The organism is Marinobacter sp. B-21 (genome assembly GCF_056857895.1).
The window spans coordinates 57,672-114,400 of the sequence record NZ_JBSXNZ010000064.1 but is presented as its reverse complement, the minus strand read 5'-3'; the positions used below and the strand labels follow the sequence as shown (position 1 = coordinate 114,400).

At 58.5% G+C, this 56,729-nt stretch carries 53 protein-coding genes (2 of these 53 cut by a window edge); 28 read left to right on the top strand and 25 right to left on the bottom strand.

All coding sequences use genetic code 11. The features are described from left to right. Window positions 1-645, bottom strand: the 5' portion of a protein-coding gene (gene epmB, locus AC13C0_RS07545) for an EF-P beta-lysylation protein EpmB (RefSeq protein WP_482954218.1). Its footprint begins 396 nt before the window's first position; only the first 645 of its 1,041 coding nucleotides appear in the window; its start codon is at window positions 643-645; its stop codon lies beyond the left edge, outside the window. 45 nt (window positions 646-690) lie between these two features. On the opposite strand from epmB, the gene efp reads away from it, so the two are divergent. Beyond that, window positions 691-1,266, top strand: coding sequence for an elongation factor P (efp, locus tag AC13C0_RS07540; RefSeq protein WP_117617834.1), 576 nt, complete (start codon window positions 691-693; stop codon window positions 1,264-1,266). Window positions 1,267-1,273: 7 nt separating this feature from the next. Further along, entirely contained in the window at window positions 1,274-2,242 is a 969-nt protein-coding gene (gene epmA / locus AC13C0_RS07535; protein ID WP_482954217.1) for an EF-P lysine aminoacylase EpmA, read from the top strand. A 17-nt stretch (window positions 2,243-2,259) separates the two neighbouring features. Here epmA and asd read toward each other — a convergent pair whose 3' ends face one another. After that, a complete protein-coding gene (asd, locus tag AC13C0_RS07530) occupies window positions 2,260-3,132 on the bottom strand; it encodes an archaetidylserine decarboxylase (protein WP_482954216.1) in 873 nt (290 codons plus the stop codon). Window positions 3,133-3,306: 174 nt separating this feature from the next. On the opposite strand from asd, the gene motA reads away from it, so the two are divergent. Then, window positions 3,307-4,158 (top strand): flagellar motor stator protein MotA, encoded by an 852-nt coding sequence (gene motA, locus AC13C0_RS07525; RefSeq protein ID WP_117617831.1) that lies wholly within the window; start codon window positions 3,307-3,309, stop codon window positions 4,156-4,158. 32 nt (window positions 4,159-4,190) lie between these two features. Next, entirely contained in the window at window positions 4,191-5,150 is a 960-nt protein-coding gene (gene motB, locus AC13C0_RS07520) for a flagellar motor protein MotB (protein WP_117617830.1), read from the top strand. Window positions 5,151-5,161: 11 nt separating this feature from the next. On the opposite strand, the gene rsgA is transcribed toward motB, so the two are convergent. Beyond that, window positions 5,162-6,217: a small ribosomal subunit biogenesis GTPase RsgA gene (rsgA, locus tag AC13C0_RS07515; RefSeq protein WP_482954215.1), complete on the bottom strand. Its 1,056-nt coding sequence runs from the start codon at window positions 6,215-6,217 to the stop codon at window positions 5,162-5,164. Window positions 6,218-6,470: 253 nt separating this feature from the next. On the opposite strand from rsgA, the gene orn reads away from it, so the two are divergent. Continuing rightward, window positions 6,471-7,013 (top strand): oligoribonuclease, encoded by a 543-nt coding sequence (gene orn, locus AC13C0_RS07510; RefSeq protein ID WP_341582412.1) that lies wholly within the window; start codon window positions 6,471-6,473, stop codon window positions 7,011-7,013. On the opposite strand, the gene queG is transcribed toward orn, so the two are convergent. Then, a complete protein-coding gene (queG, locus tag AC13C0_RS07505) occupies window positions 7,008-8,087 on the bottom strand; it encodes a tRNA epoxyqueuosine(34) reductase QueG (protein ID WP_482954214.1) in 1,080 nt (359 codons plus the stop codon). The genes orn and queG overlap by 6 nt on opposite strands. 147 nt (window positions 8,088-8,234) lie before the next feature. Between queG and AC13C0_RS07500 the strand changes: the two genes are divergently transcribed. From AC13C0_RS07500 to AC13C0_RS07450, 11 genes are all read left to right on the top strand, one after another. Beyond that, on the top strand, window positions 8,235-9,788 hold the full coding sequence (locus AC13C0_RS07500) for an NAD(P)H-hydrate dehydratase (RefSeq protein ID WP_482954213.1): 1,554 nt from the start codon (window positions 8,235-8,237) through the stop codon (window positions 9,786-9,788). Then, window positions 9,785-10,285, top strand: a complete 501-nt coding sequence (tsaE, locus tag AC13C0_RS07495; RefSeq protein WP_117617825.1) for a tRNA (adenosine(37)-N6)-threonylcarbamoyltransferase complex ATPase subunit type 1 TsaE — start codon at window positions 9,785-9,787, stop codon at window positions 10,283-10,285. The genes AC13C0_RS07500 and tsaE overlap by 4 nt, the downstream gene beginning before the upstream one ends. 35 nt (window positions 10,286-10,320) lie before the next feature. Further along, a complete protein-coding gene (locus tag AC13C0_RS07490) occupies window positions 10,321-11,679 on the top strand; it encodes an N-acetylmuramoyl-L-alanine amidase (protein WP_117617824.1) in 1,359 nt (452 codons plus the stop codon). Between the two features lie 20 nt (window positions 11,680-11,699). Beyond that, window positions 11,700-13,604, top strand: a complete 1,905-nt coding sequence (gene mutL, locus AC13C0_RS07485; protein WP_482954212.1) for a DNA mismatch repair endonuclease MutL — start codon at window positions 11,700-11,702, stop codon at window positions 13,602-13,604. A 28-nt stretch (window positions 13,605-13,632) separates the two neighbouring features. Then, entirely contained in the window at window positions 13,633-14,640 is a 1,008-nt protein-coding gene (miaA, locus tag AC13C0_RS07480; RefSeq protein WP_303285230.1) for a tRNA (adenosine(37)-N6)-dimethylallyltransferase MiaA, read from the top strand. Window positions 14,641-14,690: 50 nt separating this feature from the next. After that, entirely contained in the window at window positions 14,691-14,942 is a 252-nt protein-coding gene (hfq, locus tag AC13C0_RS07475; RefSeq protein WP_008170056.1) for an RNA chaperone Hfq, read from the top strand. Between the two features lie 118 nt (window positions 14,943-15,060). Beyond that, entirely contained in the window at window positions 15,061-16,359 is a 1,299-nt protein-coding gene (gene hflX / locus AC13C0_RS07470; RefSeq protein ID WP_482954211.1) for a ribosome rescue GTPase HflX, read from the top strand. 83 nt (window positions 16,360-16,442) lie between these two features. Beyond that, a complete protein-coding gene (gene hflK / locus AC13C0_RS07465; RefSeq protein ID WP_303285056.1) occupies window positions 16,443-17,648 on the top strand; it encodes an FtsH protease activity modulator HflK in 1,206 nt (401 codons plus the stop codon). A 2-nt stretch (window positions 17,649-17,650) separates the two neighbouring features. Further along, window positions 17,651-18,526, top strand: a complete 876-nt coding sequence (hflC, locus tag AC13C0_RS07460) for a protease modulator HflC (RefSeq protein ID WP_303285054.1) — start codon at window positions 17,651-17,653, stop codon at window positions 18,524-18,526. Between the two features lie 178 nt (window positions 18,527-18,704). Then, window positions 18,705-19,886, top strand: coding sequence for an ATP phosphoribosyltransferase regulatory subunit (locus AC13C0_RS07455; RefSeq protein WP_482954210.1), 1,182 nt, complete (start codon window positions 18,705-18,707; stop codon window positions 19,884-19,886). Between the two features lie 82 nt (window positions 19,887-19,968). Next, on the top strand, window positions 19,969-21,264 hold the full coding sequence (locus tag AC13C0_RS07450; protein ID WP_303285051.1) for an adenylosuccinate synthase: 1,296 nt from the start codon (window positions 19,969-19,971) through the stop codon (window positions 21,262-21,264). A gap of 52 nt (window positions 21,265-21,316) precedes the next feature. On the opposite strand, the gene cmoB is transcribed toward AC13C0_RS07450, so the two are convergent. The 5 genes from cmoB to AC13C0_RS07425 are packed head-to-tail and all read right to left on the bottom strand — an operon-like array spanning window position 21,317 to window position 24,941. Continuing rightward, on the bottom strand, window positions 21,317-22,309 hold the full coding sequence (cmoB, locus tag AC13C0_RS07445) for a tRNA 5-methoxyuridine(34)/uridine 5-oxyacetic acid(34) synthase CmoB (protein ID WP_303285050.1): 993 nt from the start codon (window positions 22,307-22,309) through the stop codon (window positions 21,317-21,319). A 2-nt stretch (window positions 22,310-22,311) separates the two neighbouring features. After that, window positions 22,312-23,091 (bottom strand): carboxy-S-adenosyl-L-methionine synthase CmoA, encoded by a 780-nt coding sequence (cmoA, locus tag AC13C0_RS07440; protein WP_303285049.1) that lies wholly within the window; start codon window positions 23,089-23,091, stop codon window positions 22,312-22,314. Next, window positions 23,084-23,452 (bottom strand): PA3694 family proteiin, encoded by a 369-nt coding sequence (locus AC13C0_RS07435; RefSeq protein WP_303285048.1) that lies wholly within the window; start codon window positions 23,450-23,452, stop codon window positions 23,084-23,086. Before AC13C0_RS07435 ends, cmoA begins: the two co-directional genes overlap by 8 nt. Before the next feature lie 40 nt (window positions 23,453-23,492). Beyond that, window positions 23,493-24,509 carry a serine/threonine protein kinase gene (locus tag AC13C0_RS07430; RefSeq protein WP_303285047.1) on the bottom strand — a complete coding sequence of 339 codons (1,017 nt, stop codon included), beginning with the start codon at window positions 24,507-24,509 and terminating at the stop codon, window positions 23,493-23,495. A gap of 9 nt (window positions 24,510-24,518) precedes the next feature. Continuing rightward, entirely contained in the window at window positions 24,519-24,941 is a 423-nt protein-coding gene (locus AC13C0_RS07425) for a hypothetical protein (protein ID WP_303285046.1), read from the bottom strand. A gap of 151 nt (window positions 24,942-25,092) precedes the next feature. Here AC13C0_RS07425 and AC13C0_RS07420 point away from each other — a divergent pair, with 151 nt between their 5' ends. Beyond that, a complete protein-coding gene (locus AC13C0_RS07420; protein WP_482954209.1) occupies window positions 25,093-26,202 on the top strand; it encodes an NAD(P)/FAD-dependent oxidoreductase in 1,110 nt (369 codons plus the stop codon). A 167-nt stretch (window positions 26,203-26,369) separates the two neighbouring features. Here AC13C0_RS07420 and AC13C0_RS07415 read toward each other — a convergent pair whose 3' ends face one another. Then, the gene (locus tag AC13C0_RS07415) at window positions 26,370-27,113 is read right to left on the bottom strand and encodes a ComF family protein (RefSeq protein WP_482954208.1); all 744 of its coding nucleotides are present in this window, start codon (window positions 27,111-27,113) and stop codon (window positions 26,370-26,372) included. 41 nt (window positions 27,114-27,154) lie between these two features. Here AC13C0_RS07415 and bioB point away from each other — a divergent pair, with 41 nt between their 5' ends. From bioB to AC13C0_RS07375, 8 genes are all read left to right on the top strand, one after another. Further along, window positions 27,155-28,213, top strand: a complete 1,059-nt coding sequence (bioB, locus tag AC13C0_RS07410) for a biotin synthase BioB (RefSeq protein WP_482954207.1) — start codon at window positions 27,155-27,157, stop codon at window positions 28,211-28,213. Between the two features lie 164 nt (window positions 28,214-28,377). Then, window positions 28,378-29,553 (top strand): 8-amino-7-oxononanoate synthase, encoded by a 1,176-nt coding sequence (gene bioF, locus AC13C0_RS07405; RefSeq protein WP_482954206.1) that lies wholly within the window; start codon window positions 28,378-28,380, stop codon window positions 29,551-29,553. Beyond that, window positions 29,550-30,308, top strand: coding sequence for an alpha/beta fold hydrolase (locus AC13C0_RS07400; protein WP_117617809.1), 759 nt, complete (start codon window positions 29,550-29,552; stop codon window positions 30,306-30,308). The genes bioF and AC13C0_RS07400 overlap by 4 nt, the downstream gene beginning before the upstream one ends. Then, window positions 30,296-31,132, top strand: a complete 837-nt coding sequence (bioC, locus tag AC13C0_RS07395; protein ID WP_482954205.1) for a malonyl-ACP O-methyltransferase BioC — start codon at window positions 30,296-30,298, stop codon at window positions 31,130-31,132. The genes AC13C0_RS07400 and bioC overlap by 13 nt, the downstream gene beginning before the upstream one ends. Window positions 31,133-31,193: 61 nt before the next feature. After that, a complete protein-coding gene (bioD, locus tag AC13C0_RS07390; RefSeq protein WP_482954204.1) occupies window positions 31,194-31,886 on the top strand; it encodes a dethiobiotin synthase in 693 nt (230 codons plus the stop codon). Window positions 31,887-31,937: 51 nt separating this feature from the next. After that, window positions 31,938-32,183: a flagellar basal body rod C-terminal domain-containing protein gene (locus AC13C0_RS07385; protein ID WP_117617806.1), complete on the top strand. Its 246-nt coding sequence runs from the start codon at window positions 31,938-31,940 to the stop codon at window positions 32,181-32,183. A 498-nt stretch (window positions 32,184-32,681) separates the two neighbouring features. Beyond that, window positions 32,682-34,481, top strand: coding sequence for an acyl-CoA dehydrogenase C-terminal domain-containing protein (locus tag AC13C0_RS07380; protein WP_117620304.1), 1,800 nt, complete (start codon window positions 32,682-32,684; stop codon window positions 34,479-34,481). A gap of 211 nt (window positions 34,482-34,692) precedes the next feature. Continuing rightward, window positions 34,693-36,483 carry an acyl-CoA dehydrogenase C-terminal domain-containing protein gene (locus AC13C0_RS07375; RefSeq protein ID WP_117617805.1) on the top strand — a complete coding sequence of 597 codons (1,791 nt, stop codon included), beginning with the start codon at window positions 34,693-34,695 and terminating at the stop codon, window positions 36,481-36,483. A gap of 111 nt (window positions 36,484-36,594) precedes the next feature. Here the strand turns inward: AC13C0_RS07375 and AC13C0_RS07370 are convergent, their stop codons facing one another. The 5 genes from AC13C0_RS07370 to leuS form a co-directional block, all read right to left on the bottom strand. After that, a complete protein-coding gene (locus tag AC13C0_RS07370; protein WP_117617804.1) occupies window positions 36,595-37,230 on the bottom strand; it encodes an endonuclease in 636 nt (211 codons plus the stop codon). Window positions 37,231-37,417: 187 nt separating this feature from the next. Further along, window positions 37,418-37,681 (bottom strand): hypothetical protein, encoded by a 264-nt coding sequence (locus AC13C0_RS07365; RefSeq protein WP_117617803.1) that lies wholly within the window; start codon window positions 37,679-37,681, stop codon window positions 37,418-37,420. Window positions 37,682-37,791: 110 nt separating this feature from the next. Further along, window positions 37,792-38,799 (bottom strand): DNA polymerase III subunit delta, encoded by a 1,008-nt coding sequence (gene holA / locus AC13C0_RS07360; protein WP_117617802.1) that lies wholly within the window; start codon window positions 38,797-38,799, stop codon window positions 37,792-37,794. Further along, window positions 38,796-39,401, bottom strand: a complete 606-nt coding sequence (locus AC13C0_RS07355; protein WP_227539461.1) for an LPS-assembly lipoprotein LptE — start codon at window positions 39,399-39,401, stop codon at window positions 38,796-38,798. Before AC13C0_RS07355 ends, holA begins: the two co-directional genes overlap by 4 nt. Further along, complete coding sequence (gene leuS, locus AC13C0_RS07350) at window positions 39,385-41,970, bottom strand: leucine--tRNA ligase (protein ID WP_117620303.1); 2,586 nt, start codon at window positions 41,968-41,970, stop codon at window positions 39,385-39,387. Before leuS ends, AC13C0_RS07355 begins: the two co-directional genes overlap by 17 nt. Before the next feature lie 499 nt (window positions 41,971-42,469). On the opposite strand from leuS, the gene AC13C0_RS07345 reads away from it, so the two are divergent. After that, window positions 42,470-43,018: a zinc ribbon-containing protein gene (locus tag AC13C0_RS07345; RefSeq protein ID WP_117617800.1), complete on the top strand. Its 549-nt coding sequence runs from the start codon at window positions 42,470-42,472 to the stop codon at window positions 43,016-43,018. On the opposite strand, the gene lnt is transcribed toward AC13C0_RS07345, so the two are convergent. The 6 genes from lnt to AC13C0_RS07315 form a co-directional block, all read right to left on the bottom strand. Next, on the bottom strand, window positions 42,987-44,549 hold the full coding sequence (lnt, locus tag AC13C0_RS07340; protein WP_117617799.1) for an apolipoprotein N-acyltransferase: 1,563 nt from the start codon (window positions 44,547-44,549) through the stop codon (window positions 42,987-42,989). The genes AC13C0_RS07345 and lnt overlap by 32 nt on opposite strands. Then, the gene (locus AC13C0_RS07335) at window positions 44,539-45,384 is read right to left on the bottom strand and encodes an HlyC/CorC family transporter (RefSeq protein WP_117617798.1); all 846 of its coding nucleotides are present in this window, start codon (window positions 45,382-45,384) and stop codon (window positions 44,539-44,541) included. Before AC13C0_RS07335 ends, lnt begins: the two co-directional genes overlap by 11 nt. Continuing rightward, window positions 45,381-45,854, bottom strand: a complete 474-nt coding sequence (gene ybeY / locus AC13C0_RS07330; RefSeq protein WP_117617797.1) for an rRNA maturation RNase YbeY — start codon at window positions 45,852-45,854, stop codon at window positions 45,381-45,383. Before ybeY ends, AC13C0_RS07335 begins: the two co-directional genes overlap by 4 nt. Beyond that, window positions 45,851-46,834: a PhoH family protein gene (locus AC13C0_RS07325; protein WP_117617796.1), complete on the bottom strand. Its 984-nt coding sequence runs from the start codon at window positions 46,832-46,834 to the stop codon at window positions 45,851-45,853. Before AC13C0_RS07325 ends, ybeY begins: the two co-directional genes overlap by 4 nt. Before the next feature lie 214 nt (window positions 46,835-47,048). Next, entirely contained in the window at window positions 47,049-48,395 is a 1,347-nt protein-coding gene (gene miaB, locus AC13C0_RS07320; RefSeq protein ID WP_117617795.1) for a tRNA (N6-isopentenyl adenosine(37)-C2)-methylthiotransferase MiaB, read from the bottom strand. Between the two features lie 238 nt (window positions 48,396-48,633). After that, window positions 48,634-49,650 (bottom strand): nucleoid-associated protein, encoded by a 1,017-nt coding sequence (locus AC13C0_RS07315; RefSeq protein WP_117617794.1) that lies wholly within the window; start codon window positions 49,648-49,650, stop codon window positions 48,634-48,636. A gap of 611 nt (window positions 49,651-50,261) precedes the next feature. On the opposite strand from AC13C0_RS07315, the gene AC13C0_RS07310 reads away from it, so the two are divergent. Next, the gene (locus AC13C0_RS07310) at window positions 50,262-51,470 is read left to right on the top strand and encodes an alginate export family protein (RefSeq protein ID WP_117617793.1); all 1,209 of its coding nucleotides are present in this window, start codon (window positions 50,262-50,264) and stop codon (window positions 51,468-51,470) included. Window positions 51,471-51,538: 68 nt separating this feature from the next. On the opposite strand, the gene cysN is transcribed toward AC13C0_RS07310, so the two are convergent. From cysN to AC13C0_RS07295, 3 genes are all read right to left on the bottom strand, one after another. Further along, window positions 51,539-53,197: a sulfate adenylyltransferase subunit CysN gene (gene cysN / locus AC13C0_RS07305; RefSeq protein ID WP_117617792.1), complete on the bottom strand. Its 1,659-nt coding sequence runs from the start codon at window positions 53,195-53,197 to the stop codon at window positions 51,539-51,541. A 1-nt stretch (window position 53,198) separates the two neighbouring features. Beyond that, entirely contained in the window at window positions 53,199-54,107 is a 909-nt protein-coding gene (gene cysD, locus AC13C0_RS07300) for a sulfate adenylyltransferase subunit CysD (RefSeq protein ID WP_117617791.1), read from the bottom strand. 161 nt (window positions 54,108-54,268) lie between these two features. Continuing rightward, window positions 54,269-54,679, bottom strand: coding sequence for a PilZ domain-containing protein (locus AC13C0_RS07295; protein ID WP_482954202.1), 411 nt, complete (start codon window positions 54,677-54,679; stop codon window positions 54,269-54,271). A 327-nt stretch (window positions 54,680-55,006) separates the two neighbouring features. Here AC13C0_RS07295 and rimO point away from each other — a divergent pair, with 327 nt between their 5' ends. After that, a complete protein-coding gene (rimO, locus tag AC13C0_RS07290; RefSeq protein ID WP_341582392.1) occupies window positions 55,007-56,359 on the top strand; it encodes a 30S ribosomal protein S12 methylthiotransferase RimO in 1,353 nt (450 codons plus the stop codon). A 277-nt stretch (window positions 56,360-56,636) separates the two neighbouring features. Here the strand turns inward: rimO and gatB are convergent, their stop codons facing one another. Continuing rightward, window positions 56,637-56,729 carry the end of an Asp-tRNA(Asn)/Glu-tRNA(Gln) amidotransferase subunit GatB gene (gatB, locus tag AC13C0_RS07285; RefSeq protein ID WP_341582391.1) on the bottom strand. Its footprint extends 1,359 nt past the window's final position, so the window shows 93 of its 1,452 coding nt (coding positions 1,360-1,452); its start codon lies beyond the right edge, outside the window; it ends in the stop codon at window positions 56,637-56,639.

Sequence of the window (56,729 nt, the reverse complement as noted above, 5' to 3'; positions counted from 1 at the left end):
CTCATCGCAAACCCTCTGGGGAATCACCACGGGCAGGCGGGTATGCAGACGCAGGCGGCGAATGTGAGGTATGCCACTGATCGCTGATGCCCACTGGGCGAGGAGCCGGTCATTGACCGCCAGCGGATCGCCACCACTGAAAATGACCTCGTTCACCTCAGGGCTGGCCGCCAGGGTGTCGATAACACGTTGTCGGTCTTCCGGGTTCAGACGCTGTTCGTTATAGGGGAAGTGCCGCCGAAAGCAGTACCGGCAGTTGATCGCGCACTGGCCGGTGACCATGAGCAACGCCCGGCTGCGGTATTTGCGGATCAGCCCGGTGGTCGGAATGGCGCCCGCCTCCTGCAGAGGATCGCTGACAAAGCCCGGCACATGGCCGGTTTCCTCCTCAAGTGGCAGCACCTGCCTGAGCAGCGGGTCGGCCGGGTTGCCTTTTTCCATTCGGGCCAGGAACGGTTCCGGCACCCGGATCGGAAACAGCCGGTGGCCCCGCCGTGCGCCGGAAAGCCACGGCTCGTCAGGAAGTCCCAGGCGCCGGAGCAGCTCTTCAGGCGATGTGACCGACTCCGAGAGCAGTTGCTGCCAGCTGCGTTGCTCCTGGTCAGAAAGGTGGGCTTCTATATGGGCGGGGGTTCGCTGTATCATAGCGACCTTTGAATTTTAAACAGCATTTTGTCAGGTGGACATTTCATGGCTTCATATTCTACCAACGAATTTCGCAGTGGTCTCAAGGTTTTGCTTGATGGCGACCCCTGCATCATGCTCGAGAACGAGTTCGTAAAACCCGGAAAGGGGCAGGCCTTTAACCGCGTCAAGCTGCGTAACCTCATGACCAATCGTGTCTGGGAACGCACCTTCAAATCCGGTGAAAGCCTGGAAGCGGCAGATGTGATTGATCAGGATATGGAATACCTCTACACCGACGGGGAATTCTGGCATTTCATGCTTACTGATGGCTCCTTCGAGCAGTACCCGGCTGATGCCAAGGCCGTTGGTGACACCCTGAAGTGGCTGAAAGAGCAGGATGTCTACACAGTGACCCTGTATAACGGTGCGCCGCTGTCGGTTACGCCACCCAATTTCGTTGAGCTCGAAGTGGTCGATACCGATCCGGGCATGAAGGGCGACACGGCACAGGGTGGCTCCAAGCCGGCAACCCTCTCAACCGGTGCCGTGGTCAATGTGCCGCTGTTTATCACCACCGGTGAAGTACTCAAGGTTGATACGCGCTCCGGAGAGTACGTCAACCGGGTCAAGAGCAGTTAATCCTGACATGACCAAAGAACCTGTCTGGCAGCCCTCTGCCTCGCAGGCTGCCCTGAAAAGCCGTGCACAACAACTGGGGTTTGTGCGCGGCTTTTTTGCGCAAAGAGGGGTGTTGGAGGTTGAAACACCGATTCTCGGGCAGCATGGTGTCACCGATCCGAATCTGGACGGCATTCAGGCGCACGTATCCGCCGGCGCCCGAACTGGCGGCTGGCTACAGACCTCCCCTGAATACCACATGAAGCGCCTGCTGGCTGCGGGCTACGGCTCGGTTTATCAGGTTTCCCGGGTGTTCCGTAATGGCGAGCTGGGGCGACGCCATAACCCTGAGTTCTCCATGCTGGAATGGTATCGCGAAGGGTTTGACGACGTGGCATTGATGGCCGAGGTTTCAGACCTTGTATGTGGCTGGCTTGGTTGCCGGCCGCCGGAGGTCATCCGTTACAGGGACGCGATGGGATGGTGGGCAAATATCGACCCCTTTGAGGCCACGGACCGCGAGCTGATGCGTCGCTGCGAGCAGTGGCTGGAACCGGAACAGCTGGCGGACCTGGGGCGCGATGGCTGCCTGGACCTGCTGATGAGTTTTGCGGTTGAACCGAACCTTGGTACGCAACGGCCGGTATTCATAACTGGCTATCCGGCCGCTCAGGCCTCCCTGGCTCGTGTCTCCGTGTCGGAAGGCCATGAAACCGCGCACCGGTTCGAGCTTTACATAAATGGCCTTGAGCTTTGCAACGGCTACTGGGAGCTGACGGATCCACGGGAACAGCGTCGCCGCTTTGAAGCGGATAATGAGCAGCGCCGAAGGTCCGGGAAGCCGGAAATGGCGCTGGATGAGGCTTTTCTTGCAGCCCTCGGGCTGGGGCTGCCCGAGTGTTCCGGGGTGGCGCTCGGGCTGGATCGCCTGCTGATGATCAAGTTGGGCGCCGGGGACATACGTGAGGTGCTGGCATTTCCGTTTGAGCGGGCATGATTCGGAAAGCCGTTCTCCTACACGGGAGAGTGTGTCCGGGATAGTGTGCCAAAGGCCTCGCCCATGCGCACGGTCTTGCCGGCGATCTGATCACTGTTCCAACTGACTGCACCCTTGGGTATTACCATGATCACGGTCGAGCCCAACCGGAAGCGGCCCATTTCCTCACCCTTGGCAAACGTCAGGGCCTGGTCGCCTTCATAACGGGTTGCGGTAACCTCTTTGCTGCTCGGTACCACCACGCCAGCCCAGCGGGTTTCCACGCTGCCGACAATCATGGCGCCCACAAGTACCAGGGCCATGGGGCCTGCGTCAGTGTCGAAGATGCAGGCAACGCGCTCATTGCGGGCAAACAGGTTGGGAACGTTTTCAGCGGTCACGGGGTTTACCGAGAACAGCTTGCCCGGAATGTGGATCATCGCCCGAAGGGTGCCGGCCATGGGCATGTGGATCCGGTGGTAATCCTTGGGCGAGAGGTAGATGGTCGAAAATTCGCCCCCGGCAAACGGCGCGGTGGTTTTCTCAATTCCGCCGAGCAGCTCGCTCAGGCTGAAGGACTGGCCCTTGGCCTGGAATATCCGGTCGCCAGTTACCTGGCCGAGCTGGCTGATCACGCCATCAACAGGGCTGACCAGCGTTTCTTCACCTTCGGCCAGTGGTCGGATACCCGGTTTCAGTGCCCGGGTGAAGAAAGCGTTGAAGCTCGGGTAGGCTTCCGGATCCGGCTCGGCGGCTTCGCTCATGTCTACCCCGTAGCGGCCGATAAACCAATGGATCACCCGGTTCTTGAGCGCGGGGGAACGGTCATCGTCGGCCAGACGACCGGCCAGGTGGGAAATCGCCCGTTGCGGGGCGATGTACTGGCTCAGAACAAAAAGCTTGTCGAACATGAATAGTGATCCTTTGCGCTCAAAGGCGCGAAGTTTAACAAAGACTGCGACCTGTATAGAAATTGTTTCGTGGCTTCGCGGTTCTGTGGGGGGCTTGCTATTATCAGGGCACCTTTTGCGTGAAGACTTCCGGCTCCGGCCGATAACCAAGAACATAAGGCGTGCTTAGTTACCATGTTACTGATCATCGGTGCGGTTATTGTTATTGCCAGTGTATTTACTGGCTTTGTTCTCCATGGCGGCAACCTCATGGTGCTGTGGCAGCCAACAGAAGTGCTGATCATTTTTGGCGCGGCTCTGGGGTCATTCATTATTGCCAACCCCATGCATACCCTGAAGGAAACGTTTAGCCGCGGCTTTCAGCTGCTTACCGGTTCGCCCTACAATAAATCGTTCTACATGGATCTTCTCAGCCTGCTTTACGAGATTTTTGACAAGTCCCGGAAGCAGGGCGTTATGGCAATAGAAGAAGACATCGATAATCCCGAGTCCAGCCAGATCTTCAGTCGTTACCCTGCCATCATGAAGTCAAAAGAATTGCAGGCATTTATTACCGATTACCTGCGTATTATCAGCTCTGGCAACATGGCGGCCCATGAGCTGGAAGGCATGATGGAAAACGAGATCGACAGTCGCCAGCACGAAATCGAAGAGTCTGCGCACGCCGTCAACAAGATTGCGGACGCGCTGCCCGGCCTCGGGATTGTTGCCGCGGTTCTTGGCATTGTCATCACCATGAACTTCATGAGCGAGGGGCCTGAGAAGATCGGCCTGAGTGTTGCCGCGGCGCTTGTTGGTACCTTTCTCGGTATCTTCATGGGTTATGGCTTCGTCGGCCCCACGTCCATTGCCATGGAACACGCCGCCAAATACGAACTCAAGGCCTACGAATGCGTAAGGTCGGCCATCGTAGCCACAGTGTCCGGGCAGGCGCCCCAGATGGCGATTGAATTCGGTCGCAAGGCATTGCCGACGGACAAGCGTCCCGGGTTTCAGGAACTGAACGATCACGTTCGTTCCAAGTAATACCGCCTGCAACTGATCTCCGGAGCCGAATCGTGGAAGAACAGCCGATCATCATCAAACGCAAAAAGGTTGTCGCAGCCGGGCACCACGGTGGTTCCTGGAAAGTTGCGTTTGCCGATTTCGCTACCGCAATGATGGCGTTTTTCCTGGTGCTCTGGCTGACCGCGACGGCGTCTCCTGAACAAAAGCTGGCCGTGGAAGGTTATTTTCGTGATCCGGTAGGATTTACCGAGGGTGGCTCACCGAACCCGGTGGACCTTGAAGGCAGCGCTTCGGTCATAAACGAGGCGAGTCCCGATATCGAATCAAGCCAGATTCAGATCGAAGACCAGGTTGTGGACGAACTCTCGGAAACCCTCGAACAGCGTCGTATGGAGGAGTTATTCCAGGAGCTGAAAGAACGCATCGAGCAGAACGAAACCCTGCAGGAATTCAAGGACCAGCTGTTGATCGACATTACCGATGAAGGCCTGCGCATCCAGATCGTCGACCGGTCAGGCCGCCCCATGTTCGACAGCGGCCGCGCCGAGCTTAAATATTACTCTCAGGATATCCTGTTTGAACTGGCCAAGACGCTGGGTTCCGTCGATAACAAACTCAGTATTACAGGGCATACCGATTCGGCACCGTTCAGTGGCCGGCCGGGCTACACCAACTGGGAGCTGTCGGCTGACCGCGCCAATACAGCCCGCCGGGCGCTCGTTGCTGGCGGGGTTCGGGGGGAACAGATTGCCCGGGTGGTAGGGCTGAGCGACTCCGTGCTGTTCGATCAGGAAGACCCGACCGCGCCGGTGAACCGCCGCATTTCCATTATCGTTCTGAACAAGAAAACCGTAGACAACATCCAGAGCAGCGCGGGCCGTACCGATGAGCCCCTGATCGATCTTACCCGCCCGTCAGAAGCAGAGCAGGAAGCCGCCCGAGAGCGGCTTGAAAGTGGGGAATGGCGCAAGGAAAAAGAACAGCCGGCACCGGGCGAGCTGAACTGGTAGGGCAGGATCCGTTAGTCCACTTTCAGCCCGCGGGCCTGCTGTTCCGACATATCCTGAAGAATCCGGTGGAAACTTTTCAGCCGCTGCGGGCTGATCTTGCCCTGATCCGCCGCCGCGTCAATCGCACAGCCGGGATCCCCCATGTGCCGGCAGTTGCGGAATTTGCAGTTACCGATTACGTCCCGGATCTCCCGGAACCCGTGCTCGATCTCCTGCGGTGTCATGTGCCACAAGCCGAACTCACGGATACCCGGCGAATCGATCAGATCCCCTCCCATCGGCAGATGGAACAGCTTGGCCGTTGTGGTCGTGTGCACACCCTTGCCAGTACTCTCCGATACGGCGCCCACGCGAATTGCCTCACCCGGCATAAACGTCTGGATAATCGACGACTTGCCCACGCCGGACTGCCCGACGAACACGCTGGTCTGATCCTTGACCAGGGCCTCAACCTCCGATGACGGCTGATCGCCAGATTCGGCTGCAGATGTACGCACAACCTCATAACCCAGCGCTTCATAGCGCCGGAGCAGGGCATCAATGCTTTGCCGGTTTCTGTTGGTAAGCAGATCCGTCTTGTTAAGCAGAATCACCGCCGGAATATCTGTGATTTCCGCGGCCACCAGGTACCGGTCAATCAGGTTGTCGTGGGGCTCCGGCTCCGGTGCTATCACCAGAATAATATGATCAATGTTTGCGGCCACCGGCTTCAGGGCACCAAAATTATCCGGCCGCTGCAGCAGATTCTGCCGCTCACAGCGGGCAACAATAACGCCGGTTTCATTTTTCCCCGGCCGCCAGACAACCTTGTCACCGGTCACCAGGCTGTCAATGTTGGTTCGAACAAAGCACCGGACTACATCACCGGTTTGCTCACCTTCCAGTGCTTCCACGTCCAGCTGTTGCCCATAGTGAGCAATGACTAACCCTTCCTGCTCCGGCCCAAGCTCACCAGCGTCGGCCTGCTCCTGAACCTTCCTTTCCTTGCGCGCCGCGCGGGCCGCTCGCTCTTCCTGGACCCTCTTGATGCGGAATTGCTGCTGTTTGTTCAGTCGCCGTTTTGCCATTTACGTCCCGGATAACCAGATGAAAGTTTTGCCTGTGGTGTGCCATCATACTGGAATCGTGCCTATTCGGCTTGGACGTTGCCAAGACGATAAAGACATATCTCCAAATTTCGGAGCGGGGCTGGCATCGGCTTTTCGGAAATGTCGGAGGCCATGGATGGCCGGAGTCAAGCGCACATGGATGTGCTTGTAGCGGTTTCCGGAAAGCCGATGCCAGCCCCGCCTCCCCTAAATCTAGAAGGCTGGGAAAATAATGGCAGATAGCGATCGCCTGGTTTGGATCGATCTGGAAATGACAGGCCTGGACCCCGAAAAAGAGCGGATCATTGAAATGGCAACAATTATCACCGATTCGGAACTGAACACAGTAGCGGAAGGTCCGGTCATTGCTGTCCATCAGCCAGATGCTTTTCTGGATGCCATGGATGAGTGGTGCACCAGAACGCACGGTGAAAGCGGTCTTACCAAGCGTGTTCAGGAAAGCGATATCTCCGAATCAGAAGCCGAGCAGCAGACCATCGAGTTTCTGAAAAAACACGTTGAGGCGGGGCAGTCACCGCTGTGCGGCAACAGCATCGGCCAGGATCGACGTTTCCTGGTCAAGTACATGCCAGAGCTGGAAGCCTTCTTCCACTACCGGAATCTGGACGTGTCTACCGTTAAAGAGTTAGCCCGCCGCTGGCGGCCAGATGTGCTGGCCGGCGTCAAAAAGAAAGGCAGTCATCTCGCTTTGGACGACATCCGGGACTCCATTAACGAACTGCGCCATTACCGGGAACACTTCTTCAAGCTATAGGTCGTGCTGCCGCAGGGCCCACTGGACATGCTCACGGACCATTTCGGAAGGGTGGTCCGCGCGCTGTTTCAGGGCTTCAATAACCGGAATGGTTGAGGGTGCGTTGCCCAGCCCAACGGCCAGGTTGCGAAGCCAGCCCTCATAGCCGGTTCTGCGAATGGCAGAGCCTTCTGTTCGTTTCAAAAACTGTTCCTCGGTCCAGAGGAACAGCTCGGCCAGGTCGGTGTTATCCAGCCCGTGCCTGGGCTGGAAATCCCGCTCTTTCGTTGGTTTGCTGAACTTCTGCCACGGGCAGACCAACTGACAGTCATCACATCCGAAAACCCGGTTGCCCATCAGGGCCCGCAGCTCTTCCGGAATGCTGCCTTTGAGCTCAATGGTCAGATAGCTGATGCAGCGCCTCGCATCCAGCTTGTGCGCAGCTACAAACGCATCGGTGGGACACACGTCCAGGCACGCTGAACAGCTCCCGCAATGGTCTTTCTCGAATGGTGCGTCAACAGGCAGCGGAGCGCTGGTAAAAATTTCTCCCAGGAAAAAGAAAGAGCCTGCTTTCGGGTGAATCAGCATGTTGTTCTTGCCGATCCAGCCAAGGCCGGCTCTCTGGGCCAGGGCACGCTCGAGCACTGGCGCGCTGTCCACGAAGGCCCGGTAGTCGTATCCGTTCAGCGCCTCATCAATTCGTCCTGCCAGCCGGGCCAGGCGTTTGCGGATCAGTTTGTGGTAATCACGCCCCAGTGCGTAGCGGGTAACGTAGGCTCTGTCCCGGTGAGTGAGCGCATCTTGGGGGCTGTCCGGCGCCGGGAGATAATCCATTCTCACGGAGATGACCCGGGTGGTGCCTGGCACCAGCGAGGTGGGCGTATAACGCTTGTCGCCATGGTGCGCCATGTAATCCATTTCGCCCTGATATCCCTCGGTAAGCCAGTCTTGCAGATGAGTTGCATGCTCACCGGTATCCGGCGTTGTGATGCCCACATCGGAGAAGCCTAGCTCAGCTGCCCACTGGCGGATTAGCGCTGGCAGATCAGCCAGTTCCGGGGATGGTTTGTCACAGGTAGACGTGGTGCTCATGGAAACTGCCGGTGATGAGATCCGTCCGGGAACGAGGGTACGGATATTTAATTTGATTAAGTTATGACCTTTTCAACTGTTTTGCTATGCTTTACAGATAGCTGGCCAATTTTCTTAAACCGGTTTCTGTAACGGGAGCAAAGGTTCATGCCGCCGTCCGCTGCGCACAGTCTACCAGACGCGCTGTTTTCCGCCGATGCGGTCAGACAGATTGATCGCTATGTGATTGATCAGCAGGGTGTTGATGGTTTTGAACTGATGCAGTCTGCCGCCCAGGCGGCGTTTCGCTGTCTGGTCCGGCACTGGCGGGACGGTGGTCCGGTGCTGGTTCTCTGTGGTGCCGGAAACAATGGTGGCGACGGCTACCTGATTGCCGCCAACGCTCAACGTCATGGTATGGATGTTCGTTGTGTGGCCGTCGCACCAACCAAAAAGCTCACCGGTGATGCGAGAAAGGCCTGGCAAAAGGCGCTGGCAGACGGCGTGGATGTCGATGAACTGGAGGGTATTCCGGAATCTGGCCTCAACGGGCGTTTTGCCAGTGCCGGAATGATTGTTGATGCCATGCTGGGTACCGGCGCATCGGGGGCGCCCCGCGAACCCTTTGCCGCGCTGATAAGGCGGTGCAACCAGGCGTCAGCGCCGGTGCTTTCGGTGGATTTACCCTCCGGGCTGAATGCGACCACGGGGGCAGCCGGGGGTGACGTGGTAAGGGCAACAATGACTGTCACGTTTATCGGGCTTAAAGCTGGCCTGTTTACCGGTCAGGGGGCCGCAGTGTCCGGTGAGGTTGTGTTTGAGCCCCTCGGCACGGCTGAGGGGGTTGCTGGTAGTGGTCAGCAGCCGGTTGCGCACCGTCGTGACTGGGCGTCGGTTATGTCCTGGTTGCCGGAAAGACCGGCAAATGCCCATAAAGGCCGTTTCGGGCATGTACTGGTGGTGGCCGGCGACCGGGGGTTTGGAGGGGCCGGCCTGTTGGCGGCAGAGGCCGCAGCGCGCTCAGGGGCGGGTCTTGTTTCCCTGGCAACCCGGCCCGAGCATGTGAGTGCCGCGCTGGCCAGGTGCCCCTCTGTGATGGCTCATGGCCTGATCCATGGCTCGGAATTGCCACCGTTGCTGGAAGCAGCCTCGGTTATAGTCTGTGGCCCTGGGATAGGCCGCAGCGCCTGGGGCCAGCAGATGCTGGAACAGGTTATTTCCAGCGGTAAGGCCCGGGTTCTGGATGCCGACGCGCTGAATCTGTTGTCTGGTCGGGTTGCCATACCGGCGGATAACCATATTTTAACGCCTCATCCGGGCGAAGCCGCCAGATTGCTCAACTGTCTGGTGCCGGAAGTGGAAGCTGACCGAGTGGCCGCTGCCAATAGATTACAGGCCATGTACGGCGGGACTGTGCTACTGAAGGGGGCGGGCACAGTGGTCGCCTCGGGACACGCAGCGGCCGATATTATCAGCGGCAGCAACCCGGGAATGGCCACCGGTGGTATGGGCGATGTGCTGTCAGGCATCCTTGGCGCCGTTTACGCCCAGCTTGGCGAGACGGACAAAGCGGCCGTTCTCGGCGCTTCGGTGCATCTGGCTGCGGCTGACAAAGCCTCAGAGACCCGGGGGTTCATGGGGTTGATACCCAACGATGTGATTGATGCGCTGCCGCTGGTATTCCGCGAGTCTGAACCCAGTCGGGTGCTGGGGGATTTATGAGCATGACAGGGAATGAGCGCCGCCTGTTTCTCGAAAGCGAGGCTGAAACTGAACAGCTTGGCCGGGAGTTGGCGAGACGTGTTGCCGAATCCGGCCGAGGCCTGGTGATCTGTCTGGAAGGCGACCTGGGTATGGGCAAAACCACCATCAGCCGGGGTGTCATGCGTGGGCTTGGCCACACCGGCGCGGTAAAAAGTCCCACCTATACCCTGGTGGAACCCTATGAGGACCTGGAGCCGCCGGCGTACCATTTCGATCTTTACCGGCTCGGCGATGCGGAAGAGCTGGAATATATGGGCATCCGGGATTACTTCGCCGGCGATAATCTGTGTCTGATCGAATGGCCCGAGCGGGGAAAAGGAATTCTGCCCGACCCTGATCTGGAGATTCATCTGGACCGGCAGGGTGAGGGGCGTTCCGTCGTTATCAGAGCCCGTTCTGAGCGGGGTGCCTCGGTGCTCAATGAGCTGCAATTGATTGGTCCGGGCCACAACTAGGTCGGGAACCTGATGGAAACTGGCAGGTAGGCTGTATGAGAATCGCTGAACTCAAAACAAGACTGGTCCAGCCGCTGACACTGTTACTGGCGGTTCTGGCGCTGCCCGTTTTCGCCGGAACACAGGTAGAAAGTGCGCGGATATGGCCGGCGCCGGACCACACCCGTCTGGTATTCGATACCGCCGGGCAGGTAGAGCACAACATCTTTTCCCTGTCAGGGCCGTCCCGCCTGGTTATCGATCTCAAGAATACCCGCCTGAAAGCGGATTTCTCAGGGCTGGACCTTTCCGGCAGCCCGATCAAGCGGATTCGCAGTGCGCCTCGCAACGGAGACGATCTGAGGGTGGTTCTGGATCTGGAAACCGACATCAAGCCCCGGAGCTTTCAGCTTGAGCCGAACCAGCAATATGGCCACCGGCTGGTCGTTGATCTGATTGACGAGAGCGGCAGCCGTCTGGAAAAGGCTGCCAAACCAACCGTTACCCAGGATTCGGCAGGCAAGCGGGATGTTATCGTGGTGATTGATGCCGGCCATGGCGGTGAGGATCCGGGCGCTATCGGTCCCAGGGGTACGCGCGAGAAAGATGTGGTTCTGAAAATGGCGAATACCCTTGCCGGTCTGATCAATGACCGGCCGGGATACACCGCCAAGCTGACCCGGACAGGCGACTATTACATTGGCCTTCGCAACCGGACGCTGCTGGCCAGAAAGTACAATGCCGACCTGTTCGTATCCGTACACGCAGATGCTTTCCGCACGCCCCAGCCGAAGGGAGCGTCGGTCTTCGCCCTGTCCCAGCGCGGGGCGACCAGTGAAACCGCCCGCTGGCTGGCAAACAGCGAAAATCGTTCAGACCTGATAGGTGGTGCTGGCGGATTGTCCCTGGATGGCCGTGATGACACGCTTGCAGGCGTGTTGCTGGATCTGTCCATGACCGCCAGTATCAATGCCAGCCTCGGTGTTGGCAGTTCGGTTCTTGGTAAGCTCGGACGCGTAGCGGAGTTGCATAAGCCGAGTGTGGAACAGGCGTCGTTTGTGGTGCTGAAGTCTCCGGATATTCCCTCTATCCTCGTGGAAGCCGGGTTCATATCCAATCCCCAGGAAGAGAAAAACCTGACGACTGAGTGGTACCGCAACAAGCTGGCCGGCGCTATTATGAAAGGCGTTGACGATTACTTTCAGAAAACCCCGCCGCCGGGCACCTTGCTGGCCTGGCAGAAGCAGAATCGCCAAGGTGGAAACAGCGTCAGTCATTACCGGATCCAGCATGGTGACACGCTTTCCGGAGTGGCCAGGCAAAACCAGACCACGGTCAGTGAGCTGATGCAGTATAACGACCTGCGGGATGACCGTGTTATGGTAGGGCAAACCATTCGTATTCCCGCGTCCTGATCAAGAGGTTTTCCCGTAATATGCCCCCCATTCGATTGCTGTCACCACGGCTCGCGAACCAGATTGCCGCGGGTGAAGTGGTGGAGCGCCCCGCATCTGTCGTCAAGGAACTGGTCGAAAACGCCCTGGATGCCGGTGCCACCCGGGTTGATGTTGAGGTGGAGCAGGGCGGCGTCAAGCTGATCCGCGTGCGGGACGACGGCAGCGGTATTGAAGAGGACGATTTGCCGCTGGCCCTGAGCCGCCACGCTACCAGCAAGATTGCCAGCCTTGATGACCTGGAAGCCGTTGCCTCCCTGGGCTTCCGTGGCGAGGCGCTCGCCAGTATCAGTTCGGTTTCCCGCCTGGCGCTGACCTCCCGGACAGCAGAACAGGAAGCCGCCTCCCGGGTGGAAGTGGAAGGCCGGGAGATGGACGCCAGGATCTCGCCCGCAGCACACCCGGTGGGCACTACCGTTGAAGTGCGGGATCTGTTCTTTAATACCCCGGCCCGCCGCAAGTTTCTGCGCACCGAAAAAACCGAATTCAACCACGTGGAGGAGTGCCTGCGCCGGCAGGCCCTGAGCCGGTTTGATGCCGGTTTCACCCTCCGTCATAACCAGCGGGTTGTTCAAAGCCTGAGGCCTGCCGATTCAGCCCTTGACCGGGAGCGGCGGATCGGTGCCCTGTGCGGGCAGCAATTCATCGACAATGCGGTGGTTATCGATGCGCAAGCAACGGGGCTTCGTCTGTGGGGCTGGGTTGCGCTGCCGACATTCTCCCGCAGTCAGTCGGACCTGCAGTATTTCTTTGTCAACGGCCGGGTGATTCGTGACCGGCTGGTGGCTCATGCCGTGCGCCAGGCCTACCGGGATGTTCTCTATAACAACCGGCATCCGGCCTTTGTGCTGTACCTGGAGGTAGACCCGGCCACGGTGGATGTGAATGTGCACCCCACAAAACACGAAGTCCGTTTCCGGGACGGCCGATTGGTTCACGATTTTATCTTCAGAACCCTGCATAAGGCCCTGGCCGATGTTCGGCCGGATGATCATTTCCGAGGTGCGGTCGCCCAATCCTTTGGTCGTGAAGCGTCGGCTCAGACGGAAAGTTCACCGGCCATGACTACTTCTGGGGGCGCTTCCTGGAATGGCCAGCCAGCGCTGCCGAGTTACGGCCATTCCGGCGCACCAGCCGGTTTCGGTGGCCCCTCACAGCCTCGGCAGGAATGGCGCGCCAGCGATCAGATGGCGTTCTATCAGTCCCTGAACGCCGGTGGTGGAACCGCAAGCCCACAGTCGACACCGATCAGTGACGGTTCTGCCAGACCCATGCCGACGCCGCCGGTGGACAGTGATGAGGAGCCGCCACTTGGCTATGCCATTGCCCAACTGCACGGGATCTATATTCTCGCCCAGGGTCGGGCAGGGATGATCGTGGTAGATATGCATGCTGCTCACGAGCGCATAACCTATGAACGGATGAAGCGGGCCCTTGCCGAACAGGACCTGAAAAGCCAGCCATTGCTGGTTCCGCTGTCTCTGGCGGTCAGCCAGAAAGAGGCCGCCCTGACCGAGAGCCACGGCGATGAGCTGCACAGGCTTGGCCTGCAGATAGAACGGATCGGCCCGGAAACCCTGGCTGTCCGGCAGGTGCCGGCGCTTTTGCGAGGCGCTGACGCTGAGCAACTGGTGCGTGACGTGCTGGCGGACCTCATTGAGCATGGTCAGAGCGACCGGGTGGAAGCGGTGACGCACGAACTGCTGGGTACCATGGCGTGCCATGGCTCGGTCAGGGCGAACCGTCAGCTCACCATACCGGAAATGAACTCGCTGCTCAGGGACATGGAAGCCACCGAGCGAAGCGGCCAGTGCAATCACGGCCGGCCGACCTGGACACTGGTCACCCTGTCCGAGCTGGACAAGCTGTTCCTGCGGGGGCGTTGAGGTGTCCCTGCCTCCGGCCATTTTTCTGATGGGGCCAACGGCGTCCGGTAAAACCGACCTGGCCATGTCCCTGTGCGAGCAGCTACCTTGCGAGATCATCAGTGTTGACTCGGCCATGATATACCGTGGCATGGATATCGGCACCGCCAAGCCGACGGCGGAAGAACTGGCCCGGGCCCCCCATCGCCTGATCGATATCTGCGATCCGGCACAAACCTACTCGGCCGCGGACTTTCGCCGCGACGCCCTCGCTGCCATGGCCGGGATCACGGCAGCGGGCCGGATACCCCTGTTGGTGGGTGGAACCATGATGTACTTCAAGGCATTGCTGCATGGCATGTCCGGTTTGCCCGCGGCGAGCCCGGACGTGCGCAGGGTGTTGGAGCGGGAGGCTGAGGTGCGGGGCTGGGAAGCGCTGCACCGGGAGCTGCACAGTGGGGATCCTGTTGCGGCGGAGCGGATACATCCGAACAATCGCCAGCGATTGCTGCGGGCCCTGGAAGTCCTCCGAGTGACCGGCAGGCCGATTTCAGGGTTCTGGCAGGCAGAGGTTGCCGGTAAAAACGAGGGAGTGCCTGAGCCTGCCAGCAGAAGCGATATTGAGGATTACACCTATTTCACCCGCTGGCAGGCAGACGAAACACCTTTGCTACCGTATACTGTCGTGCAGCTTGCCATGATGCCACCGGATCGGCGGGTGCTTCACGAGAGAATCCGCCAGCGCTTCCTGAAGATGCTGGACTCGGGTTTTATCGACGAAGTGCAGGCACTGATGCTCAGGGAAGACCTGCACCCTGACCTCCCTTCCATGCGTTGTGTTGGCTATCGCCAGGCCTGGAGCTATTTGTCCGGGGCGGACGACTACGACACATTTGTAAGCAAGGGTATTGCCGCCACACGCCAGTTGGCGAAGCGGCAGTTGACCTGGTTGCGTAAGTGGTCCGATGTGGACTGGCTGGACAGTGAAGACAAACTTATCGCCAAGGCAGCCTTGAAAAAAATCAGACTTCGCACCACATTTAACTCTGACCAATGACGATCTGCACCTGCTGAAGCATCTGCACCCACTAAAACAGGAGAAAACACATGTCAAAAGGGCATTCGTTACAAGACCCTTACCTTAACGCCTTGCGCAAGGAGCGCATTCCGGTTTCCATCTTTCTGGTTAATGGTATCAAACTCCAGGGCCAGATCGAGTCTTTCGACCAGTTCGTGATTTTGCTGAAAAACACTGTCAGCCAGATGGTCTACAAGCACGCTATTTCCACGGTGGTTCCTGCCCGCAATGTTCGCATTCCGCAGCAGGCTCCGGGAGGAGAGGGCGAGTCTGAAGACTGATCCATCCGTTTCCCCGGTATTGCACCCGCGTTCCGGAAGACCCTTTTCTGGGGTCTGATGGCCGCGGGTGTTTGTTTTTATGATATTGACAGTTTCACTGTTCCGGAGTTGATGCCAATTGTTTGAACGTCCTGATGTCGGTGAGCGCGCGATACTCGTCCACATCGATTTTACTGCCCATGACGGCACGGAAGACCCTGGCGAGTTCCGGGAACTGGTGATGTCCGCCGGCGTTGAGCCGGTGGGTGTTGTGACCGGTTCCCGCAAGCAACCCAGCCCGAGATTTTTCGTTGGCGAGGGAAAGCTGGAAGAAATCCGTGACGCCGTGACCACCAGTGAAGCCGATGTCGTATTGTTCAATCATGCGCTGAGCCCGCGTCAGGAAAGAAACATCGAGCATGAACTCAAGTGCCGGGTGCTTGATCGCACCGGTGTGATCCTCGACATCTTTGCCCAGCGCGCCCGTACCCACGAGGGTAAGCTACAGGTAGAGCTGGCACAGCTTGAGCATATGTCAACGCGTCTGGTGCGTGGCTGGACTCACCTGGAGCGGCAGAAGGGTGGCATCGGCCTTCGGGGCCCTGGCGAAACCCAACTTGAAACCGACCGTCGCCTGCTCCGGGAACGGATAAAATCGATCCACAAGCGTCTTGAAAAGGTTCGCCGGCAGCGGCGCCAGGGTCGACGGGCCCGCCAGCGTGCGGACATTCCAGCCGTGTCTCTGGTTGGCTATACCAACGCAGGTAAATCAACCTTGTTCAACCGGATTACCACTTCCTCCGTCTACGCTGCAGACCAGTTGTTTGCAACGCTGGACCCGACGCTGCGGCGCCTGGAACTTCCGGATATCGGGCCGGTCGTAATGGCGGACACGGTGGGCTTCATCCGCCACCTTCCCCACAAGCTGGTCGAAGCATTCCGGGCAACCCTGGAAGAAACGACACAGGCGACAATTTTGCTGCACATTATTGACAGTCACGACAGCCGGCGTGACGAGAATATGGAGCAGGTCGAAGAGGTGCTGGCCGAGATCGGGGCAGATGAGATTCCCGTACTGCAGGTGTTCAACAAGATTGACCTGCTGGAAGACTTCACGCCGAGAATCGAGCGCAATGAAGACGGTGTTCCGGTGCGGGTCTGGGTGTCCGCGGTGACCGGGGAAGGGTTCGGCGGTCTTTACGACGCCATTGTGGAGAGACTTGCAGAGGACGTTGTGCATCATTTTGTTTTGCTGGGGCCTGCCGACGGCAAGCTGCGCGCGTTGCTGCATGAGGCCGGGTCGGTGCTGACCGAGGAGCACCGCGAGACGGGGGATACGGTGCTGGAAGTTCGTTTGCAGAACCGGGACTGGCTGCAGCTGCTGAGCCGGGCCGGAGTGAAGGAAGAATCGGTCAGGCTCGAGCTGGGCCATGCCTGAAACCGGAACGGCTATTGCCGGGGCGGAGATAAATCCCTAGTATTTGCAGCCATTCTATTTATAAGTCAGTAATGGAGAGCACTATGGCCTGGAATGAACCGGGTGGAAACCGTAACGACAACGATCCCTGGGGTACCGGTGGTGGTCGGCGCGGCAATGATCAGGGTCCACCAGACCTCGATGAGGCACTGAAGAAGGGGCTGGACAAGCTCAACAAGATGTTGGGCGGCAAAGGTGGCAAGTCCGGCGGCAGTGGTGATGGCAGTACCGGCGGAGGCGGCGCTGGTTTTGGCGCTATCCTCGCCCTGGCGGCCATTGTTGTCGTGGGCTATGTCATCTTCCAGTCGTTCTACACAGTGGACGAGCAGGAGCGGGCCGTTGTTCTGCGTTTCGGGGAATACGACCGGACAGAGAGCCCGGGCCTGCGCTTTAAGGTGCCGTTGATTGATGATGTCACCAAGGTGCGGGTAACCAACGTCCGTACCGCCGAGTCGACGGGCCAGATGCTGACTCAGGATGAGAACCTGGTCAGCGTGGATCTGCAGGTGCAGTATCGGGTCAGCAATGCCCGTGACTACGTGCTCAATGTCCGTGACTCCAACCAGGCCCTGGCCTTTGCCACCGACAGTGCGCTTCGGCATGAAGCAGGCGGCGCCACTCTGGATGCGGTATTGACTGAGGGTCGGGTTGAACTTGCGGTAAACGTCGAGCAGCGAATCCAGAGTTTCCTGAAGCAGTACGGCGCTGGCCTTGAGATTGTGCGGGTCAACGTGGAAAGCACCCAGCCGCCTGGCCCGGTTCAGGATGCTTTCCGGGAAGTGCAGCGTGCCCGTGAAGACGAGCAGCAACTCAAGGAAGAAGCAGAGACCTACCGCAACAAGGTTGTGCCGGAAGCCCGCGGCCAGGCCCAGCGCATGGTTGAGGAGGCGGCGGCATACAAAGCCCAGGTGGTTGAGCGCGCGGTTGGTGAGACCGCCCGGTACAAGGATCTGCTGGCCGTGTACGAGAAGGCGCCTGATGTCACTCGCGAACGCATGTATCTGCAGGCCATGGAGAGCGTGCTTGCCAGCTCCAGCAAAGTGCTGGTTGATACCAAGTCCGCCGGTAATATGATGTACCTGCCGCTGGATCGTCTGACCCGTCAGGGCGGCGCCAGCCTGGCGGCGGGCCGGAACGAGAGCGCAGATGCCGGCGGTCTGGCCGGCCAGTCTGATATCCAGTCCCTGACGGATCAGGTGCTTCGCGAACTGCGCAATCGCCAGTCCACCAACACGAGAACGGGGAGATAATCATGGGACCCAAAAGCATTATCGGTCTTGCTGGTACCCTCATCATTCTGTTGTTGGTATCGTCCAGTGTTTACATTATTCCGGAAACCCATCGTGGCGTTCTGCTGCGTTTCGGTGAACTGATCGAGACCAACGTTCCTGCAGGGATTCACTTTAAAGTCCCCGTTATTGATGAAGTGCGGAAGTTTGATGTTCGGGTTCTTACCATGGACCTGCCGGCGCGTCAGTATCTCACCATTGAGAAAAAGCCACTGGACGTGGACTCCTATATTGCCTGGCAGATTACCGACGTGGATACCTACTACCGCGCTACCGGTGGCGACGAGTTCAGGGCCCAGAATCTGTTGTTATCGCGGGTGGATAACGGCCTTCGTAATGAGTTTGGTGTCCGTACCATGCGTGAGGTGGTCTCAGGTGAACGTGATGATGTGATGGCCTCACTCAAGGACCTGGTCAACGAAACGGCGCTCAAAGAGTTCGGTATCCGGGTGCTGGATATCCGTATAAAGGCCATTGAATTACCTGAGCAGGTCCGCACGAACGTGTATCGCCGTATGGCCACCGAGCGGGAAAAGCTGGCTCAGGAGTATCGCTCCCGCGGTCGCGAAGCCGCCGAGGGGATTCGGGCGGATGCTGATCGTCAGCGCACGGTGGTCCTGGCGGAAGCCTTCTCCAAGTCCGAGCAGCTTCGCGGTCAGGGCGATGGTGAGGCTGCGCAGATTTACGCCGATGCCTACAGCCAGGACCGTGAGTTCTTCAGCTTCTATCGGAGTCTTTCCGCATACCAGAATGCGTTCTCCAGCAAGGACGACATCCTGGTGATCGACTCCGAAGGCGATTTCATGAAGTACATTAAGGACTCCCAGGGCGCGAAGTGATACCCGCCTGAGTGTTGAAAAAAACCGGAATACGGGCGTATTCCGGTTTTTTTGTGCCTGCCAACCGTGTAAAATTCTGGCGGTTTTGTGTCGGGTTTTCTGCCCGAGTATCGCCTTAAATTCTGTGTGATCCCCCAGCCAAATGCGCCGGTGCGGATATAACGGACAACGGAATCTCATGACAGTATCTGATCGCTGGTTACTGCCGGACGGGGTAGAGGATATTCTGCCTCCGCTGGCCGGACGGATCGAATCCCTTCGCCGGGATGTAATGGATACCTGCCAGCGTTGGGGTTATCAGCTGGTAATCCCGCCGCTTATTGAATACCTCGAATCCCTGTTTACCGGAACCGGACACGACCTGGAACTGCAAACCTTCAAGCTGACCGATCAGCTGACAGGGCGGATGATGGGTGTTCGGGCGGATATGACGCCCCAGGCAGCCCGTATCGATGCCCATACCCTGGGCCAGGATGGCATAACCCGCCTTTGCTACGCAGGCCATGTGCTGCATACCCGCCCGCGCCACATGCTGACTGGACGGACGCCGATACAGGCAGGCTGCGAGCTCTTTGGCAGTGCCTCCGAAGCTGCGGATATGGAAGTGATCAGCCTGATGCTGGAAACCCTTCGGGTTGCCGGGCTGCCGCGTATTCACCTGGATCTGGCGCACGTGTCGATTTACGAGAGCCTGATCGGCGAAGCGGATGTTGACCGCGACACCGAAGCTGCGATCTTTGATGCCATGGCTCGCAAGTCGGTGCCCGAGCTCGACGGGTTGTTGGGCGAATGCGCCTCAGGCTCTGCCGGTGCTCGTCTGCGCGAGCTCGCCCGCGTCAGTGGCGGCCCGGAAGCGCTGGCCGGGGCGCGCCGTGTCCTGCAAGGTGCATCCGACAATCTGGATGCGGCACTGGATCAGTTGGGCCGTGTGTCGGACCTGCTGGGCCGGGACTACCCGGAAGTCAGTTTCGGCTTCGACTTCTGCGAGTTGCGTGGCTACAACTACCACACCGGCCTTGTGTTCGCGGCTTACGTTCCCGGCCATGGCGACTCGGTCGCCAAGGGCGGGCGCTACGACGCCATTGGCAGTGATTTTGGTCGGGCGCGGCCCGCGACGGGGTTCAGCCTCGATATCCGCGCACTGGTTTCCCTGGGTGAGCGGCTGGTACGGAAGTCCGGCGCAGTCTGGGCGCCGGCGGATGATGACCCGGCCCTGGAAGGCGTGATTTCCGGCCTGAGAATGACAGAAACCGTTGTCCGTGCCTTGCCCGAGGATAACGGTGTGGATCCGGCCGCCAGAGGTTGTGACCGGAAACTGGTTAAACAGGGCGGCCGGTGGGCCGTAGAGGCGCTGGGCTGATGCCCCCGGGCTTCGGTGACTTCACTTACAGGTAAACTTGCGAAACGCCTGTCCTGCGGGGCAGCCGCATTGAGAGAGAATCATGGGTAAAAACGTTGTTGTGCTGGGCACCCAATGGGGTGATGAAGGCAAGGGTAAGATTGTTGATCTGCTGACCGACAAGGTCGCGGCCGTTGTTCGCTTCCAGGGCGGACACAATGCCGGCCATACCCTGGTGATTGACGGCAGGAGAACGGCGCTTCATCTGATCCCTTCCGGTATCCTGCGTCAGCATGTTCACTGTCTGATTGGCAACGGCGTCGTCCTGTCGCCGGAGGCGTTGCTCAAGGAAGTGCGTGAGCTGGAAGCCAATGGCGTCGCTGTTCGCGACCGTCTCCGGATCAGCCTGGCGTGCCCCCTTATTCTGCGGACCCATGTCCGAATTGACCAGGCCCGGGAACGGGCCCGCGGTGTCGATAAGATTGGCACGACCGGCCGCGGTATTGGTCCGGCCTATGAAGACAAGGTTTCACGTCGTGGCCTCCGCCTCGGCGACCTGTGTAACCCGGCGGAGTTCGAGGTGAAGCTGCGCGAGATCATGTCGTACCACAACTTCATCCTGACCGAGTACTTTAAGGAAGAGGCCGAAGACATTGATGCGGCCCTTGAAGAGCTGAAACAGATGGGCGAAGAAATCCTGCCGATGGCGGCGGATGTTACCGATATGCTCCATGATTTCCGTAAGCGTGGTGAAAACATCCTGTTTGAGGGCGCTCAGGGCTCCCTGCTGGATATTGATCTTGGCACCTACCCGTATGTGACCTCTTCCAACACCACCGCCGGAGGTACCGCCACCGGTTCCGGTTTCGGTCCCCTGTTTCTCGACTATGTGCTCGGTATCACCAAGGCCTACACCACCCGCGTTGGTTCAGGCCCGTTCCCCACCGAGCTGTTTGACGACATGGGTCAGCACCTGGCCGTCAAGGGTAATGAGGTGGGGACGACCACCGGCCGCTCCCGCCGCTGCGGCTGGTTTGATGCGGTTGCCCTGCGCCACGCCATCCAGATCAACAGCGTTTCCGGCATCTGCCTCACCAAACTGGATGTTCTGGACGGGATGGAGACGGTTAAGGTGTGTGTCGGCTACAAGACGCCGAATGGCGAAATTACCCGGCCACCCATTGGTTGTGACACCTACAGGGACATCGAGCCGGTGTATGCCGAGCTGCCGGGCTGGAGCGAGAGTACTGTCGGCCTGACCAGCCTGGACCAGTTGCCCGAAAACGCCAGGGCCTATATCCGTTTCCTTGAGGAGCAGATTGAGGCGCCGATCGACGTAATCTCCACCGGGCCGGACCGGGTTGAAACCATCACGCTCCGTCACCCGTTTGGTGAATAAACACTGACGGAAGAAAAGCCGCCCTGCTACACGGCACGGCGGTTTTTTTGTGTCAGGGTTTCTCGGCGATTAACGTTGCGCGAAGGGGCCCCGGATAGCCTTCAACTGTTTTCGACGGATCGTCCGGGTCCAGAAAATCCTGCAGGGAATTGAATCGCATCCAGTCGGTGCTGCGCTGTTCTTCGGTTGTCGTGGCGGTAACATCAACTACTCTGGCATTGCGGTACCCGGTGCGGTCCAGCCAGCGCAGCAGGGTGTCGCAGGTGGGCAGGAACCAGACATTGCGCATCTGCCCGTAGCGATCCCCGGGCATCAGGCTGAAGCCCTCGGGGCCTTCAACCACCAGGGTTTCCAGCACCAGCTCGCCACCTTTCCGGAGCGTACCCTTCAGTTCGAGCAGATGGTCCAGCGGTGACCTGCGATGGTAGAGGACGCCCATCGAAAACGTGGTGTCAAAGGTTTCAAGACCCTCCGGAAGATCCTCCATCCTGACTGGCAGCAAGTCCACGGGCACATGGCCCAGGTAATCCTTGATGCTCAGGAACTGGAACATGAACAACAGGCCTGGATCGATGCCGATGACCCGGCCAGCACCATTACCCAGCATCCGCCAACAGTGGTAGCCGGAGCCACAACCGACATCAAGAATACGACGGCCAGACAGGTCTGAAAGGTAGGGGGAGACTCTGTCCCACTTCCAGTCGGAGCGCCATTCGGTATCAATCCGGGTGCCGAAGAGCTCAAAAGGACCCTTCCGCCAGGGCATCAGCCCGCGTAACCCCTGCTGCAAGTGCGCCTGCTGCTCCGGTGTCGGGGCATGTGCCGCTGTCAGGGTTACAGCGGACCGGTCCAGGTGCGCCTCCACACCGGCCATAGCCGGCAGGCGGGCGAGGGCGGCTTGCCAGCGATCAAGATCGCCATGGGGATTGTCGTCAAAGCGGCGAATCAGTTGCTGCCTGAGCGTTTGAGCCCAGGCATCGAGATCGTCACCTGAAAGCTGATCAAGAAGCGGCCCGAATCGGGTTTGCCAGTCAAATTCTGCCATGGTCAGTCGGTGTCGGGTGTATTGGCCTTGATGGCGAGCATGGAAACAAAGTTAAAGCACTGGTACCAGACCAGAACCTGATCGAAGCCTGCCGCCTGGAGTCGTGCCTTGTGGGCGGTGGTTGTTTCCGGAATCAGGACCTGCTCAATGGCCGTTCGTTTCTGGCTGATTTCCAGATCTGAATAACCATTGGCGCGCTTGAATTCGTGGTGCAGGCGGGTCTGTATTGCCTGTTCGCTTTCGGTTTCAAACCGGATTTTTTCCGACAGGATCAGCACGCCCCCGGGCCGGGTTGCCGTGGCAATCCGGGTAAGCAGGCCGGCCCGCTGCCCTGGGTCGACAAACTGCAGGGTGAAATTGAGCGTTGTGACCGAGGCGTTACTCAGTTCGGTGTCCAGAATGTCCTCGCAACGCAGGGTAACGGGGAGGTTGTTGTCGTCCAGGGCAATGTAATGCTCGCAGCGCTCGATCATCGCCCTGGAGTTGTCCACGCCCACAAGGATACAGTCCCGATGTGGGATTCCGTGCCGCATTGCCAGGGTCGAGGCACCGAGCGAGCAGCCCAGGTCGTAGCAGTGGGAGCCGGGCTGGGCGTATTGCTCGGTGATCACCCCGATCATCGGAATGATGGTGGTGTATCCGGGCACCGAACGGCGGATCATGTCGGGGAAAACCCGTGCTACCGACGCATCAAACCGGAAATCCTCCGGGCGGCGCTCGGTGGCGAACAGCCGGTCCGTCACCTGTTCGGGGGGGGCGGAAGGTTTGCGGGGCCTAGTCATTGCCGTCTTGTGTCTCCGGCTGCCGTGGAACCTTCGGCCCGGTTGGTGAAGGGCGTCTGCATCGCACACCGCGGTTCTTGTAATCGACCAGGATGCCCCGGAACGACGGGTCCACATCCGCTGCAATGGCCAGGTAGCCGTTCTCGCACACGGCATGCAGTTCCGAGGCTTTCGGAGACATACGGAAGGTCTCACCCCCGGTGATATGAATGGCTTTGAAATCGCCAACCGGGACGTTGTCCTTGTTCTTTGTGTGGTTTATCCTGCCCGTCATCTCAAGCACCAGGACAGTGCCGATAATGGCAGCCAGCGCGGTCACGATCAGGCTTCGGACGGTGTAACGGGCCTCATTCTGGCTCATGCCTACCTCATTTCAAGCGTGTTAGCGTGTTTATGTGCGGTCAGTACTGCCCTGGAACCGTAATTGCCGGTGACTGCAGGGCGGAGAGCTGTTCCCGGAGCGAGAGAATCTGATCGGACCAGAATCTGGGTTGGGCAAACCAGGGGAAAAAACGTGGAAAGGCGGGGTCATCCCAGCGTTTAGCCAGCCAGGCGCAGTGTGCGATTTGCCGGTAGCAGCGTAATGGCTCGATCAGGTGGCGTTCACGGCGGTTAAAATCACGGAACATCTCGTAACCTTCCAGCAGTTCGCCGAGCTGGGCGCCGCGCTCGAAGTCGTCACCATTAAGCAGCAGCCACATATCCTGAATGGCCGGCCCGGAGCGGCAATCGTCCAGATCCACGAACAGCATCTGTTGTTCCCGGCAGAGAATATTGCCCGCGTGGCAGTCGCCATGCAGGCGCAGGGTCTCAACGGGGCCCGCTTCATCAATACGGGCAGCACTCAGAGCCTGAAGATCCGGAATCAGGCTGTCCCATGCGGGCCGGAGATCCGCTGGAATCCAGCCGCCTTCCACTAACAGCCGATTGCTGGACTCAATGCCATCGAGTAATGAAATGCCTGGCCGGTGGGCAAAAGGCTTGCGGGCACCGATGTTGTGTATCTGGCCCAGCCACTGACCCAGCCTGTAGAGGGTGTCTGTCACGCTGGTGTCCGGAGCCTGGCCCCCGCGCTGCTGGAACACGGCAAACAGGAATTCGCCATGGTGACCGAGAGTATCTCCGGAGTCCTGCCGCATAGGCGCCACGACCGGTATGTCTGCCTGCGCCAGTTCGCCAGTGAAATCATGTTCTTCCCGGATCTGTGCTTCGCTCCATCGCCCGGGCCGATAGAATTTTGTAATCACCGGCGGGCCTTCGTCCAAACCCACCTGATAGACCCGGTTCTCGTAACTGTTCAGCGCAAAAAGCCGGCCACTTACTGCAAACCCGGCGTCTTCCATCGCGTCCAGAATGGTGTCCGGGGTCAGGGAATCATAGGGGTGGGTGGATGCTGCAAGTGCGGGTTCATGGGTCATGGTGGAAGGTCAGAGCCTTGTGTCGTATTTGGATTTCATGAACTGCAGATGATACCAGTTTTCATCCAGCTCCCAGCGAATACGGGATATGCCGGAAGCGCCAAGCACAACATCCCCTGCATGGGCCTGCACCTGGGCCAGTTCACGCTCTGCGCGCTGCCAGTCCCGGTGACTGTCCCCGAGATTTCGCATGCTGGGGAACACAGCGCTCAGTGCATGGCGGGTAGACGTTGAGTGTGAGCGCAGTGAGCTCATGATGGCGGTATCACCCTCCACCCTCAGTACCCGATGTTTGTAGGGGTAGCTGGACACCACATCGTCGGCTTTCAGGCGCTCATTAAGACTGACAACCTCAAAACCGCGCCAGCCGAGCCAGCCTGCAAACAGGGCGGCCACCACCATTACCAGTACAAACTGCTTCCTGTCAGACATCCTCGCTGGGCTCCATGCACTTATTTCCGGGGCCAAGTATAACCGGTATGAGTCCCTGAGTAATGTGTTCAGACCCCGGAGGCTGGTTTCCGCTGGCGTGTGAGGATGGGGTATGCTCCGGTAATCGGCAGCTAAGCGGGAGCAGGAAGAGATGCCTGGAGAACTCCTTGAAACAGAAACCGTTGTCATTGGAGCGGGTGTCGTCGGCCTGGCCATTGCGCGCGCATTGGCAAAAAGCGGGCACGATGTGATCGTTCTCGAAAGCGGAGACCGTTTCGGAGAAGGTATTTCGTCGCGAAACAGCGAAGTCATCCATGCCGGGATCTATTACCCGGAGCAGTCACTGAAGGCCCGGTTGTGTGTGGAAGGCCGTCAGCGCCTTTATGATTACTGCCAGAGCCACAAGATCAACCACCGGAAATGTGGCAAATGGATTATTGCCGCCAGCGATTCGCAGGCCCGGAAACTTGAGGATATCCAGGCAGCCGCCACCCGCAATGGCGTCAAACTGGCCATGCATGACGCGGATGCCGTTACCCGTCAGGTTCCTCAAATCAACGCCTGCGCCGGCCTCTGGTCACCCGAGACCGGCATCATCGACAGCCATGGCCTCATGCTCTCGCTGCTCGGAGAACTGCAGGGTGTCGGAGGCCAACTCGTCCTCCGGTCACCGGTCGTCGCGGCAGAGTCCGTTGCTGGCCACCACCTGCTCAGGGTGGCAGGCGACAATCCGCTGACACTAAAAGCGACGCAGGTCATCAACGCTGCCGGCCTGGGCGCCGTTCCCCTGGCCAAAACCTGGGCAGGCCTTTCAGACCACCACAAGCCGCAGCAATGGTTCGCCCGCGGCGTCTACTTCAGCTACAGCGGCCGCCACCCCTTCAACACCCTGATCTACCCCGTCCCCGAACCCGGCGGCCTGGGTGTTCACCTGACCCTTGACCTGGCCGGCCAGGCCCGCTTCGGTCCCGACGTGGAATGGATTGAACAGGAAGACTACACCGTCAACCCCAACCGCCTCGAAACCTTTGCCAGGGGTATCCGCCAATGGTGGCCAACCCTGGACCCATCCCGTCTGCAACCGGCCTATGCCGGCATCCGACCAAAGCTGTGTGGACCTGATGGCGGTTTTGCGGACTTTCGAATTGATGGCCCGGAAGATCACGGCGTACCGGGGCTGGTAAATCTCTTTGGGGTTGAATCGCCTGGACTGACTTCATGTTTGGCGATAGCAGACTTGGTTAAGAAAAAGCTGGTTTGATCGACGTATCGCAGGGTTTGGGCGCCGTGCCGGCAGGCTCTCCCGGGATTGTTGAGGGCCATGGATGGCCCGAATCAAGCGCTCAGGGATGAGCTTGTAGCGTATCCCGGGAGAGCCTGCCGGCACGGCGCTTGCACGGAGCCAACTTGCACGGAGCCACAAAGAAACTAGCCAGGGGTCCGAGCCAAGGCCCAAACCTGAATATCCCGCGCCCCCGCCTCCCGCAAAACCCCCGCCAAAACCCGAACCGTCGCCCCCGTCGTCACCACATCATCCACAATCGCCACCCGCTCAGGCACCTCCGACGTCACCTTAAACACCCCACGAAGATTTGCCAGCCGCTCCTCCCGGTTCAATTCCCGTTGCGACCGCACCCGGCGAACGCGTTGCACCAGTCCGGTATTCACAGTAATCCCAAGGTGCCTCCCTGCATTCTCGGCAATATCCTGGGCCTGATTGAAGCCGCGCTGGCGCCGACGTCGCGAATCCATGGGGGCGGGCACCAGTACGTCCGGTCTTGATATCGTTCCGCTGCCCAGTTCCTGTTCAAGAAAGCTGGCAAAATCTGCGAGCAGCGGCCGCGCAAACTTTCGTTGCCCGTTGTATTTATAGCGGCCGATCATGCCATCCAGGGGATACTGATAGCGCCAGGGAATGCAGGATGTCTTGAACGGAGGCGGGAATTTCAGACAGTCGCCGCAAAGCAGGTCCGAAGAAGGGAAGGCCAGGGGCAGGGCGCAACAGCGGCAGTGCCAGCGGTTAACCGGTAGGCCCTCCCGGCATGGCGGACATAAGCCACTGAAAGCGTTGGAAGAAAGGCAGGCGACGCAACGTCCGCCCTGCTTGAAGCTGTTAACCTTTCGTTCAATGAAGGTTGACAGCCAGTTCAGTCCCTTTATCATCTGATTCATCCGTAAACCCCGAGACCGGGAAAGGTTAACAGGACTTTTACATGACCGCTACAGAGCTCCGTCACGACTGGACACTGCAGGAAGCCCGCGAGCTGTTTGAGCTTCCCTTTAACGATCTTCTGTTTCGTGCCCAGAGTGCGCACCGGGAGCACTTTGATCCCAACGAGGTGCAGGTGAGCACGCTGTTGTCGATCAAGACCGGTGCCTGCCCGGAAGACTGCAAATATTGCCCTCAGAGCGGTCATTACAACACTGGCCTCGAGAAAGAGAAGCTGCTGGAAATCGAGAAGGTGGTGGCCGAGGCTCAGGCGGCAAAGCAGAAGGGCGCCTCCCGGTTCTGTATGGGCGCGGCCTGGCGCAGTCCTTCGAAGAAAGACATGCCCTATGTTCTGGATATGGTCAGGCAGGTGAAATCCCTCGGGCTGGAGACCTGCATGACCCTGGGCATGCTGAAGGAAGAGCAGGCGGTAGAGCTGGCCGAGGCCGGTCTGGATTACTATAACCACAATCTGGACACTTCCGAGAAGTACTACAGCCACATCATCACAACCCGGACCTACCAGGACCGTCTGGATACGCTGGATAACGTCCGTAAAGCCGGTATGAAGGTTTGCTGCGGCGGCATTATGGGTATGGGCGAGGATGAGGATGATCGCGTCGGCCTGCTGGTCCAGCTGGCGAACCTGCCTCACCATCCGGAAAGTGTGCCGGTGAATATGCTGGTGAAGGTGAAGGGCACGCCGATGGAGGATGTGGAGGATCTGGATCCGTTCGAGTTCGTTCGCATTATTGCGGTGGCCCGGATCATGATGCCGGCTTCCCACGTACGCCTGTCGGCGGGCCGGGAGAATATGAATGAGCAGATGCAGGCGCTGTGCTTTATGGCGGGTGCCAATTCGATTTTCTACGGTGAGAAGCTGTTGACCACTGCCAACCCGGAAGCCGATGCCGATATGCTGTTGTTCAGGCGTCTGGGAATCCGGCCGGAGCAGCGGCAGCAGTGTGCCTCCGAGGAACAGGAAGAGGAGGCGATTGCCGAGGCGGTGGAGTATGAGGCGACTCGCCATATGTTCTATGACGCTACTCGGGAATCTGCCTGAACCTTTTTTCGACCCTGGGGAAGCGAGGAGCGGGTAAGGCTCCCCGGGATACGCTACGGGCACATCCATGTGCGCTTGTTTCGGGCCATCCTTGGCCCTCTACAATCCCGGGGAGCCTTACCCGCTCCTCGCCCGGGCCGTTGAGTTAACTTCCAGGTGCGATCGTGCGGGACTTTGGCCTTGAACTCGAAGAACGTAAACAAGCCGGGCTTTACCGGACTCGTCGGCAGGTAACCGGTCCTCAGCAGCCATCTCTGATTGCTGATGGCAAGTCTCTGTTATCCTTTTGCAGCAACGATTATCTCGGGCTTGCCAACCATCCCGCTAACATTGACGCACTGCGTGCCGCGCTTCCGGATACGGGCCTTGGGGGCGCGGCTTCCCATTTGATCTGTGGCCATCATGATGCGCACCACCAGTTGGAGCAGCGTCTGGCGGAATTCACTGAGCGCAGTTCGGCATTGTTCTTCTCGACCGGCTACATGGCCAATATGGGTGTGATTTCGGCGCTGGCCGGTCGCGGGGATACGATTTTCTCGGATCGGCTGAATCATGCGTCCATTATCGATGGCTGTATTCTGAGCCGGGCCCGGGTTCGCCGGTATGCCCACGGGGACGTTGCCGCGCTGGAGGCGATGTTGGCGAAAACGTCCGGGCACAAGCTGGTGGTGACGGACGGTGTGTTCAGTATGGATGGCGATGTGGCGCCGCTGGCCGGGCTGGCGCGGGTCTGCCGGGCCCATGATGCGCTGCTGGTGGTTGACGATGCCCACGGCCTTGGCGTTCTCGGGCCCCAGGGGCGGGGGAGTGTGGCGGAAACGGGACTGTCGGAAGTGGATGTTCCGGTGCTGATCGGCACCCTGGGCAAGGCGGTCGGTACCAGCGGTGCGTTTGTTGCCGGGCCGGCGCTGCTGATGGATTATCTGGTTCAGAAAGCGCGAACCTACATCTATACTACGGCCATGCCGCCGGCGCTTGCCTTGGCGACCTGCGCAAGTATTGATCTGATCGAGCGCGATGATGCCCGCCGGGAACATGTGTTGGGGCTGGTTTCCCGGTTCCGGAGAGAGGCGTCTGCGCTGGGTTATGATCTGATGCACTCCCACACGCCCATTCAGCCGATCATGATTGGTGATAACCACGCTGCTCTGGCGTTGAGCCAGGCGCTCGAAGACAGGGGGTTGCTGGTGTCGGCGATACGCCCACCCACCGTTCCGGTGGGTGAGGCTCGTTTGCGGGTTACGTTCAGTGCCGCACATACTCAGGAGAATCTCGATTGTCTGTTGAACGCGCTGTCGGAATGTCGTCACCTGGCTCAGGGCACGGAAGTGGCGATATGAGTTCCGCGAAAGTCTGTCCGCGTCTGGTGGTTGTCGGTGGCTGGGGTGTCCGGGCGGAAATGCTGGCCGGGCTTTATGGTTTCTGGCCGGGTGAGGTGATGCCGGTTTCGCTGGACGATGAACTGCTGGCCCGCTGCAGTTCCGTGCCTGAAGTGGCCGAGGAGTTGCTGTCGCTGTATCCCGAGCCGTCGGTCTGGATGGGGTGGTCCCTCGGCAGCCAGATTGTGATGGAGGCCGCCTGCCGGGAAACCGGTTCGGTGTCCTGTGCGATCACTCTCGGCGGTTTTCCGAAATTTGTCGCCGATGAGAGCTGGCCCCATGGAATGGCGGCCCGTGAGTTCAGGGCTTTTGCCCGGGGCATTCGCCAGGATCCGCAACGGTACTGGCTGCATTTTCTTCTGTTGATGATCAACGGAGCGGCCGACGAGAAGCAGGAGCGGCAAAAGCTCAAGCCGTGGCTCGAAAAAGGCACCCTGGTGTCAAACGATCATCTCTGTAAGAGCCTTGCATGGCTGGATGCCGGGGATCAAAGAGCGCTTTGGCAATCGCTCGCCACACCCGCCCTTCACGTGATGGGCGGGCAGGACATTGTTGTCAGGCCCTGGGCCGGCGACCTTGAGATTCCGGTCGTCAGTCGCCAGACGGTGGTCGAGGGTATGGCGCACTGGCCGGGTGGATGTTCGGCCGCGGATTGCTGGGGGGCAATCCGTTCTTTTCTGGCTTCGAAGGCGGAGTTGTCAGCATGGGCGTCATGAGTTCCGTGACCGGTAGTCAGGGCGGCCTGAAAGGCGCCTCCCGGACGCTCAAGGCGGATATTGCCCGGGGCTTTGGTAACGCGCGGAGCACCTACGAGAGTGCCTCAAGATTGCAGCGTTTCATGGGCAACACCATGCTGCAGAAGCTCCTGACCCGCAACGCGGTGGCGGCAGATTCAGGCGCTTTGGATCTTGGTTGCGGCACGGGCTGGTTCACCCGCAAGCTCGCGGCAATGGAGCAGGTGGGGGCAGTGGCGGGGGTAGATCTGTCTCAGGGTATGGTGCAGGAAGCCCGGGAAAAAGGTTCTCAAGACGTTGACTGGATCATTGCCGATGCCGAGCACCTGCCTTTGCAGGATGCAAGTTGCGACCTGATTTTCAGTAACCTGATGATCCAGTGGTGTGAGGATCCCCGGGCGGTGTTCCGGGAATGCCGGCGGATACTGCGCCCTGGTGGACGGCTGATGGTCTCCAGCCTCCTCGACGGTACGCTGAAGGAGCTGAAACACGCCTGGAGAGCTGCGGATCCGGAGCATGAACATGTAAACCGCTTCGAGACTGAAACGGCCCTGCGTGCAAAAGTGAACGCTGAACTGCCACAGGCGACCATCGAAACCCGAACCATCCGCCTGCCCTACACGTCGCCCATGATGCTGGCAGGTGAGCTCAGGCATCTTGGCACAGGTTTCCGGGGCGCTGAACGCCGCAAGGCTGTGACCGCGCCGGGCAGGATGCGGGACATGTGCAGGCAGTATTCGAAAGAGCCGGACGGAACGGTTATGGCAAGCTACGAGGCCGCCTGGATTTACTGGAAGAAAACCTGAGGCCTTACCGGAAAACAGGAAATAGGCTGGCATATTCTTGTGCCCCTGACAGGACTGAAGTATGGCGAAAAAATCCTATTTCGTAACAGGTACCGACACCGGTGTAGGCAAAACCATGGTATCTGCCGCGATTTTGCACGCCGCACGAGCCATGAGGAAACGGACTCTGGCGATGAAGCCCATTGCCTCGGGCTGTGAGCGGACACCCGAGGGCCTGCGCAACGAAGATGCGTTGATGCTGCAGAATGCCATCTCGGAACCATTGGCTTATGAGTTGATCAATCCAGTTGCGCTGGAGCCGGCCATTGCGCCCCACGTGGCCGCTGAACAGGCAGGCCGGCACATTACTGTTGATCGCCTGGTGGGGTTCTGCCGTGGTTTGCAGATTCGTCCTGCAGACCTCCTGCTGGTGGAGGGTGCCGGAGGCTGGCGGGTCCCACTTAATGATCGGGAAACTTACGGAGAATTTCCGCGCCAGCTGGCCATGCCGGTGATTCTCGTGGTCTCGCTCAGGTTGGGTTGCATCAATCACGCCTTGCTCACGGCAGAAGCCATACGCAATGACGGGCTGATGCTGGCGGGCTGGGTTGCCAACCGGACCGAGCCAGAGCCCATGAGTTGTGAGCAGGACACCCTGGACTACCTGGTCAATCACATGGCGTCGCCGTGCCTGGGAATACTGCCGTGGCTTGAACAGTCGCGTCCGGAGATGCTGGCAAGTTACCTCAATATTGATTCCCTGTTTGAAAAATGACCAAAAATGTGGCTTAATCGAGTCAAATAATGGTCATCGGGCAGAGCTGTTATGATCAACAACACACTCGCAGTTGGTATCCAGGGCATTCAGGACGGCATGGTCGGCATGGAAAATGCCGCCCGTAAGATTGCCCGTGGCGGCGTAGATGGTCCCCAGGGGACTGCCGGGGGTGCGGGGAACCTGATTGAGCCCATTGTTGACCTCAAGATATACCAGCGCAGTGTCGAAGCCTCAGCGCAGGTGGTGAAAACCGCGGACGAGACGCTCGGAACGTTGCTGGATATTATGGCCTGAGCCTGGGGCCATGCTGGGGCCAAGCTGGGGCCAAGAAAGTGCTTTCCTCACTCCCTCCTGTATTTCCAACGGTTTCTCCCACGCCCTTCGGAGTATCTTCTCCTGTTCAGGGTTCGGCACGCGTTCACCGGGCTGGTGCGGCAGTTCAACAGTCTCCGCCATGGCTGAAAAAGACGGTGAGAAAGACCGGGCCGGGTCCTCATCGTTCGAGCCTGTTTCTGCCTGAACCGGTCTTTGCTCAACTCCTTTTCCTCGCTTGATTTTTCCGCTTTGCGATGACCGGGCGATTGCTCTGCGCACTGTTATGGCGCGTGATCCTGTGACATACGGCAACACAATTTTTGCATCCGGCTATTGACAATTCTGTGCCTCTAAACGTATGTTTCAAACAAGTGTTTAATTAAGGCTGCGGCGCAGTGCGCTGCGGTGTCTGAGCAAACCCAAGGCCAGAAGCTGTCAAACCTGTTTCAGCTGAGACCGAAAACCGAGGTGGATTCCATGCCTGAGTACAAAGCGCCCCTGCGTGACATCAAATTCGTAATGAACGAGCTGCTGAACAGCGAGCAGCACTACGCCAACCTGGAAGGTGCTGAAGACGCAACTCCGGATATGGTGGATGCCATTATTGCGGAAGGTGCCAAATTCTGTGAGCAGGTTCTGTCTCCGCTGAACCAGGTGGGTGACAAGGAAGGCTGCACCTGGAGCGAAGACAGTGTGAAAACACCGACAGGCTTCAAAGAAGCCTACCAGCAGTATGTGGAAGGTGGCTGGCCGTCCATGACGGCTGATCCCAACTACGGTGGTCAGGGTCTGCCGCACTCTCTTGGTCTGGTTATGAGCGAAATGGTGGGTACCGCCAACTGGTCATTCGGCATGTATCCGGGGTTGAGCCACGGTGCGACCAATACCATCGAAGAGCATGGCACCGAAGAGCAGAAGCAGACTTACCTCACCAAGCTGATCAGTGGTGAGTGGACCGGCACCATGTGCCTGACTGAGCCGCACTGTGGTTCCGATCTGGGTACCCTGCGGACCAAGGCAGAGCCGAATGCGGATGGCAGCTACGCCATCACCGGCACCAAGATCTTTATCTCAGCCGGTGAGCACGACATGGCCGAGAACATTGTTCACATCGTGCTGGCCCGCCTGCCGGGCGCACCGGAAGGCACCAAGGGTATCTCCCTGTTCATCGTTCCCAAGAATCTGCCGAACGACGACGGTTCTTCCGGCGAGCGCAATGCGGTTTCCTGTGGCTCCATTGAGCACAAGATGGGTATCCACGGCAACGCTACCTGCGTGATGAACTTCGACGGCGCCAAGGGCTGGCTGATCGGGCCTGAGAACAAGGGGCTGAACTGCATGTTCACCTTCATGAACACGGCTCGTATCGGTACCGCCATCCAGGGTCTGGGTGCGGCCGAGCTGGGCTTCCAGGGCTCCCTGGCCTACGCCAAGGACCGTCTGGCCATGCGCTCTCTGAGCGGCCCGAAGAACCCTGAGGGTATCGCCGATCCGATCATCGTTCACCCGGACGTACGTCGTATGCTGCTGACCCAGAAAGCGGTTGCCGAAGGTGCCCGTGCCCTCATTTACCTGACTGCGCAGCAGGCTGATATCGTTCACAGCGGCAAGACTGAGGATGAGCGTAAGGCTGCTGACGAGGCACTGGGCTTTCTGACCCCGATCGCCAAGGCGTTCCTCACGGAAATCGGCTATGAAGCGGCCAACCTGGGCATGCAGGTGTTCGGTGGCCACGGTTTTATTTCCGAGTGGGGTATGGAGCAAAACGTACGTGATGCCCGTATCGGCATGATCTACGAAGGTACCACCGGTATCCAGGCGCTGGATTTGCTGGGCCGCAAGGTGCTGATGACCCAGGGTGAGTCCCTGAAGGGCTTCACCAGGCAGGTTCACATATTCTGCAAGGAAAACGCCGATAACGAACAGCTCAAGGAATTCCTGGAGCCGCTGGCGGCTCTGAACAAGGAATGGGGCGACCTGACCATGAAGATCGGCATGACCGCCATGAAGAACCGCGAAGAAGTGGGCGCCGCGTCTGTGGATTACCTGATGTACTCCGGTTACGCCGTGTTTGCGTACCTGTGGGCCCGCATGGCAAAGGTTGCCCTGGACAAGATGGTTGAGGGTACTTCCGAGGAAATGTTCTACAACGCCAAGGTGCAGACTGCCCGCTTCTACTTCAAGCGTATGCTGCCCCGTGCCAGAGCCCATGCCGAAAGCATGCTGGCCGGCGCTGATAGCCTGATGGATATGCCTGAGGAAGCCTTCGCTATCTAAGCGCGGGCACTGAGCACAGTTCCACAGGACGTAAAAGCCCGCGCTCCCCGGAGGCGGGCTTTTTTCATGAGTTACGGTCCGCTTTTGAGGTAGAATAAACGCCCATAAAAAATAATCTTCAGCGGACACATAGCCCAAGCAGGTGTGACTGGCCGGAACCAAGGCCCCTTTACCACCTGGACAGACTGACAGAATTTTTGGAGAGTTTTAGATGGCTGATTATCAGGCACCCCTACGTGACATGCGCTTTGTTCTGAACGAGGTTTTTGACGCCCCCGCCCTGTGGGCGTCGTTGCCGAAAATTGCCGAAAATGTTGACCCGGATACGGCCGATGCCATCCTGGAAGAGGCTGGCAAGATTACCAGTGGCGTTCTTGCCCCGCTGAACCGTGAAGGTGATGAGCAGGGCAGCCAATGGAGCAGCGGTGAAGTAACGGCTCCGGAGGGCTTCAGGGAGGCTTACCAGACCATCGTTGAAGGTGGCTGGAACGGTCTGGGCGGTAACCCGGAGTTCGGCGGTATGGGGATGCCCAAGACGCTGGTGGCCCAGTTCGAGGAGATGATGCAGGGTGCCAACATGGCCTTTGGCCTGGCGCCCATGCTGACCGCCGGTGCCTGCCTCGCCCTGGACGCCCACGGCAGCCAGGAACTGAAAGAAAAATACCTGCCCAACATGTATTCCGGCGTCTGGTCCGGTGCCATGGACCTGACCGAGCCCCATGCCGGTACTGACCTGGGTATTATCCGTAGCAAGGCCGAGCCCAACGACGACGGCTCCTTCAATGTCACAGGTACCAAGATCTTCATCACCTGGGGCGAGCACGACATGGCGGAGAACATCATCCACCTGGTGCTGGCCAAGCTTCCGGATGCTCCAAAAGGCCCGAAGGGCATTTCCCTGTTCCTGGTGCCCAAGTTCCTGGTGAACAATGACGGGTCCCTGGGCGAGCGTAACAGCTTCAGTTGTGGCTCCATCGAGAAGAAAATGGGTATCAAGGGTTCCGCCACCTGCGTGATGAATTTCGATGGCGCCAAAGGCTGGTTGGTTGGCGAGGAGCACAAAGGCCTGGCCGCCATGTTCACCATGATGAACTACGAGCGTTTGGGCGTTGGCATCCAGGGCATCGGTGCCGCTGAAGCCTCATTGCAAAGTGCCCGGGAATATGCCCTTGATCGCATACAGAGCCGCGCGCCCACTGGTGCACAGCAGCCCGAAAAAGCGGCGGATCCGATTCTGGTGCATCCGGATGTACGTCGTATGCTGCTGACCATGAAAGGCTATGTTGAAGGCGGCCGCGCTTTCTCAACCTACGTGGCCCAGTGGCTGGATATTTCCAAGTACGCCGAGGACGACGAGCGACGCAAGCATGCCGAAGGTATGGTGGCGCTGCTGACTCCGGTGGCCAAGGCGTTCCTGACCGATCGTGGCCTGGAAGCCTGCATCATGGGTCAGCAGGTATTCGGTGGCCATGGTTTCATTCGCGAGTGGGGGCAGGAACAGCTGGTTCGCGACTGCCGGATTACCCAGATTTACGAGGGCACCAACGGCATCCAGGCGCTGGACCTGATGGGCCGAAAAGTGGTTGGCAGCCAGGGTAAGCTTTACGAACTGTTTGCCCAGGATGTGGCGACTTTCCTTGAGGAAAACAGCGGTGACGAGCACCTGCGTCCGTTCCTGGAGCCTCTCGCTGCCGCGGTTGAGCGCCTTGATGACGTGACAGAGCATGTGATCAAACAGGCCGGCGACAACCCGAACGCCGTTGGAGCTGCCTCAGTAGATTACCTCGACCTGTTCGGCCTGACGGCCCTCGGCTACATGTGGGCGAAAATCGCGAAGGCGGCTGCACCCAAGGCCGGGAGCGATACCTCAGGCTTCTACAGCGGAAAACTGAAATCAGCGCGGTTCTATTTTGACCGCCTGCTGCCAAAAACCGTTTCCCTGGCCGAAGGTATCCGTAGCGGCAGTGACTCGATGATGGCTCTGACTGCTGAAGAATTCTGATTTCAGAGTTGAGGCGGGCATAAAAAGGGGTCAGATGAAACTTTCATCTGACCCCTTTTTATAACCCCTTGTTCATCTGATAGAGGTTGGCACCAGCTCCGGCCTTGAAGCTCAGAGTCTTTCCATTCGCTCGGGATCTGTGACGAAAGGATTTTCGTTCCCCTGAATTTCGGCAATGCGCCGATGGCGCGTCAGCTCACCGTCGTCAGGTGGGTCCAGCTGATTCCAGCCCTTGAACACGGCGGCAGAGCCCAGCCAGGGCAGTTTGTAGGTGTCGACCATGTAGGCAACTGTGCGGGCAACATCGCCTTTGACCCGAACGGGGGGCTCAAAGAACTGGGCGCTTTGGCGGATGCCGCACTCGTCGGTCTTGACGGCAGAACCCAGGTCTTCGTATCGAACATTGCGGCGTCCCATTTCTGTCCGGCTACGTACCGGCACCATATTGTGCATGTCTGAGGCTATCTGCCGATAACGGTTGTCCTGTTCACATTGGCGCGACGTCCCACAGTCGAGCGCGCTGCGCACATCGGCCAGCGGGTATACATACCCGTCGGTCAGCACGAAGCCTTTACTGGTAAAAGGAGTGTCGCAGAAGAATGAGTTCCCTCCGTTGGCGTAGAGATTGCCCCAGAAATGTTCGGAAATAACGGTTTCCGGATCACTGAAACGGATGTTCTGGCCAATCACGAGGGTTGTGGTGAGCAGGAAGGTGAGTGCGGTGGGTATCAGTAAGAATTGTTTCATACGCCATTTATACCTCGCAGTGTGGTCAAGCGCCCTGGCAATTCAGGCCCCGCTGGTCAGGATTCGATCAGGCGGGTCAAAACTATGACGCTTTGTTCACTGATACTGTGAAGTATGACACAGAGACTCCGGCCCACGGAGCCCCTGGCGTAGAGATTTGTGGCTTAGTGTTAACCGGTTAACACTTTTACTTCAGTTTGTTACGGATATTCTGGTAGCCAGTCTTCAGATCCTCACCCAGCTTCTGGGTGGTTTGGCGGGCTTCCTGGGAGGCGTTTTCCGCATCGTGCATCATCTGGTCGATCTTGGTCCGGAAGCGGTCCCAATCCTGCTCAAGATCGTCCCATTCGTCCTTCACGTCTTCGCGGGCCAGGTGAAGCTGCACCCGCGCCTCATCCCGATACTGTTTTATCTTGTCCGACAGTTTTTTGAACTCTTCTTGAAGACTCATCTGAAACACCTCCTTGGATTGATGGTGTGCTTACAATGCGCCCGATTGTAAAAAACTGTCAAGGGGTTGCCGGGCCGCAAGATGGCAAGGAGGAAAGAGTTTGACCTGGATCAGGCGCGGGCGGCCAGGAGCGCCGACATATCTCTGAGATAGTGCCAGGGGGAGAGCGGGTCGAAGCCTTTGGTCGCTCGGTCGACCTTGCTGCAAAGTGCAATGGCGTCGTGCAACTGAGCGCGGTTCAGCCGGCGGGCAGCCTGTTCCATCGCTCGTACTCGCTGAGGCTGGAACACGCCTCTTTTCTTCAGGAATGAGGCCGGATTCTCAGCCTGGCCGCCTGAAGATTTCAGTTCCAGCAACAGGTTCAGGTCGCGGCTCAGGACAGCCAGCAACCCCAGCGGGTTTTCACCTTCCTGCTGCAGCACGCTGATCACCTTGCAGGCATGGGGCGCCCGGCCGGATATCAGCTCGGTGACCAGCTCGAAGCCACTGAACCGGGAGCTGTCCTGGACGGCCTGTTCAACGGTTTCTTCGTCAATCGTAGTGCCGTTCGCCAGCAGCGCCAGCCGATCCAGCTCCTGGCTGGCGGCAAGCAGGTTGCCTTCCAGGCGTTCGCTCATGATCGCCAGAGCGCCGCGGGTCAGGCTGAGTCCGCGGCTGCTGGCCCTTTGTTGAAGCCAGCCATGGAATTTGTCTGCGTCTACTGGCCAGACCGGTACGTGCACCCCCTTGCCCTGGAGCTCCTTGTACCATTTACGGCGGGTTTCCGCGGCGTCCAGGCGGGCGCTGATCAGCAGCAGAATGATGTCCTCAGGGGGAGACTGAAGCACACGCTCGAGCACGGCGCGGCCGTCTCCGAGCTTGCCGGTTGGCAGATGAATTTCTATGCGGCGTTTTTCGGCGAACAGGGACATGGCGCTGAATTCGTCCGCGACCGCGTTCCAGTCCAGTTGATGATCGGCATGGAATGTCAGGCGGTCATGGAATCCGGCTTCTTTCGCGGCCTGCCTGACCTGATCGCAACACTCCTGAACGAGCAGCGGTTCATCCCCGGAAATCAGATAGACTGGTGAAAGGCTCTTTTTCAGTAGCTGGGATAGCTGTCCCGGATTGGTTTTCATGGTTTGCCTGTTGCTGGAACGCCGGCATCCTGAGTGCGATTGTATTCCGCCCGAATGGCATCAATCCGTTCGGAGGTCAGAGGAGCCAGACGGAAAAGAACCTGCTGCGCCAGGCGGTCGTTCAACTGCTGGCGAAGTGCTTCTTCCTCGCGCTGCCTCGCCAGTACGTTGGTTTCATCGTACCGGTAACTTTCGCTGGTGTTCAGGCGGGTTGAGGCAACCACGGGAATGCGGTCAGCGCTGACAACCTCAAGAGCCACGGAGTGGCGAAGCGTGTACTCCGCGGCGGCAGCCTGGGCGGTGATGGCGCTTGCGCGCCGGTCCTGCTCAAAGTTATCAAGGCGCAGAATATAGTCAGCCCGTGCAACGGGAACGAGCTCTATTTCTCCAAGTTCGAGCTGTTCCCTTACTGACTGACAAAGCGTTTCGGGAACCGCTGACGAACAATCCACGGCAAGGGGCTGAAGGGCTGCCGATACCGGAGGCGCACCACGCAGCTGAAATCCGCACCCGGCCAGAGTCGCCACCAGCGAGGCGGCAATCGACATGCGGATCAGGGCGCGCAGGGCGGAGTGCCGGGGCATATCAGCTGGCCACCACATTCACCAGTTTGCCGGGAACCACGATCACCTTGCGCACGGTGGCGCCTTCGGTGAAACGCATCACGTTCTCGTTCTCCAGAGCCAGTTTTTCCAGATCGGACCTGTTGATGTCGGCGGGAACGTCTTCCTTGGCCCGAACCTTGCCATTGACCTGAAGCACCACCTGAATCCGGCTCCGCACCATGGCGCTTTCATCGGCCTTTGGCCAGGACGCATCAACTACCGGATCCTCGTGGCCCAGTGCCTGCCAGAGCGTGTGGCAGATGTGAGGAACAATCGGGGAGAGCACCAGAACGGCAGTGTCCAGGGCTTCCTGACGAACGGCCCGGGTCTGGGGTGTGTCGCCCTGAAGTTTGCCAACATCGTTGAGCAGTTCCATAACGGCGGCAATGGACGTGTTGAACGTCAGTCGGCGGCTGATATCGTCGCTGACCTTGGCGATGGTTTCGTGGGTCTTGCGCCGCAGATTCTTCTGGCCATCGTCCAGGGCGGCTGAGTCCACCGCCGGGGCAAGCCCGGAAGCCGCGTGTTCATTCACCAGGCGCCACAGACGCTTGAGGAAACGGTGGGCGCCTTCAACCCCGCTGTCAGACCATTCCAGGGACTGTTCCGGGGGCGCGGCAAACATCATGAACAGGCGAACGGTATCGGCGCCATGCTGGTCAATGATGGCCTGGGGATCGATGCCATTGTTCTTGGATTTGGACATCTTGGTGACGCCGCCGGAGATCACCGGCTCGCCATCGTCCTTGTGTACCGCGCGAATGGGCTGACCCTTCTCATCACGCTCAACCGTGACATCCGCGGGAGAGATCCACACCTTTCCGCCCTTGCCGTCCTCACGGTAGTAGGTTTCGGCCAGAACCATGCCCTGGCAGAGCAGGCGATTAAAGGGTTCGGAACTGGTGACCAGGCCCACATCCCTGAGCAGCTTGTGGAAGAAACGGGCGTAAAGCAAGTGCAGGATGGCGTGTTCGATACCCCCGATATACTGATCCACCGGCAGCCAGTAATTGGCGGCGGACGGATCCAGCATGCCCTTGTCGTAATGGGGGCTGCAGAACCGGGCGTAGTACCAGGACGACTCCATGAAGGTGTCGAAGGTATCGGTTTCCAGGGTGGCCGGCTGACCGTTGTATTCGGTTTTGCACCACTTCGGGTCGGCCTTGATTGGCGATTGCACGCCGTCCATCTTGACATCTTCCGGCAGGCGGACCGGCAGCTGGTCGTCCGGAACCGGCATCTCGGTGCCGTCTTCCAGAGTCATCATCGGAATCGGCGCGCCCCAGTAACGCTGCCGTGACACGCCCCAGTCCCGCAGACGATAGTTCACCGTGCGCTTGCCGATGTTGTGCTCTTCCAGGTGGCGGGCGATCTCGTCGAAGGCCTCTTCACTGGTCAGGCCGCTGTACTTGCCGGAAGACACGAGCGTGCCTTTTTCGGTGAAGGCCTGCTCCTGAACATCAATCTCTCGACCATCGCGCGCAGCAATCACCTGTTTGATTGGCAGGCGGTATTTAAGGGCAAATTCATGGTCCCGTTCGTCATGGCCCGGAACGGCCATCAGGGCGCCGGTACCGTAGTCGGTCAGAACAAAGTTGGCAATCCAGACCGGAATTTCTTCCTGGGTCAGCGGATGAATGGCCTTGAAACCGGTATCAATGCCACGTTTTTCCATGGTGGCCAGCTCAGCCTCGGCCACCTTGCTGCTGCGGCACTCCTCCACAAACTCGGCCACATCACGGTGCCGCTCCGCGGCCTCTTTTGCCAGGGGGTGCCCGGCGGCAACCGCCATGTAGCTCACGCCCATCAGGGTGTCGGGGCGCGTGGTGTAGACCGTCAGGCCACTGTCCTTGTCCTTGAGCGGGAAGGTCAGCTCGGTACCCACGGACTTGCCAATCCAGTTGCGTTGCATGGCCTTGACCTGCTCGGGCCAGTCTTCCAGCTGATCCAGATCGTTCAGCAACTCCTCGGCATAGTCGGTAATGCGGATGAACCACTGGGGAATTTTCTTCTGCTCCACCAGGGCTCCGGAACGCCAGCCACGGCCGTCCACGACCTGCTCGTTGGCCAGAACCGTCTGATCCACCGGATCCCAGTTCACGGTGGACATCTTCTTGTACACCAGGCCTTTCTCATAAAGACGGGCGAAGAACCACTGCTCCCAACGGTAATAATCCGGCTTGCAGGTGGCCAGCTCCCGGTCCCAGTCGTAACCGAAACCCAGCTGCCTGAGCTGGTTTTTCATGTATTCGATATTGGCGTAGGTCCACTTGGCCGGAGCCGCCTTGTTGGCAATGGCGGCATTCTCGGCGGGCAGGCCGAAGGCGTCCCAGCCCATGGGCTGCATCACGTTTTTGCCCTGCATGCGCTGGTAACGGGAAACGACATCGCCAATGGTATAGTTGCGGACGTGCCCCATGTGCAGCTTGCCACTGGGGTAGGGGAACATGGACAGGCAGTAGTACTTGGGTTTGCCCGGCTCTTCCCTGACCATGAAGGTCTTGTTATCTTCCCAGAAATTACGGGCATTCTGCTCTACGTCACGGGGATTGTATTGCTCGTCCATTCCTGCCATTACCGAAATTACCTTGTGTGAAAAATAAAACCCTGTATCAAAATGATGTCCGGAGCGGGCCGGACATTCTAACGCACACTTGGCTTTACAGGTAGTCTGCCAATTTTCCCTTCTTGTGCCAGACTTTCTTGTGCCAGACTTATAGTGTTGGCGGGAGACGGCGGCCGGTGCAGCTTCCTGAGACACGCCGTGAATACGTCCATGTAGGCTTGAGCGCAGCATCCATGCTGCGCACAGTCTCAGGAAGCTGCACCGGCCGCCGCCCCGAACCCTGGGAGCTATTGTCAAGGAACGGGAGCACCAAACGTCTGGGAGACAGGGTGTGTCAGGCCCTTCCGGGACTGTCTGCAGCATGGATGCTGCAGTCAAGCGTACATGGACGTATTCACAGCGTGTCCCGGAAGGGCCTGACACAGCCTGGCTCCTGCCCCAACTGTCCGGATTTACGCTTGTTTTTTTGGAACCCCGAGGTTTGTTTGAAGGAGCAGTTATGACAAAACCAGAAAGAAGCCATCTCTCAGGAAAAGCCCTGGAAGTGTATGACCGAATGCTGGAGCGGGTGAAAACGCGTCTCCATGAATTAGAGGAAACCTCGCTGCAAACGCTGGAGGACGAAGTACGCAAAGCCGTTGAGTTCGAGTACGAACTGGAGGAGATGACCCGGGAAGAGGCGGATCTTCTGGGAGCCTATCTGCAGCGGGATCTTGAGCACCTGCTGCACTTCGTCGAGGAAACCGGCGAAGGCCTGAGTGAATGGTTGCAGCTTGATATCGCTTTGCTGGAACACCAACTGGCGGACAGTCTGTTCTCCGTTGCCGACAAAACCCTGATAGACACCCTGGAGCTCAAACAGAAGCTGGAGAACAAGGAGGCGGGTCAATACATCTCAGGTGAGGTGGCCACCGCGGGTATGTTCCAGTGCCTGAATTGTGGCCACATGCGCTGCCTGACAGCCACCAGCCATCTGGAACCCTGCGAAGCCTGCGGCTCCCACTACTACGAGCGGGTTACGAGCCGCTGGCCGAAACGGGAGGAATGATCCGCTCCCGGACAAACACGATCAGGATGACCGCCAGGGTCAGTACCGGCCAGGAACCGGTTTGCATATAAGGCGTACTGCCCTTGGCGGTGTATACCTCACCGGTCAGGGTGGCGCGCTCGAATTGCGGGATGGTCCTGGTCAGCCTGCCCCGGTGGTTAATGATTGCGGTCACGCCGTTGTTGGTGCCCCGGAGCATATAGCGGCCGGTTTCCAGGGCCCGCATTCGGGCAATCTGCAGGTGTTGCAGTGGTCCGATGGAATCCCCGAACCAACCATCGTTACTGATGGTGAGCAGAAGGCCGGAACCCCGGGCGTTGAAGGCGACGAAATCCGGGTAGGCAACCTCGTAACAGATGAACGGCATGATATTGATGCCATTTGCCCTGAGCGGGTCCTGCCGGGCCGGGCCCGGGCTGAAATCGCTCATGGGCAGGTTGAAGAACCCGATCAGTCCTCTAAGCACGCTTTGCAAAGGCACGTATTCGCCAAACGGGACCAGCTTCTGCTTGTGGTAGATGCCCTCGCTATTGCCAATCGCAATAATGCTGTTGTGATAAGTGAAGTCCTCAAGACGGTCACTGAAGCCGTACCAGGGTATCCCGGTAATCAGTGTGCTGTTCTCGCCCAGCTCAGTGCTGATGTGCTCGATGATTTTGCCGGCCTGATCCTGGGGAATGGGAATGGCCGTTTCCGGCCACAGGATCAGGTCGGTGTTCCAGTGGCCTTCTGTCATGCCCAGATACGTCACAATCTGGTCTCTGAGAAATTCCGGATCCCACTTGATCTGCTGGGGAATATTGCCCTGCATGGCCGCAAAGGTTGTGGCCTCGGTACTGAGCTCGGTCCAGTCAATCCGGTTCATGGCCGGAGCGATCAGCCACGGAATCAGCGCAATCACCAGAGTTACGCCGGCGGCGACTGGTCTCAGGTGTTTAACCAGCCACCAGCCCGCGTAGAGTGCAGCACCGGTAGCCGTAATCCAGAAAGTGATGCCGTGGACGCCTGTTAAGGGCGCAAGGCCGGCAAGAGGGCCGTCGGTATGAGCGGTACCGAGGTACAGCCAGGGAAAGCCGGTTAGCAACCAGCCCCGGAACCAGTCCCCCAGAATCCAGATAGCAGGGAACAGAATCAGTCGGCGGATAGCATTCTTCTTTGCGAGTTTGCCCCAGAACCAGAACGCCAGGCCATGGAACAGTGCCAGGCCCGCCACAAAGGCGGTGGTCAGCAGGATGGCGACGGGAATCGCCGTGTTGCCGTGTTCACTGATGCTGATATACACCCAGCTGGCACCGCTGCCAAACAGACCAAGGCCGGTAAGCCATCCGGCCCTGAACAGTTTCTGCGGCGCCAGGGGAACCGTGACCAGCAGAATCAGAAGAACCGAGACCGGCCCCAGCCACCAGAACTGAAACGGGGAAAAGGTCAGGGTTTGCAGGGCGCCGGCAACCACGAGGGTTGCCGCGCCGAGCCAGCGGTTGGTTGATAGCGGGGTATTCAGGACTTTGGCGTTTGTAACGTCATTGCTCACTGCGGGTTACCTGCAACAGACGGATGACACGGTTATCGGCGTTGGCAATAGTAAAGCCCAAGCCACCGAATTCAACCGATTCGCCCCGTCTGGGCAGATGTCCGAACTCCTTGAGTACCACCCCACCGATGGTGTCGAACTCTTCTTCGTCGAATTCGGTCTCGAAGAATTCGTTGAAATCATCGACCGGCGTTACCGCCTTGACCGCGTAGCTGCCATCGCCCCGTGCCTTGATGTGGGTCTCCTCATCGAAGTCATGTTCGTCTTCGATTTCCCCGACAATCTGCTCAAGCACGTCCTCAATGGTGATCAGCCCGGCGGTGCCGCCATACTCGTCCACCACAATGGCCATGTGGTTGCGGTTTTCCTTGAACTCCTTGAGAAGCTGGTTCAGGCGCTTGCTTTCGGGAACAAAGGTTGGCGGCCGCAGGATTTCCCGGATGCGGTTCCAGTTCAGGTCGTTGCTCAGGGCAAGGGGAAGCAGGTCCTTGGCCAGCAGGACGCCGATCACGTCATCCTGGCTGTCGCCGATCACCGGGAAGCGGCTGTGGGCAGAGGAGATGATTTCTGCCAGAAACTCTTTCGGGTCCTGGGATGCCTTGACGGTGACCATCTGGGAGCGGGGAATCATGATTTCATCCACCCGCATGTCGATCACCTGCATGGCACCTTCGATGATGCTCATGGCATCGACATCGATGATGTTCTGGGACTCGGCGTCCCGCAGGATTTCCAGCACGTCCTCGACGGACTCAGGCCCGCTGGAGAAGGCCTGTGATATACGTTCCAGCCAGGACTTGCTGCCCTGGCTGCGACTCGACTGATCGTCGCTCATGAGTCTTTTTCCGTTTCCTCTGCTTCGTAGGGATTGCCAAATCCGAGCTGTGCCAGCAATCGGACTTCGAGGGCTTCCATGACCTCGGCATCTTCGTCTTCAATATGATCGTAACCCTGGAGGTGCAACATGCCGTGCACCACCATATGGGCCCAGTGCGCGTCCAGGGATTTCTGCTGCTCCCGGGCCTCATCCTCAACAACAGGTGCGCAAATCACCAGATCTCCGGCCAATGGCACCGTTATACCGGCTGGCGCCTCAAATGGGAAGGACAACACATTGGTTGGCTTGTCCTTGCCCCGATACTGGCGATTCAGTGCCTGGCTCTCTTCGGTTCCGACAATGCGCACCGTTACCTCGGACGGATCCTCCCCCTGCCACGCCAACTGTGCCCATGCCTGAAAAGCCCGTTCCGGTGGAACCCCGGGTGCCTCGAAAACCTGTTGGAAGTCTACTGTCACCTCGCTCACTGGCCGGTCGCGCTCCCGTCGTCAAAAGAATCGTAGGCTTCCACAATGCGTTGAACCAGCGGGTGACGCACAACGTCTTTCGCTTCAAACCGGGTAAAGCCGATGCCCGGCACCTTGCTCAGCACACCGGCGGCATGAATCAGCCCCGAATTCTGACCCCGGGGCAGGTCCACCTGGGTGGTGTCGCCGGTAATGACGGCGGTTGAGCCAAAGCCGATCCGGGTCAGGAACATTTTCATCTGTTCCCGGGTCGTGTTCTGGCTTTCATCGAGAATGATAAACGAGTTGTTCAGTGTACGGCCGCGCATGAACGCCAGTGGTGCAATTTCAATCACGCTTTTTTCGATCAGCCGGGTCACCTGTTCAAAGCCGAGCATTTCATACAGGGCGTCGTACAGCGGGCGCAGATACGGATCCACCTTCTGAGCCAGATCTCCCGGCAGGAAACCCAGCTTTTCTCCGGCCTCCACCGCCGGCCGAACCAGCAGGATCCGCTTCACCTGCTCGTCTTTCAGGGCCTCCACGGCACAGGCAACCGCCAGCCAGGTCTTGCCGGTACCGGCGGGTCCGATCCCGAAGTTGATGTCGTGAGTGCGGATATTGTGCACGTATTTCTGCTGGTTCGCGCCCCGGGGTTTGGCCTGCAGCTTGGGTGTCTTGATCACCGACACTGCGCCGTCATAGGGCACGTCCTCGGGCAGGCGTTCAAAGCCGGTTTCCCGGATGAACAGGTGCACGGTATCCGGCGGAATGTCGTCCGCGGCCTCGGTTTCCCGATACAGATGCCGGATAACCTCAACGGCCGCCGCCACATGCTCGGTTTCCCCTTCCACCCGGAAATGATGGCCCCGCCGGCCGACTTTTACCTGAAGGCGTTTCTCGATCATCTTCAGGTTTTCATCAAACTGGCCACAAAGCGTGGCCAGCCGGCGCTGGTCCACCGGGTGCAGGTCAAATTGTCTGGTGTCGTGTGTGTTCAATCTTGCTCCGTTTTATACTCCCCCGGTTTCTTGGGGAGTTGGCTGTGAAGTTGGGGTCAGATGAAAGCTTTCATCTGACCCCTGTGCCACAAAAATGTTGGAGGCCAAGGATGGCCGGAAACAAGCGCACATGGACGTGCTCGTAGCGGTTTTTGGGAAGGGGCTCACCACCACTCGCCATGCACCAGCCCCAGGACCCATAGGAACACCAGGCCTAAAACATCCCCAAACCCACAGGCACCCCGCGAAGAGAATTGGGATAAGCCTCCACAATCTCGACATCAATGAAGTGCCCGACAACCTCCGGATTCTCATGTCGGAAGTTCACAATCCGGTTGTTCTCCGTGCGCCCCGCATACTCCCCGGGGTCTTTCCTGGACAGGCCAGTCACAAGGATCCGTTGGGTTGAGCCGACCATCTTGCGGCTGATGTCCATCACGTTCTGGTTCAGCCGGTCCTGCAGAATGCTCAGGCGCTGTTTCTTGACATCCATCGGTGTCTCGTCTGGCAGGTCCGAGGCCGGCGTGCCCGGCCGGGCGCTGTAGACGAAGCTGAAGGACATATCGAAGCCGATGTCGTTGATCAGCTTGATGGTGTCTTCGAAGTCCTTCTCGGTTTCACCGGGGAAGCCAATGATGAAATCCGAGGAGAAGCTGATGTCCGGCCGGAGCTTGCGCAGGCGGCGGAGTTTGGATTTGTACTCCAGTGCCGTGTGGCCCCGCTTCATGGCGGCCAGGATACGGTCTGAACCGCTCTGGACCGGCAGGTGCAGGTGGCTGACCAGTTCCGGCACGCGCTCGTAAACGTCGATCAGGGCGTCTGAGAATTCCACCGGGTGGGAGGTGGTGTAACGGATGCGGTCGATACCATCGATGGCGGCAACCAGCTCGATCAGTTCCGCCAGGTCCATGGTGTCGCCGTCGTGGGTCTCGCCGCGGTAGGCGTTGACGTTCTGGCCAAGAAGGTTGACTTCCCGGACGCCCTGGCCGGCGAGATGGGCGACTTCGGCAATCACATCGTCCGCCGGGCGGCTGACTTCCTCGCCTCGGGTATAGGGCACCACGCAGAAGGTGCAGTATTTGCTGCAGCCTTCCATGATGGAAACGAATGCGGAGGGGCCGTCGGCGCCGGGCTCGGGCAGGTTGTCGAACTTCTCGATTTCCGGGAAACTGACGTCCACCACGCCCACGCCATTACCTTTGCTACGAACTTCGGTGATCATGTCCGGCAGGCGGTGCAGGGTCTGGGGGCCGAAGACCATGTCCACGTAGGGCGCGCGGTCAATAATCGCCTGGCCTTCCTGGGAGGCCACGCAGCCGCCAACGCCGATAATCAGGTCCGGTTTCTTGCTCTTGAGTCCCTTCCAGCGGCCGAGCTGGTGAAACACCTTCTCCTGGGCCTTTTCCCGGATGGAGCAGGTGTTCAGCAACAGGATGTCGGCGTCATCGGGTGAATCGGTCATTTCGACGGTTTCGCCGGTCTTGAGCAGGTCTGCCATGCGGGCGGAGTCGTACTCGTTCATCTGACAGCCGTGGGTTTTGATGTACAGCTTTTTAGCCATGGGTCTCACGTAATCTGGTGGATGGTGCGCCGGGAACTGGGTGCTTTAATTTGCTTTAATTTAAAGGGGCGCCAGCAAAAAGGAACTGCGTATTATAACGAGGTGCTCATTCTTCAACCACCTTTGTCTCGGCTTGTTGCTAGTGTCCGTCTGGCTCTGGTGTTATCCGTTGCGATCTGATTTGGGTGCAGGATACCCGCCCGGCTCTCAGGTTACGAAGCGGGCCACTCCGGACGCCTCACTCCTCGCGAGCCTCCAGATACCGCTGCAGCTGCTCCCGCAACGCCCTGGGAAGCCGGGTAATCGTCAAAGCATCTTTATCGCGGTCGTAATAAACCGCCTGATTCACCAGGTCGGATGAAAACGACACGCTCATGCCACCCCCGGAGCCCGCGATACGCACCAGTTTCTTCACCTTGCGATGATCCGGGTGCAGCACGCCGCTCTCCGGAAGCTCTGCGGTTTTCGATGCAAATTCCCTGAAACGTTGCGGCTCGTTTTCGTCCAGATAGCCAGACAGTGCCTCGATTTCCACCGGTTCACCCAGGGCATGCTGTTCCTTGCAGAACTCGTAGGCCTTATTGCGCACTTCGCCGGCTTTCTCCGGTTCGGAGGATTTGGCGAACGCTTCTACCGCGTCCAGGAACGTCATGGTCTCTTTTTCCACATCCACCTGATTGGTGAACCCGCACAGGCGAATAAAGAGCTCCCCGGGCTCACCCGTGCCGCGGCCATGGACCAGGGTCAGATAATTCTCCGCCGGGTTGTTGCTGCGCCAGTCGTCCAGCTCAATGCGAACCGCCAGATTCAGTCTGGACAAACTCAGCACATCCGTAGCATCCAGTGACTCACTGCCATCAAACCGCATGGCGCTGTCGTTCTCCAGGATAAAGAGATAAACCACCTCTGAGTCGGCCAGTGCGTCATGCACGATCATCAGGTGGCCATCAAACTCCTCCTGGCTGCCGGTCAGCAGCTCCTGCCACTGCCCGAACAGGCGATCGGTCATGGCGCCGAAGGTTTGCCTGTCTTCCAGGTAGTCTTTCAGCCAGGCACTGAGCGGGCACTCGCCCAGGTCCTCGGAAAACCGTCCGTATTTCTTGCCGGGCTTGCTGTTAAACAGCCGCTTCATCTGCTTGTGCAGGCCCTCGTAGTCGCCACCGGGCTCCCTCAGAGAGTCTCCGGCACTGAGATGGGCTGCCTGGTCCGGCTGGAAATGCGTAAAAAAGGCAGACCTCAGGTGTTTGATTGCCATGGTTAATTACCCTGTTGCCGTTGTCCTGACTGAAAGGCCTCCATGATGAGCGTTTCATCGGGATGGTAAAGCCAGTCAAATCCAATGGGTTGCGCAGTGAGTGATATGGGAGAGAAGGCCATAGTCCAAGGAGCGGCAGCTTATTATGAAAAACGCGGAAATCCAAATTTCCACCCATCCTGATGCATTATCGTTCAAAGCCGATTTTGACACGTGAGAATTCCGCAATATCGCCTTTTCAGCTCTGAAGCCGCCTTCGGGACCCGCACTTTGGCTGGTCCATGTCTGTGCCTGTGCCTGAATAAGGGGCAGTTTTCAGGCTTGGCAGGGCTACCCCGCAGAGGTTGGGAAAGGGTCGGAAGCGCCAGAGTAAAGGCCTGAACAAGAATTGGCGCAATCCATGCTTATGGTTCAGGTCAGCGGGAAGAGTCGCGTTGTGTCGTGCGACACAATTCTCGTGGAATAAGTCACTCAAGCAAAAGCGCTTATTGGCCCGGAGATTTCTTCGGTTCAATAGGCGCTTTTTTTTTGGCAAATGGCCAGTGAGGCGGCTCGGAATTTTTCTTCGGTCTCCTCTTGACCAGTCGGTTTAACAGAAACGGAGAACTGCGATGCAATGTGTAACGAAAAAGGCCGGATTGGCGATAGCGATTGCCCTGATGGGTGGCTCGGTGCAGGCCACACAGACCGGGTTTCATGAAGCCCTGAGTAAGGCCGAGGTATACGGAGATCTTCGCTTGCGTTTCGAACAGGTGCAACAGGACAATGCACTCAGAGACGCGGAAAGCGTAACTTTGCGAACCCGCCTTGGCTATCGTACTGCGGATTACAATGGGTTATCCGGGCTTGTCGAGTTTGAGGACGTTCGGAACGTGGCTGGGCTTGACGACTACAACGACACGCTGGGGAAGAATCCAAATTACTCTGTTATTGCCGATCCCGAGACAACAGAGCTGGACCAGGCTTACCTTCAGTACAGGTTCGGAGATATAACCGGTCGGTTGGGGCGTCAGGTGATAACTTACGACAATCACCGGTTTATTGGCGACGTTGGCTGGCGCCAGGATCGCCAGACGTTTGATGCGGCCCGCCTGACTTACACCCCGTCAACCAACCTCGCAATCGACTACGCCTTCCTGAGTCAGCGCAACCGCATCTTTGCCGAGAGCCGGGACCTGCCATCCAAGGATCACATAGTCAACGTTGCCTACCAAACACCCCTCGGCAAGCTGACCGGCTATGCCTATCTGCTGGAAATTGATGAAGGCGTTGACAACTCGCTCGACACCGTCGGGCTTCGTTATGTTGGCCGGTATGACCTTGAGCCGCTGGGGATAATCTACGAAGCCGAATATGCGATTCAGGAGGCAGAATCGGGCGGTGCTGATTTTGATGCCGAGTATTACAAGCTGAATGCGGGCATTGATATCGCGGGTGTCATTGTTTCAGCGGGACTTGAAGTCCTTGGGTCGGATAATGGCAACTACGGCTTCTCTACACCACTGGCAACCCTGCACGGTCAGAACGGCTGGGCTGACCAGTTTCTGAACACCCCGCTGGTCGGGTTGGAAGACGCGTCGCTCAGCGTAAAGGCACCCGTGGCGGGCGGCGGCCTGACCCTCAAATATCATGACTTCAGGGCCAGTGACTCGCCTGGCGGTGCCAGTGACTTGGGTAGCGAGGTTGATGTGGTCTATCAGCGCAAGTTTGCGGAGAACTACTCAGCAGGTATTAAATACGCTCGCTACATGGCCGGAGATGCAGCAACCGGAAAAGTGGATACTGACAAGCTCTGGCTGACTCTGGCCGCCAAGTTCTGAGGCTGATATCCGAAAAAAAGCCCCGGCGGCGTCCACTGCCAGCGGGGGCCTTTCATCCGTCATTCGGCTCAGATTCGCTTGTTGCGCACCAGGTCTTGCACCAGTTTGCTGACCGCGCCTGCGATTTCTTCACTGTCGTCTGCGCAGATGGAAGCCGAGGCGATGTCCGAGCCGAGGTTTGCCACAATCGCGATGACGCCGTGGGCGCTGATGACCTGTGCGGAGCGGCGGCGATCATCAACATTGCCGGCATTGTCTTCGCTGAGCACGATGGTGGTTTTACCCTGATCAAACAGCGCCCGTTCCAGAGCCAATGCCAGGGCCGGTGCCTGCTTGCCATTGCACGCGATGATCGCAGGCTTCTGGGCCAGGCGGCGTTCGCGTTCTTCAACGGACACCGGATCCAGGGATTCGCCAGCATCCGCCAGGCCCGCCACCATACCGGCACCGATGGTGACGTTGGTCAGCCGGTCGATCACGATAAAGCTGCCGGTGGCGTGGTTCCGCTGGTAGGCATCAAAGGCAATCGGCTGGTTCAGGGTCAGTTCGCACAGGCCGATCTCATTCAGTTGCAGGGCAGAAGGATTCTCGTTCCTTTCCAGGCTGTTTACATCGGTCTGATGGTGAATCTTCTTCACCGTGCCGGAGGTAAAGGTGGGGCCCAGCTTGATGTCATACAGGCGGCCGGTTTCCAGGGGCGCGTCGGTCATCCACACGATGTTGGCGTTGAAACGGTTGCCCACTTCAGGCTCATCTTCCGCTTTTACCAGCATGTCGCCACGGCTGACGTCGATTTCGTCGGTCAGCGTGAGGGTGACCGCCTGGTCGATATAGGCTTCTTCAAGGTTGCCGTCGAAGGTTACCACCTCTTTCACCGTGCTGGTGCGCCGGGAGGGCAGCGCCATGATTTTCTCGCCCGGGCGGATCACGCCGGAGGCGATGGTGCCGCAGAAGCCGCGAAAGTTCAGGTTCGGGCGGGTTACGTACTGAACCGGGAAGCGGAAATGCTCCAGGTTCTTGTCCCGACCGACTTCCACGGTTTCCAGGATTTCCATCAGCGGCTGGCCGGTGAACCAGGGCGTGTGCTCGCTCTTGTTCACCACGTTATCGCCTTCCAGGGCGGAAATCGGCACGAAGCGGATGTCCTTCAGGCCCAGTTTGGCGGCAAACGCCAGATAGTCGTCCCGGATCTCGTTGAAGCGCTCTTCGCTGAAATCCACCAGATCCATCTTGTTGATGGCGACCACAATGTGGCGGATACCCAGCAGCGATGCAATGTAGGAATGCCGGCGGGTCTGGGTCAGCACACCGTGGCGGGCATCGATCATCAGGATCGCAACCTGCGCCGTGGACGCGCCGGTGGCCATGTTGCGGGTGTACTGCTCATGGCCCGGGGTGTCGGCGATGATGAACTTGCGCTTGTCGGTGGAAAAATACCGGTAGGCCACATCAATGGTGATGCCCTGTTCGCGCTCCGCCTGCAGGCCGTCCACCAGCAGGGCCAGGTCCAGCTTTTCGCCGGTAGTCCCCATCTTGGCACTGTCGGTTTTCAGGCTGGCCATGTGATCTTCATAGATCATCTTGGTGTCATGCAGCAGGCGACCAATCAGCGTGCTCTTGCCGTCGTCCACGCTGCCGCAGGTGAGCAGGCGCAGGAGTTCCTTGTTTTCGTGCTGTTTCAGGTAGGCCTGAATATCTTCCGCAATCAGATCAGACTGGTGTGACATCTTAGAAGTACCCTTCCCGCTTTTTCTGTTCCATGGAGCCGGCTGAATCATGGTCGATAACGCGACCCTGACGCTCGGAACTGGTGGCCAGCAGCATTTCCTGGATGATCTCCGGCAACGTGGTGGCTTCGGATTCAATGGCGCCGGTTAACGGGTAGCAGCCGAGGGTGCGGAAGCGGATGGATTTCATCATCGGCTTCTCGCCCTCTTTCAGCGGCATTCGGTCATCGTCCACCATGATCAGGGTGCCGTCGCGCTCAACCACCGGGCGCACCGCGGAGTAGTAAAGGGGAACGATCTCGATATTTTCCAGGTAGATGTACTGCCAGATATCCAGCTCGGTCCAGTTGGACAGCGGGAATACCCGAATGCTTTCGCCCTTGTTGATCTTGCCGTTGTAGATGTTCCAGAGTTCAGGACGTTGGTTCTTGGGGTCCCAGCGGTGGTATTCGTCGCGGAAGGAATAGACACGCTCCTTGGCACGGGATTTTTCTTCGTCCCGGCGGGCGCCGCCGAACGCCGCATCAAACTTGTACTTGTCCAGGGCTTGCTTGAGGGCCTGGGTTTTCATTACGTCGGTGTGCTTGGCACTGCCGTGAGTGAATGGGCCAATGCCCTGTTTGATGCCGTCCTCGTTCTTGTGAACGATCAGGTCCAGACCGTATTCCTTCACCTTGCGGTCCCGGAAGTCGATCATATCCCGGAATTTCCAAGTGGTGTCCACGTGCATGAGAGGGAAGGGCGGTTTACCCGGATAAAAGGCCTTGCGGGCCAGGTGCAGCATTACCGCGGAGTCCTTGCCGATGGAATACAGCATCACCGGGTTGTCGAACTCGGCTGCGACTTCCCGGATGATGTGGATGCTTTCCGCTTCCAGCTGTTTCAGATGCGTGAGGTTGTATGTGGTCATGGTAATCCGTTGCCGCCGTGCGGGCCGTTGTGGCTATGCGAATTGATAGCGCAACTATACCAGAGCCAGCAAGGGCATAAGAAGACGGTCAACTAGACATTGGCGCTATAACAATATAGCAGGTGGCGGGCGCAGGGCTTTCGAAAAACGGGTGTTTGGGCTCAGGCTGGATTGCAGGAGTCGGCCAGTAGTTTGGCAACGTAGCGGTCGACATAGTCGAAGCCGTTGCCCTCGAACTCGGCGAACTGGATGCCCAGTTGGAATTCATCTCTGGCAATCCGGCGCATATGAACGATATTGCCGTCTGCAACGATGGAGACCGGTTGCGTGGCAACGACGGGCACCGAGAACCGGGCTTTGACGGCAACCCAGTTGCCGGGAGCAGGCGCCTTTTGCTCTGGAATCAACTGCTTCACCGTTGCCTGATTGCAGGAAATCATCACGCCGGTGCGTGAAAGATTGGAGATCGAACAGGTAAGGCAGCAGCCGTCCGGTTTTTCAAGGGTGATGTCGGTGGCTACGTCCACCCGTTGCTGGTTGCGCAGATTCAGTTTGGCGGCGACAGGTTTCATGTTGACTCTTCTGGCGTGTCTGGTTTCGAATGAGGCTGCCTTTCCCATAAATCCCTTCCAGAAAAACACTTAAACTCATGATAAGCGCATGAAAGTGTAGTTGTTTACTTTGTGATCAGCAAGAAGCCTGACGCTTATTGTGGCAGTTTTATTAAACCTTTCTGAACGAAGCGTCACAAAAATTGACGCCTGTCAGTATTAGCCACCGGAAATGCCGGCCGGTCTTATGTTACAGGTTTTGCTGCAGGCGGCACCGTGGCTGGTGTAAAATGCCGGCCTTCATTCATGTGTGGGCTTTCACTGAGCTCCGGGAATTCCAAGCTTTTTATGACAGACAACACCCAGAACCCCGCTACAGAAACCGGTAATGGCAAGGTCGGCTTTATCAGCCTTGGCTGCCCCAAGGCCCTCGTGGACTCAGAGCGTATCCTCACCCAACTCCGGCTCGATGGGTATAACGTAGCCTCCACCTATGACGACGCCGATATCGTGGTGGTGAATACCTGTGGCTTTATTGATGCTGCCAAGCAGGAATCCCTGGATGCTATTGGCGAGGCCATCAGTGAAAACGGGAAAGTCATCGTCACCGGCTGCATGGGTGTCGAAGCCGACAAGATCCGCGAGACCCACCCCGGCGTTCTGGCGGTTTCCGGTCCTCATGCCTATGAAGAAGTGGTCGGTGCGGTTCACCAGTTCGTGCCCCAGAAAAAGCAACACGATCCGTTCACCGATCTGGTCCCGCCCCAGGGCATCAAACTGACCCCGAGGCATTATGCCTATCTGAAAATTTCCGAGGGCTGCAACCACCGCTGCACCTTCTGCATCATCCCCTCCATGCGCGGCGATCTGGTCAGCCGGCCCATCGGCGATGTGATGGACGAAGCCCAGCGCCTGGTGGATGCCGGCGTCAAGGAACTGCTGGTGATTTCCCAGGACACTTCTGCGTATGGTGTCGATACCAAATACCGCACCGGCTTCTGGCAGGGCCGCCCGCTGAAAACCAAGATGCAGTCGCTGTGCGAGGCCCTGGGTGAAATGGGCGTGTGGGTGCGTTTGCACTATGTGTATCCCTATCCCCATGTGGACGACATCATCCCGCTGATGGCCGAAGGCAAGATCCTGCCGTACCTGGATATCCCGTTCCAGCACGCCAGCCCGAAAGTCCTCAGGGCCATGAAACGCCCGGCCCACGACAGCAAAACCCTGGAGCGCATCCGCAGGTGGCGGGACATCTGCCCGGAACTGACCATCCGCTCAACGTTTATCGTCGGCTTCCCCGGCGAAACCGAGGAAGATTTCCAGTACCTGCTGGACTGGCTCGACGAAGCCCAGCTGGACCGCGTGGGCGCGTTCAAATACAGCCCGGTGGAAGGCGCCAAGGCCAACGAACTGGAAGGTGCGGTGCCTGAGGAAGTGAAAGAAGCGCGCCTGGCCCGCTTCATGGAAAAACAGGCTAAGATTTCCGCCGCCCGCCTGCAGGCCAGGATCGGCCAGACCATCGACGTTCTGATCGACGAAGTGGACGAAGAAGGCGCCATTGGCCGTTCCAAAGCCGATGCGCCGGAGATTGACGGGATGGTCTACCTAAACGATGAGACGGATCTTGTGCCCGGTGAGATTGTTCAGGCCGTGGTTGAGCATGCCGATGAGTATGATCTTTGGGCCCGGCTTATTAGGTAGCCTTCTAAAACTGGAGTTAACGCACGGGTGGGGGCGGGTTTCCAAAAAACCCTCCTTGGCGCACATCCATGTGAGGCTTCGGCTCCGCCACCCATGTGCCCGCCCAGTATTGGAAAGCGGTCCGCCCCCCCGCTGGCCGAACAGGCAGTTACCCGCAAAAGCAGCGTGTAAGTGTTTTATCTGGGTTTATCTCTGAGCTGGGCAGCCTCCTGCCGAGGCCTCCCCCACATCTACCAGGCTGGGGCCGCAATCAAAACCACGACCCAAAGCCCAAGGCTTACCCCCCAAGCTTGCGAACCAGAATCTCGTTAAACAGCTTGGGATTTCCCTGACCCTTGGAGGCCTTCATTAGAGGCCCCATAAACCCGCC

What these genes read in the sequence shown, in the direction of transcription:
- orn (WP_341582412.1), top strand. Translation starts at nt 6,471, where the DNA reads ATGGCAGATAGCGATCGCCTGGTTTGGATCGATCTGGAAATGACAGGC.
- AC13C0_RS07490 (WP_117617824.1), top strand. Translation starts at nt 10,321, where the DNA reads ATGAGAATCGCTGAACTCAAAACAAGACTGGTCCAGCCGCTGACACTG.
- holA (WP_117617802.1), bottom strand. Translation starts at nt 38,799, where the DNA reads ATGAAAACCAATCCGGGACAGCTATCCCAGCTACTGAAAAAGAGCCTT.
- tsaE (WP_117617825.1), top strand. Translation starts at nt 9,785, where the DNA reads ATGAGCATGACAGGGAATGAGCGCCGCCTGTTTCTCGAAAGCGAGGCT.
- AC13C0_RS07315 (WP_117617794.1), bottom strand. Translation starts at nt 49,650, where the DNA reads ATGGCAATCAAACACCTGAGGTCTGCCTTTTTTACGCATTTCCAGCCG.
- motA (WP_117617831.1), top strand. Translation starts at nt 3,307, where the DNA reads ATGTTACTGATCATCGGTGCGGTTATTGTTATTGCCAGTGTATTTACT.
- bioB (WP_482954207.1), top strand. Translation starts at nt 27,155, where the DNA reads ATGACCGCTACAGAGCTCCGTCACGACTGGACACTGCAGGAAGCCCGC.
- AC13C0_RS07380 (WP_117620304.1), top strand. Translation starts at nt 32,682, where the DNA reads ATGCCTGAGTACAAAGCGCCCCTGCGTGACATCAAATTCGTAATGAAC.
- AC13C0_RS07425 (WP_303285046.1), bottom strand. Translation starts at nt 24,941, where the DNA reads ATGTCTGACAGGAAGCAGTTTGTACTGGTAATGGTGGTGGCCGCCCTG.
- AC13C0_RS07375 (WP_117617805.1), top strand. Translation starts at nt 34,693, where the DNA reads ATGGCTGATTATCAGGCACCCCTACGTGACATGCGCTTTGTTCTGAAC.
- cmoA (WP_303285049.1), bottom strand. Translation starts at nt 23,091, where the DNA reads ATGACTAGGCCCCGCAAACCTTCCGCCCCCCCCGAACAGGTGACGGAC.
- cmoB (WP_303285050.1), bottom strand. Translation starts at nt 22,309, where the DNA reads ATGGCAGAATTTGACTGGCAAACCCGATTCGGGCCGCTTCTTGATCAG.
- asd (WP_482954216.1), bottom strand. Translation starts at nt 3,132, where the DNA reads ATGTTCGACAAGCTTTTTGTTCTGAGCCAGTACATCGCCCCGCAACGG.
- AC13C0_RS07455 (WP_482954210.1), top strand. Translation starts at nt 18,705, where the DNA reads ATGACAGTATCTGATCGCTGGTTACTGCCGGACGGGGTAGAGGATATT.
- leuS (WP_117620303.1), bottom strand. Translation starts at nt 41,970, where the DNA reads ATGGACGAGCAATACAATCCCCGTGACGTAGAGCAGAATGCCCGTAAT.
- rsgA (WP_482954215.1), bottom strand. Translation starts at nt 6,217, where the DNA reads ATGGCAAAACGGCGACTGAACAAACAGCAGCAATTCCGCATCAAGAGG.
- efp (WP_117617834.1), top strand. Translation starts at nt 691, where the DNA reads ATGGCTTCATATTCTACCAACGAATTTCGCAGTGGTCTCAAGGTTTTG.
- bioD (WP_482954204.1), top strand. Translation starts at nt 31,194, where the DNA reads ATGGCGAAAAAATCCTATTTCGTAACAGGTACCGACACCGGTGTAGGC.
- rimO (WP_341582392.1), top strand. Translation starts at nt 55,007, where the DNA reads ATGACAGACAACACCCAGAACCCCGCTACAGAAACCGGTAATGGCAAG.
- AC13C0_RS07345 (WP_117617800.1), top strand. Translation starts at nt 42,470, where the DNA reads ATGACAAAACCAGAAAGAAGCCATCTCTCAGGAAAAGCCCTGGAAGTG.
- bioC (WP_482954205.1), top strand. Translation starts at nt 30,296, where the DNA reads ATGGGCGTCATGAGTTCCGTGACCGGTAGTCAGGGCGGCCTGAAAGGC.
- AC13C0_RS07365 (WP_117617803.1), bottom strand. Translation starts at nt 37,681, where the DNA reads ATGAGTCTTCAAGAAGAGTTCAAAAAACTGTCGGACAAGATAAAACAG.
- epmA (WP_482954217.1), top strand. Translation starts at nt 1,274, where the DNA reads ATGACCAAAGAACCTGTCTGGCAGCCCTCTGCCTCGCAGGCTGCCCTG.
- AC13C0_RS07500 (WP_482954213.1), top strand. Translation starts at nt 8,235, where the DNA reads ATGCCGCCGTCCGCTGCGCACAGTCTACCAGACGCGCTGTTTTCCGCC.
- queG (WP_482954214.1), bottom strand. Translation starts at nt 8,087, where the DNA reads ATGAGCACCACGTCTACCTGTGACAAACCATCCCCGGAACTGGCTGAT.
- miaA (WP_303285230.1), top strand. Translation starts at nt 13,633, where the DNA reads ATGGGGCCAACGGCGTCCGGTAAAACCGACCTGGCCATGTCCCTGTGC.
- AC13C0_RS07335 (WP_117617798.1), bottom strand. Translation starts at nt 45,384, where the DNA reads ATGAGCGACGATCAGTCGAGTCGCAGCCAGGGCAGCAAGTCCTGGCTG.
- AC13C0_RS07310 (WP_117617793.1), top strand. Translation starts at nt 50,262, where the DNA reads ATGCAATGTGTAACGAAAAAGGCCGGATTGGCGATAGCGATTGCCCTG.
- AC13C0_RS07435 (WP_303285048.1), bottom strand. Translation starts at nt 23,452, where the DNA reads ATGAGCCAGAATGAGGCCCGTTACACCGTCCGAAGCCTGATCGTGACC.
- AC13C0_RS07295 (WP_482954202.1), bottom strand. Translation starts at nt 54,679, where the DNA reads ATGAAACCTGTCGCCGCCAAACTGAATCTGCGCAACCAGCAACGGGTG.
- AC13C0_RS07430 (WP_303285047.1), bottom strand. Translation starts at nt 24,509, where the DNA reads ATGACCCATGAACCCGCACTTGCAGCATCCACCCACCCCTATGATTCC.
- hflK (WP_303285056.1), top strand. Translation starts at nt 16,443, where the DNA reads ATGGCCTGGAATGAACCGGGTGGAAACCGTAACGACAACGATCCCTGG.
- mutL (WP_482954212.1), top strand. Translation starts at nt 11,700, where the DNA reads ATGCCCCCCATTCGATTGCTGTCACCACGGCTCGCGAACCAGATTGCC.
- AC13C0_RS07385 (WP_117617806.1), top strand. Translation starts at nt 31,938, where the DNA reads ATGATCAACAACACACTCGCAGTTGGTATCCAGGGCATTCAGGACGGC.
- miaB (WP_117617795.1), bottom strand. Translation starts at nt 48,395, where the DNA reads ATGGCTAAAAAGCTGTACATCAAAACCCACGGCTGTCAGATGAACGAG.
- hflC (WP_303285054.1), top strand. Translation starts at nt 17,651, where the DNA reads ATGGGACCCAAAAGCATTATCGGTCTTGCTGGTACCCTCATCATTCTG.
- cysD (WP_117617791.1), bottom strand. Translation starts at nt 54,107, where the DNA reads ATGACCACATACAACCTCACGCATCTGAAACAGCTGGAAGCGGAAAGC.
- AC13C0_RS07420 (WP_482954209.1), top strand. Translation starts at nt 25,093, where the DNA reads ATGCCTGGAGAACTCCTTGAAACAGAAACCGTTGTCATTGGAGCGGGT.
- hfq (WP_008170056.1), top strand. Translation starts at nt 14,691, where the DNA reads ATGTCAAAAGGGCATTCGTTACAAGACCCTTACCTTAACGCCTTGCGC.
- cysN (WP_117617792.1), bottom strand. Translation starts at nt 53,197, where the DNA reads ATGTCACACCAGTCTGATCTGATTGCGGAAGATATTCAGGCCTACCTG.
- AC13C0_RS07450 (WP_303285051.1), top strand. Translation starts at nt 19,969, where the DNA reads ATGGGTAAAAACGTTGTTGTGCTGGGCACCCAATGGGGTGATGAAGGC.
- AC13C0_RS07400 (WP_117617809.1), top strand. Translation starts at nt 29,550, where the DNA reads ATGAGTTCCGCGAAAGTCTGTCCGCGTCTGGTGGTTGTCGGTGGCTGG.
- AC13C0_RS07370 (WP_117617804.1), bottom strand. Translation starts at nt 37,230, where the DNA reads ATGAAACAATTCTTACTGATACCCACCGCACTCACCTTCCTGCTCACC.
- AC13C0_RS07355 (WP_227539461.1), bottom strand. Translation starts at nt 39,401, where the DNA reads ATGTGGTGGCCAGCTGATATGCCCCGGCACTCCGCCCTGCGCGCCCTG.
- AC13C0_RS07415 (WP_482954208.1), bottom strand. Translation starts at nt 27,113, where the DNA reads ATGAATCAGATGATAAAGGGACTGAACTGGCTGTCAACCTTCATTGAA.